The sequence below is a fragment of the Streptomyces sp. LaBMicrA B280 genome (genome assembly GCF_049222185.1).
GTDB classification, from domain to species: Bacteria; Actinomycetota; Actinomycetes; order Streptomycetales; family Streptomycetaceae; genus Streptomyces; species Streptomyces murinus.
In genome coordinates, this window is record NZ_JBMJCT010000023.1 from 56,264 (window position 1) to 102,017 (window position 45,754).

The following is a 45,754-nucleotide window of genomic DNA, read 5'->3' on the forward strand; positions in this document are numbered from 1 at the left end:
GATCAGACCGAGGGGAGAGTTGTCACCGAGGGAGGGGTCGTTGGTGACCAGTGCGGCGATGTTGGTGATGACGGTGCTGCTGCTCATGGTGTCGTCCTCGTGGGGGGCGATGGGGGTCGGCGCGGGGACCGGCGCGGTCAGCGCAGGGCTTCGACGGCGGCGGCCAGCGCCCGCGGCACATCCGGTACGAGCGTGTGCGCGCCGTCGCGTACGACCTGCCGCCCGCCCACGACCGTATGCCGTACATCGGCCGCGCCCGCCGCGAATACGGCCGTCTCGGCGCCCAGCCGGGGCTCGGGGCCCGCGGTCCTGACCGAGTCCAGGGCGATCGTCGTCAGATCGGCGAGCGCGCCCGGCTCGATGCGGCCGGCCTCGTCCCAGCCGAGGGCGGCGTGCCCGTCGGCGGTGGCGGCCCGCAGCAGGGCGGCGGCCGTCCAGTGGCCCCGGGTGCGGGTACGCAGCCGCTCGTTCAGCTCCATGGCACGCGCCTCTTCGAGCAGGTCGATGACGGCGTGGCTGTCGGAGCCGAGGGAGAGCGGGGAGCCGGCCCGCTGGAGGGCGACGGCCGGTCCGATGCCGTCGGCGAGGTCTCGTTCGGTGGTCGGGCACATGCAGGTGCCGGTGGCCGAGCCGCCGAGCAGGGCGATGTCCTCGTCGGTGAGGTGGGTGTTGTGCACCCCGGTGGTGCGCGGCCCGAGGACACCGTGGTCGGCGAGCAGCCGGGTGGGGGTGCGGCCGTGCGCGGCGAGGCAGGCGTCGTTCTCGGCGGTCTGCTCCGAGAGGTGGACGTGCAGCGGGGCCCGCCGCTCCTCGGCGAAGCGGGCCACGGTCGCCAACTGGTCGGCGGGCACCGCTCGTACGGAGTGGATCGCCGCCCCGATCCGCGCGTGATCCCGTTCCTTGAGAACTGCACAGCGTTCGGCCCAGGCCTCCGCGCTGCCGTCGGAGAAGCGGAGCTGGTGGCTGTTGGGCGCCTGGTCGAAACCGGCCGCGAGATAGCAGGTGTCGAGGAGGGTGATCCGGATGCCGGCCTCCGCGGCGGCCGCGATCAGCGCCTCGCCCATGGCGTTGGGGTCGGCGTAGGGGGTGCCGCCGCGGGCGTGGTGCACATAGTGGAACTCCCCGACGCAGGTGATGCCGGCCAGCGCCATCTCGGCGTAAGTCGCACGAGCGAGCGAGAAATAGCTGTCGGGGGTGAGTTTGTCCGCGACGGAGTACATGACGTCGCGCCAAGCCCAGAATGATTCTGGCGCCCGCTCGCCGCCTCCACCGCTCTGTCCCCGCGCCTGCGGGGGTGATCCGGTCCCGGAGCCGACCTGGACGGAACCGCGAAGTGCGCGGTGGAAGGCGTGCGAGTGGGCGTTCGCCAGCCCCGGCAGGGTCAGGCCGCGCAGCGCCTCGGCGCCGGGCGGCGGGGCGGGCACCCCGGTGCGCACGGCACCGATCCGCCCGCCCTCGGTCTCCACCAGCACCCCCGGCTCGACACGGTCGCCGAGCCAGGCGTGCTCCAGCCAGTACGTCGCCCTGGTCAACAGGCCAGCCCTTCCAGTACGTCGGCGAGCGCGTCCACCCCGGCCACGCAGTCGTCCTCGGCCGCGAACTCGGCCGGGGAGTGCGAGACGCCGGTGGGGTTGCGCACGAACAGCATGGCGGTGGGGATGCTCCCCGAGAGGATCCCGGCGTCGTGTCCGGCGCCGGTGCCGAGGACGGGCACCGTGAGGCCGGTGTCCCGGCCCAGGATGCGGCCGAGTTCGTCGCGCAGCGCGTGGTCGAACTCCACGACGGGCGTGAAGGACTCCCGTACGACGTCCAGGTCCACGCCGTGCGCGTCCGCGTACTCCCGGGCCGCCTTCTCGATGCCGCCGACCACCGTGTCCAGGGTCTCCTGGTCGGCGGCGCGGGAGTCGAGCCAGCCGCGCACCCGCGAGGGGATCGCGTTGACGCCGTTGGGGTCCACCGCGATCTTCCCGAAGGTGGCGACGGCACCGGCGAGTTCGGCCTCGCGGCGGGCGGCGAGCACGGTCTCGGCGTAGGACAGCATCGGGTCGTGGCGGTCGGCCAGCCGGGTGGTGCCGGCGTGGTTGGCCTCGCCCCGGAAGTCGAACCGCCAGCGGCCGTGCGGCCAGATGGCGCTGGCGATGCCCACCCGGTCGCCGGACAGGTCCAGCGCGCGGCCCTGTTCGACGTGCAGCTCGACGAAGGCGCCGATCCTGGCCAGCCGTTCGGGGTCGGGCCCGATGGCCTCCGGGTCGTATCCGGCGGCCGCCATGGCGCGGGGCAGGCTGACGCCGTCCCCGTCGGTGAGCCGGTGCGCGTCCGCGACGGTCAGCGCGCCCGAGGTGAGCCGGGACCCGACACAGGCGAGGCCGAACCGGGCGCCCTCCTCGTCGCCGAAGTTGACGATGGCGAGGGGCTTGGTGAACCGCGCCCCCCTGCGCAGCAGTTCGTCGAGCGCGGCGAAGGAGGACACGACCCCGAGGGGCCCGTCGAAGGCCCCTCCGTCCGGCACGGAGTCCAGGTGCGACCCGGTGACCACGGCGTCCCCTGCGGCGGGGTCGCCGAGCCAGGCCCACTGGTTCCCGTTCCGGTCGACCTCGTGGACGAGCCCGCGGCCCTCGGCCTGCTCCTTGAACCAGGCCCGGCACTCGGCGTCGGGCCCGGTCCAGGCGTGGCGCCGGTATCCACCGGAGTCCGCGTCACGGCCGATGGGCAGCAGCTCGCGCCACATCTCCTGGAAGGAGGAGCCGCTCCGGGCCGTGTGGGCGGCCGGACCCGCAGTCGGCGACGAACCCTGCACCCCCGCCAAAGGGCTGCCGTCCTCGCCAAAACCCAGTGTCACGCCTCGTCACCCTCACGCATCGGCACCCGGACCCCTCGCTCCGCGGCGACGGACTCCGCGATGTCGTAGCCCGCGTCCACGTGCCGGATGACGCCCATGCCCGGGTCGTTGGTGAGCACCCGGCGGATCTTCTCGCCGCCGAGCTTGGTGCCGTCGGCGACGGTGACCTGTCCGGCGTGGATGGAGCGGCCCATGCCCACGCCGCCGCCGTGGTGGATGGAGACCCAGGACGCGCCCGAGGCCACGTTGACCATGGCGTTCAGCAGCGGCCAGTCGGCGATCGCGTCGGAGCCGTCGAGCATGGCCTCGGTCTCGCGGTAGGGCGAGGCGACGGAGCCGCAGTCGAGGTGGTCGCGGCCGATGGCGAGCGGCGCGGCCAGCTCACCGGAGGCCACCATGTCGTTGAAGCGCTCGCCCGCCTTGTCCCGCTCGCCGTAGCCGAGCCAGCAGATCCGCGCGGGCAGGCCCTGGAAGTGCACCCGCTCACCGGCCATCTTGATCCAGCGCGCCAGGGACTCGTTCTCCGGGAAGAGGTCGAGGAGCGCCCGGTCGGTCTTGGCGATGTCGGCCGGGTCGCCGGACAGCGCGGCCCAGCGGAAGGGGCCCTTGCCCTCGCAGAACAGGGGCCGGATGTAGGCGGGCACGAAGCCGGGGAAGGCGAACGCGCGGTCGTACCCGGCGAGCTGGGCCTCGCCGCGGATGGAGTTGCCGTAGTCGAAGACCTCGGCACCGGCGTCCATGAAGCCGACCATGGCCTCGACGTGCCTGGCCATCGACTCGCGCGCCCGCGTGGTGAACCCGGCCGGGTCCTTCGCGGCGGCGTCGGCCATGTCCTCGAAGGCGACGCCGACCGGCAGATAGGCCAGCGGGTCGTGGGCGGAGGTCTGGTCGGTGACGATGTCGATGGGGGCGTTCATCGCGAGCAGCTGCGGGAGCAGCTCGGCCGCGTTGCCGAGGACGCCGATGGACAGCGGGCGGCGGGCGTCGCGGGCCTCGGTCGCGAGCTGGAGGGCGTGGTCGAGGTTGTCGGCCCTGACGTCCAGGTAGCGGTGCTCGATGCGGCGGTCGATGGCGCGCGGGTCGCAGTCGATGCAGAGGGCGACGCCGTCGTTCATGGTGACGGCGAGCGGCTGGGCGCCGCCCATGCCGCCGAGGCCCGCGGTGAGGGTGATGGTCCCGGCGAGGGTGCCGTTGAACTTCTTCGCGGCGACGGCGGCGAAGGTCTCGTAGGTGCCCTGGAGGATGCCCTGGGTGCCGATGTAGATCCAGGACCCGGCGGTCATCTGGCCGTACATGGTCAGGCCGAGGGCCTCCAGGCGGCGGAACTCCTCCCAGTTGGCCCAGTCGCCGACCAGGTTGGAGTTGGCGATGAGGACACGCGGCGCCCACTCGTGGGTCTGCATGACGCCGACCGGGCGGCCGGACTGGACCAGCATGGTCTCGTCCTGCTTGAGGGTGCGCAGGGTGCGCACCATCGCGTCGAAGGAGCGCCAGTCACGGGCGGCCTTGCCGGTGCCGCCGTAGACGACGAGCTTGTCGGGGTGCTCGGCCACCTCGGGGTCGAGGTTGTTCTGGAGCATGCGCAGGGCGGCCTCCTGCTGCCAGCCCAGGGCGCTGAGTTCCGTGCCACGCGGTGCTCGTACGGGGCGGGGTCCCGACATCGTCTGCCTCCTGCTGTTGCTACGTCTATTCACATCCTGGCTGCATGAATAGAACTAGTCAATACATCGGGGCGGCCCCGTCCGCGCGTCCTGGGTGTTTGGCTGGAAGCAGCTGACGTCCGACAGGAGGGAATCACGGTGCACCACGAGGTCGAGGTCGAGGTCGGGGCCGAGGCGCGGGAGCGGTCCGGTCGCCGGGACGAGGCGGTGCGCGCGGCCGTGGAACAGGGCCTGCTGGGCCCGGACGCGGCGGTGGTGGGGCTGCTCGACGCGAGGGGCATCCGGGAGTCGGCGGCGGCGCTGCGGACGGCGTTCGAGGCGGTCCTCGCGCCCGGCACCCCGGTGCTGCACGCGTTCGCGGTGAAGGCGTGCCCGCTGGTGCCGGTGGTGCGGCTGCTGCACGAGGAGGGCATCGGCGCCGAGGTGGCGAGCCCGGGCGAGCTGGCGCTGGCGCGCGCGGCCGGCGTACCCGCGGCGCGCACCGTGCTGGACTCGCCCGCCAAGACCCCGGCGGAGCTGCGCGAGGCGCTGGCGCTGGGCATCGCCGTGAACGCGGACAACCCGCAGGAGCTGGACCGCCTGGACGCCCTGGTGCGGTCGGCACCGACCGGCTCCCCGCTCGGCATCCGGGTCAATCCGCAGATCGGCGGCGGCAGCATCGGGGCGACCTCGACGGCGACCGGGACCTCGAAGTTCGGGGTGGCGCTGCGCGACGAGGGGGCGCGCGAGTGGATCGTAGGGGCGTACGCGGAGCGGCCGTGGCTGACCCGGCTGCACGCGCACACCGGCTCGCAGGGCATTCCGCTGGAGCTGCTGGCGCGGGGCGTGGCGGAGACGTACGCGCTGGCGGAGGAGATCAACGCGCGGGTGGGGCGGCGGCAGATCGACACGCTCGACATCGGCGGCGGGCTGCCGGTGAACTTCGCGGGCGAGGCGACGGCGCCGACGTACGCGCGCTACGCGCGGCTGCTGGCCGAGCAGGTGCCGGGGCTGTGCGCGGGGCGGTACGGACTGGTGACCGAGTTCGGGCGGTCGCTGCTGGCCAAGCACGGCACGGTGGTGGCACGGGTGGAGTACGCCAAGCGCTCGGGCGGGCGGCGGATCGCGGTGACGCACGCGGGCGTGCAGGTGGCGACGCGGACGGTGTACGCGCCGGGGGCGTGGCCGCTGCGGATCGCCGCGTACGACGCGAAGGGGCGGCCTAAGCCGGGGCCCGAGGTGGTGCAGGACGTGGCGGGCCCGGCCTGCTTCTCGGGCGACCTGCTGGCCGAGGGGCGCGCGCTGCCCCCGCTGGAGCAGGGGGACTACGCGGCGGCGCTGGACACCGGCGCGTACTACTTCGCGCACCACTACGCCTACAACTCCCTGGCCCGGCCCGGGATCTACGGCTTCGGGCCGGACGGTGCGGGAGGCGTGGCCTTCGCCACCGTACGGGAGCCGCAGACGATCGCGGAGGTGGTGGCGGAGTCCGGGGGCGCGCACGCTTCGGCGCTCACCACCCTGCGTGCGCCCGGAAGCCGTTGACGCGCCCCCGCTTCACTCGAACAAATGGATCAACTCCGGTGACACACACGTCAGTTGCCCAACTCTAGTACGCCGGACGCATGTTCCACTGGAAAATGCCAAACGGCTCACCCCTCCCCCACACGTTGCGTAGTGTCAGGGTCACTCAGCCGGAGTCCCAGGCGGGAGGGGAGCCACGCGGTGCCCGGAATCGACGAGTGCCTGCTGGAAGCGATGCGATTGCCCGGTGCCCGGGGTGCCGCGCTGGTGGACTGGACGAGCGGCCTCGCGCTCGGCACGGTCGGGGAGGCGCCCGGCGGCGACCATGAGACGGCCGCCGCCGAGGCCGCCGAGCTGGCCCGACTGGCCGCGGAGCACGGCACGTTCACGGCCCAGAAGGCGGACCGGCCACCGGTGGAGGACGTGATCGTCAGCAACGCGGACAGCTACCACCTGCTGCGCTTCATCGACACCTCCTTCGACAGCAGCGTGTTCCTCCATCTGTGGCTGGGCCGCGAGGAGGGCAATCTCGCGCTCGCCCGGATCCGGCTCGGCGAGATGGCCGCCCGCCTGGTGCTGGGATGACCATGGTCCGTACGCCGCCGCCCCTGCCGGTGCGGGACCGGGCCGCCGCCCGCGCGCTGTCCCCGATGCTGAACCGGCTGGCCGAGGAACGGGCCACCGGTGTCCTGGTCCGCGAGCACGGCACCCTGCGCCTCGCCGAGGGCCGGGTGGTGCACGCCGAGAGCGCCCTCGCCCCGGGTCTCGACGTGCTCCTCACGGCCCACGGCACCCTGGCGACCGCCGCCTGGCAGCGGGCCGCCGCCGCGGCCGAGGGGCCGTTACGGGCGGCCGAACTCCTGCTGGAGTCCGGCCTGTTACCCGCCGGCGCGCTGGAGCTGTGCCATCTGGACGCGCTGTACGACGCCGGGTACTTCGCCCTGGCACCGAGCAGTACCCCGGGCCGCTTCCACTACGACGGCGCGCCCCGCACCGGCCCGCTGCCCTCGGTCCCGGTGGTCGCGCTGGAGCGCGAGACCCTGCGCCGCCGACTGCAACTGCACCGCCTGTGGCCCGACCCGGCCGCCGACACCGCGCCCCTGATCCGCGCGGACCCCCTCCCCCGCAAGGACACCGGGCCCAGGCCGTCCGCACCGGCGAGACCCGCCCGCCCCGCCCCCGTCACCCCCCGCCAACGCGCCGTCCTGGACCGCGTGGACGGCACCCGTACGGCCGCCGACATCGCCCGGGAGCTGGGCAGACAGGCGTTCCACACGCTGGTCGACGTGCGCAGGCTGGCGGCGGCCGGACACCTCAGACCCTTGGCGGCGGCCGGGCACCTCAGGCCCCCGGCACCCCTGGTGCCCCTGGTGCCCGCCCCCGCGGCGCCGCCCCCGACCGCACCGGAGCAGGCCCGGAACCTTCCCCCGCCGCTGCCCCCGGTCACCGACCCCGACATCGCGCTGCTGAAGAGGCTCAGGGATGCGCTGGAGGCCCTTTGAACGGCCACGCCCCGCCGAGAGGAGAGAGCTGATGGTGTCCGAGGACGACCTTCGCACCGTCCTGGAGGAGCTGCACCGGCTGCGCACCCGGGTGCCGCAGCTCACCGGCGCGCTCGCGGCCGGCGTCGACGGACTCGTCGTCGCCCATGACACGCCCGGCGTCGACCCCGACGGGCTCGCGGCGCTCACCGCGGCCGCGCTCGGCGTCTCCGTACGGGTCGCCGACGCCACCGGCAACGGCGGCCTGCGGGAACTGCTGGTGCGCGGCGAGCGCGGCTACGTCGCCACCTACGCCGCCGGACGCAGCGCCGTACTGACCCTGCTCGCGCAGGACCGGGTCAACGTCGGCCGACTGCATCTGGAGGGCCGTCGCTCCGGTGCCCGGATCGGCGAGGTCCTGGACGCCGCCGAGGCCGCGGCCGCCCGGAACCCGCCCGCACGCCAGACCACCGCGCCGCCGCGCGCCCGCGCCACGCGGACCCCGCGCACGACCACCGCACGTACCACAACCGACAGTTGAGAGGACCCGACATGGCCAACACCGAGACCGCCCTCAAAGAGGCGCTGACCTCGATCGAGGGCGCCACCGGCGTCGCGCTCGTCGACTACACCAGCGGGATGGCGCTGGGCACGATGGGCGGCGGCAAGACCTTCGACCTGAACGTGGCCGCCGCCGGCAACACCGATGTGATCCGCGCCAAGATGCGCACGATGGAGATGCTGGGCATCAAGAGCGAGATCGAGGACGTCCTCATCACGCTCACCGACCAGTACCACCTGATCCGCCTGCTCAAGGGGCGCGGCGGCAACGGCCTGTTCCTCTACCTGGTCCTGGACGCCGGCCGGGCCAACCTCGCCATGGCCCGCCACCAGCTCAAGCGGATCGAGGAGGACCTGGAGGTCTAGGTACTCCAGGCTCAGACCAGGGTCGCGGTACGGCGGCGGGTCCCGCCCGGGGCCGCGTCGCCGGCCGCGATGCCCGTACCGCGCAGTCCCCTGACCGCCTTGCCCGCGGGGCGCCCGCCGCGCGCGTCGAGCCAGTCGACCCGTACCCAGAGCAGGCTCTCCAGGGCCCGTTCGCGCCGCCCGAGCCAGCCGGCCTTCAGCCGCAGCCCGGTGCCGCACCCGGCCAGCAGCAGCCCGCCGGCCACCGGTACCGCGAAGGCGGACCCGAGCGCCAGCGCCCAGGCCCCCACCAGCCACCAGCGGTGTCCGCGGCGCCAGTTGCGCACGGTCACCGCGCGGTCCTGGAGCACGTCGTACTTGCCCGCGCGGCTCGCGCCCCGGGCGAGGGCGTCGTAACGGCGGCGCCGGGTCAGCGCCACCACCGCGGCGGCCACGACGAAGAGCGCGGCCCCGGCGAGCACCCCGATCCGGCGTCCCGTCCAGCCCTCGGGCACCGCGCCGACGCCCGCGGCGACCACCCCGAACCACCACAGCGGGGCGGCTCCCGCCCGTACGACGACGGCCACCCGGGCCAGTCCCCGGCCGCCGCGCTCCCTGCCTTCGCCACGCTCTCCGCGCGCCACGTCACCCTCCCGTGTCACGAGTCCCGCACTGCCTCTGTCTCTGCCTCTGTCCGGCGGGGACGTTAGCGGGCGAACGTGAGACAAACCTGAGAGGACCGGGACTCACTCCACGAAGAGCCCCCGGGCGGCGGCCTTCGCGTCGAACTCCTCCAGGCGGGCCTGCGCGTCCGGCAGATCGTCGCAGACCGCCTCCAGCAGCACCCGGCCCAGCAGCATCGGCGCGCACGCGGTGTCGAAGGCGAGGCCGGTGCCGACGGCGGCGGGCAGCAGCAGGTCGGAGTGTTTGGCGACGGGCGCGAACGCGGAGTCGGCGACGGTGACGACGGTCAGGCCGACGTCCTGGGCGTGGGCGAGGGTGTCGACCACCTCGCGCGGATGCCGGGGCAGCGCGAAGCAGAGCAGGGCGCTGGCGCCCGCGCGGACGGCCGCGTCGATGCGGTCCTGGATCATCGTGCCGCCCTCGTCGAGCAGCCGGACGTCCGGGTGGACCTTGGCGGCGAAGTACGCGAAGCCGTACGCCTGGGAGGCGGCGGCGCGCAGGCCGAGCACCGGCAGCGGGCGGGAGGCGGCGAGGATCCGCCCGGCCTGCTGCACCGGGCGCGGGTCGGCGAGCAGGTCCGCGAGGTGGCGCAGGTTCTCGATCTCGGCCTCGACGGCGAGCTGGTACTCGTTGTGCACGCCGTTCTCGGGGGCCGGTTCGGCGGGCACCACCTCGCGCAGGTGCCGGCGCAGCGCGGGGTAGCCGTCGAAGCCGAGGGCGACCGCGAACCGGGTCACCGACGGCTGGCTGACCCCGGCCAGTTCGGCCAGCTCCACGCTGGACAGGAAGGGCACGTCGGCGGCGCGCCGCACCATGCTGTGCGCGATACGGCGCTGGGTCGGCGTGAGCCGGTGACCCTCGAAGAGCGCCTGCAACCGGTTGGCCGGGCTGTCGGTCACGCTCATCACGTACTCCCCCTCGGTTGTCCTCGACGCCCCGGGAGAGTACAGCGCCGGGGCCGCGCCGAACACGGACCGATATTCAGACAAGGTTTCGCTGTATACCGTTATACAGCGCGGGGGCGGTCTGCCGCCTACCGCACCGCCGCACTCGCCGCCCGGCCCGTACGAGGTCTTCACACCCCTGCCGTCCCGCCGCACGTGCTGCCGACCGTGACCGAAGGTTCGTGCACATGGGGGCGCATCGCGGAGTCCGCATTGACACGTCTCTGTGGCGTGCGCCACAGGCAGAACGAGCCATGTTCACGGCCGTCACGCCGGCGCCGGACGGTCACGTGCTTCACACAGTTTTCACAGCAAACCCGCAGCCACGAGGCCTGAGCGGACCTGTGCGGAGTCTGAGACGGCAGCACCGTCCCCCAGGTCGCCTTCTCGCCACATGCCTCATAACGGCTTGGCTGGCATGTTCATTACTTGCCTAGGATGACCAAGCGCTCGGGGTCGAACGGATCACTTGCTCTCGGCGCGTGACGGGGGGGGGGAATTTCTGCGCGGCGGTCGCCGCGTTTCCCGAACCCCGTCTGCCCAAATCGGCATAAGGGGGAATCAATGCGTTTCAGGAAGGCCGGAACAGCCGCCGCTGCGCTGGCGGCCATCGGCTCGGCTGTTCTGTACGGGGCCGGGCCGGCCTCTGCGGATGTAGTCGGCACGAAGTACGTCAGCACCAACTGCATCGACAGCACATGCGATGGCGGCCTCTACGTCAATTACCACTCGGTCGCCACCAGCGGAAGCGGAAATCCGTCGGGCAGCTTTGCTGATTTCTACGGGAATCTGTACAGCCACGATTACATCGACTCGCCCACCACCGGCACGAACGCGTTCATCCGCTACTACTTCATCTTCGACAAGAGCATGGGTGACGGGGGCGGCCTGAGCGTGAAGAACAACGCCGCCTCAGCCGACAACTGCTCGACGGTCGACGGGTACCGCATCTACTACAACACCGGTTACGCGGGGCACTCGCAGTTCATCTCGCACGTCTACGGCTGCTCCGGCAGTTGGAACCTCGACAGCACCCTGAAGAACAACAATGCCTCTTCTCACTACGCGTAGCGCCAGCTGGGCGCATCGGCTCGCGGCTCTTGCCGCGGCCGGTGCGGCCGCCGCCCTCCTGTCGTCCTGCACGCCCTCGCCCGCCCCGTCAGGCCATTCCGGCACCTCGACGCCCGGCGGCGCCTCCATCGCAACTGGCGCCGACACATCAAAATGGCCCAAAGCGGTCGCGGATTCAGGCCTTGTCAAGGGCCTTACGCTTCCGTTGCAGCAATACATGCAGACCTATCAGGACTCGGTTGTGATCGAGCGGGCCGGCCGAAGCCTGGAGACGGAATGCATGACACGCTATGGCTTTACGGTCACTTTCCCGCCGGCGGGCGTCAATCCTCCACCGAATGCGGATGATTCGAACATGCCGCGCCGATACGGACTCAGCGACCCTGCGGCCGCGGCCAGGTACGGATACGAACTCCCGCCGGACACCACAAAGCACCCGCAGGCACCAAAACTCTCTGCCGCTGCGGTCGCCGTGCTGACCGGACGCAAGGGACTGACTCCGAGGGCCGCGAAGGCGCCGTCCTCCTACCGGGGCCAGAAAGTCCCCGAGGGGGGATGCCAGCAGGAGGCGTTCGACAAGATCGGTGCACGCATCGACTTCACCTTGGTCTCCCATCTCGATCACGACAGTCTGGTGAAGTCACAGGAAGAGCCACGCGTGCGGAAGGCCATAAAGACGTGGTCTACCTGTATGAAGACGGAAGGCTACGCGGTCGCCGATCCGTACACCGCGTTCGATCTCGTACCCAGGGACGACAGCGGCGCTGTGTCGCAAAGAGAGATCGCGATGGCCACAGCGGACGTCGAATGCAAGAAGAAGACGGACCTGATCGCCATCTGGTACGGCGTCGATGCCAGTATTCAGAAGCAGCAGGTGGAACAGAATCAGCTCGCCCTGCAGCAGCTGAAGGAGAAGAACACCAGAGCGGTCAAGGCTGCTGAGGCGGCACTCCGTGGCTGATGTCCTGCACACCACACAGGAGACAGAGGACAAGGCATCCGGCGGTGCCACAGGAGCGACCAGGCACCGCCGTGTCCTCGGCGCAGCGGTGGTCACAGCGGTCGCCGTGTCGGGGTTGGGTCTTGGAGCGTCCCAAGTCATCAAGTCACCGGCCCAAGCCGCGGCGGACACGGCGCCGCCGCCACCCAGTGTGATGACCACTGGTGTGGAGCAGCGAGTGTTGCGGGATTCGGTGATCGTCCGCGGAACGGTGAACGCCTCGCAGAGTGTGGCGGTCGCCCCTTCCGGGTCCGGCAGCGCGGGGACCGGGTCTCCGGTGGTCACCAAGGTGAACGTGAAACTAGGCGATACCTTCCGTTCAGGGCGTGTGCTGATGGAGGTATCCGGCCGCCCCGTGATCGTATTGAAGGGAGCGCTGCCCGTATACCGGGACCTGAAGCCGGGCGCGGACGGGGAGGACGTCGCGCAGCTTCAGCAGGCCCTGAATGGCATAGGCTGCTCCGTGGGCGGTGACCACAGGGGCTACTTCGGGGCCGGTACGAAGGCCGCTCTGGCGGACCTGTACCGAAGCGTCGGCTATGACCCGCTGCCTGCGGATCCGGGCAGCGGCGATTCGGTGGCGAGTGCTCAGGACGCCGTCACCGACGCCCGCAGGCACCTTCAGGATGTGTCCGCCCGTCAGGGTGCCGCTGCCACCAGCGAGAAAGGCAAGGCCGGCGACCGGCCTTTGGAAATCAGCCGCGCCCGTGAGGACTTGGCACGAGCCGACAAGAAACTCGCCCAGGCCAAGGCCGTGAGCGGCCCGATGCTACCGGCTTCCGAAGTCGTGTACCTGAAGAGCTTTCCGGCTCGTGTCGACGATGTCAGCTCCGCGGTCGGCAGCCAGGTCTCAGGAAGCGCGATGACCGTCTCGGCGGGCCAGCTCGTCGTGAAGGGGTTCCTCTCCCGCCAGCAGCACACTCTGGTCCGTCCCGGCCAGCGGGTACACATATTGTCCGAACTCGATGGCACGACGGCCGAGGCCACCGTACGGACCGTTGCGAACGCCGTTACGCGTGCCCAGACCGGCCAGGGCGGTCAAGGAGAGCCTCCTGGTGCCGACGGCAGTTCCTCCCCCGGCTACGCCGTGACCGTGGTACCGGACAGGGCGCTCCCCGCTTCGCTGGCCGGTCAGGATGTTCGACTGACCATCGAGGCGGCCTCCACCGAGAACAAGGTCCTGGTAGTGCCCGTGACCGCGATATCCGCGGGCGTCGACGGCAACACGGCGGTGACGGTCGTCGGTCATGGCGGTGTGCAGCGGCGAGTCCCGGTGACCACCGGGGCGTCCGGTGACGGATATGTGGAGATCCGTCCCGTGACAGGAATGCGTGTGGCCGCAGGCGACCGGGTGGTCACCGGCACGAGCACGCAGGAGACCCCATGACGCCACCAGTGATCGAACTGCGTCAGACCGCGCTCACCTACCCGGGACCGCCTCCGGTGATCGCGCTCCGCCCGTGTGATCTGGAAGTCCGGCAGGGAGAGTTCGTCACGGTCGTGGGGCCGTCCGGCTCCGGAAAGTCGACGTTCTTGAACATCGTCGGCCTGCTGGACTTTCCCACCGAGGGCCGCTACCTGCTCGACGGGTTCGACACCGGACGGCTGAAGGACGGTGCTCGCTCGGCGCTGCGGGGCCGACGCATCGGCTTCGTCTTCCAGGCCTTCCACCTCTTGCCTCACCGCACCGCTTTGGAAAACGTCCAGCTCGCACTCGTCTACCAGCGCATCCCTCGGAAGGAGCGCGCTGCCCGGGCGCGCGAGGCACTGGCAGCTGTCGGCCTCGGACACCGCGTCAATGCCCTGCCGACCACACTGTCAGGCGGCGAGCGGCAGCGCGTGGCCATCGCCCGCGCCCTGGCTGGGAAGCCTTCGCTCCTGCTGTGCGACGAGCCCACCGGTAACCTCGACACCGCCACCGCCGATCAAGTTCTTGATCTCCTTGAGGAGTTGAACGCGCGCGGGGTGACTCTCGTCGTCATCACCCATGATCTCGCCGTGGCTGCCCGAGGTACGAGAACCCTGCGTATACGGGACGGCGTGCTGACCGAGTCCGCCGACCAGGCGGTGCTGTCGTGATACGCATCGCCTCCTGGGGCCTGTGGTCCCGCTTCGGTCGCGGCAAGGACGAACGGTCACAGGACCGGTCGCGCTTCCACTGGCGTGATGTGCTGTCCGAGTCGACTGCGGGAGTTGTCCAGCGTCCCGCGCGCGCCACGTTGACCGCCCTGGGCACGGTGCTCGGTGTCGGATCCTTCGTTGCCGTACTCGGCCTGACCGCCACAGCGGCGTCACAGATCGACAGCCGGTTCAGCAGGCTCACCGCGACCGAGGTCACCGTGCACGATGTCGCCCGCGAGCACACTGACTTCGTACCGCTCGCGTTCCCCGATGACGCCGACCAGAAGGTCGAGCACCTCAACGGGGTCCAGCATGCCGGCGTGCTGTGGCCGGTGCAGCTGGACAAGGGGCAGCAGGTTGCCTCAGCGCCCGTGGTGAGCACCGGTGCGGGCAGCCAGATCCAGGTGATGGCCGCGTCCTCCGGGGCGGTGCGGGCAGCCGATCCCGTGCTGCAACAGGGGCGGTTGTTCAACCGCTGGCATGACCGCACCCGGCAAAAGGTCGCCTTGCTCGGTGTCGGCATGGCCAAACAGCTGGGGATCAGCACGCTGGAGACCCAGCCCGCGATCTTCATCGGCGACGAGACATTCACCGTGATCGGCATCGTCAGCGATGTCCGCCGCAGAGCGGACCTGCTGCTGGCCGTCATCGTTCCCCGCAGTACGGCACAGGTCTTGTGGGGACCGCCCAAGGACGGGGCGGACATGCTTATCTCCACCCGAATCGGCGCCGCCCAGCAGGTCGCCCGTGAGGCCCCTGTGGCCCTGCGCCCTGATCACCCCGAATACTTGCAGGCCGTGCCGCCCCCTGACCCAAGGAGCCTGCGCAGCGGAGTGAACCAGGACCTCAGCCAACTGTTCCTGCTGCTCGCTGCCGTCTGCCTGTTCATCGGCGCGGTCGGTATCGCCAACACCACTCTGGTGGCCGTCATGGAACGCACCGGTGAGATCGGTCTGAGGCGTGCCCTCGGCGCACAAGGCCGGCACATCCTCGGCCAGTTCCTCATGGAGTCGGGAATGCTCGGCGCGCTCGGCGGCCTGATCGGAACCTCACTCGGGGTTCTCGCGGTCGTTGCCGTCTCGACCGCCCGCGACTGGACCCCGGTCATCCAACCGGTCACGGTCTTCGCCGCCCCAGTGATCGGCCTGGCCACCGGACTGCTGGCTGGGCTTTATCCGGCCTGGCGCGCCGCACGGGTCCAGCCGGTCGCCGCCCTCCGCCGTTAACGCCTGCCGCCCTGACTCTAGGAATGTGGATGCACTTCAACCGCAAAGCGACCGCCCTGGCCATCACGGTCGTACTCCTGGCCGGCGGCGCTGCGTACTATGCCGTCCACGCGTCCCACAGGGCCGACGCCACACCCGCCGACGGAGACGTCGCAGAAACAGCACACGCGTTCCTGGCCGACTGGCAAGCAGGAGACCTGGACAAGGCCGCCAGGCTGACCACTCGCCCTACTCAGGCCCGAAAGGAACTGAGCGACTTCCGGGACCAGACCGGGGTCACATCCGTGAAGCTGTCCGCCGCCCACGTGGACAGTGCCAGCGTCGCCTTCCGCACCACGGCCCATATCGACTACCTCGGTACCAAGGCGACGTGGTCGTACACCTCCCACCTCACAGTCGTCAACGATCCGGCCGAGCACGAGCCACGCGTCTCCTGGCACAGCAACGTGATCCATCCTGATCTCCCGGACGGCGGCGGCTACACCCTCCAGCCATTCGCGGCACAGAGCACGCCCACAGTCACCGACCAGCACGGCGTGCCGCTCACCAGCCGTGAGCACCCAGGACTCGAACAGATTCTCAACCAACTCCGCGACCGCTATTCCGCGTCAACCGGAGAAGAGATGAAGATCCGCCTGTCATCCGCGGGTGACAGCGGCGGCGGACGCGTCATCGCGACCGTGCGCCAGGGAAAGACCGGCCGGCTTCGCACCGAACTGGACGCAGGCGTACAGAAGGCCGTCGACAGGGCGGCCACCAAGCGACCCGGTGTCTCCGTGGTCGTCATCCGTCCCAGCACAGGCGATGTGCTGGCTGCTTACACCACCGGAACGGACTTCGACCCCGCTCTGGAAGGAGTACAGGCACCCGGCCAAGCGTTCGAACTCGTCACCGCAGCGGCCTTGTTGGAACACCATAAAGTCACGACTCGTTCCGCGGTCGGCTGTCCCGCAAGCTCGACCGTCGACGGCACCGCCTTCACCAACCCCGATGGCCGGCAAGCCACTGACGCGTCGTTCGCCGAGGTGTTCGCACATACCTGCGACACCGGTTTCGCCCGTCTCGCCGACAGGCTCTCCGGGCAGGACCTCTCCTCCGAAGCCCGAGAGGTGTTCGGTCTTGGCCAGGACTGGCAGACCGGTGTCACCACCGCCGACGGAGCCGTACCCGTTCTGGACGGCGCGGACAAGGCTGCCGCCGCCATCGGCCGTGGTGAAATCCGCCTCAACACACTGAACCTCGCCTCCCTCACCGCCACCGTCCAGAGCGGATCCTTCCGGCAGCCCTTGTTCGTCGATCCGAAGATCAGCGGCAAGGCACCGGCGCTGGCCCACCGCACTCTGCCCGACGGTGTCGCCGGCGACATGCGTGCGCTGATGCGTGCATACGCCACTGCCACCGGGGCGAAAGGCGCTGCGTTCGGCGGAGTCGCCGACCAGTTCGCCGACAGCGACCAGCCCATCATCGGCTGGTTCACCGCCTTCCAGGGCGATTTGGCTGTCGCCGCCACCGTTCCGGAGCAGGCACACCAGCCGGAGACCGCCGAATCCGTCGTCCGCGCGATCCTCGACGCCACTGGCTGAGTCTCCCCGAAGAACGCCCCGCCCGGACTTGCGGATCCGCCTCAGGGCCGTAGGCGGGCCGATTCGTGCCCACATGGGCACGGGAACCTCAACGAGAAGCGGGAAGAACCCCTCTTGAGACCCAGAAACCGAATACGCGCACGCTGGGCCGCTCTGGTGACCTGTACTGCGCTGACCGGCACCCTCATACAAACCACGACCGCCTTAGCGGCGCCGCCCTCCAAGAGCGAGCAGAGCCACGGCAGTCCGGGACCGACCGGGCGGATCGCGGACCCCGACAAGAAACTCGGCACGGGCTGGAAAACCAGCAAGGACCGCGCCGTGACCGCGGCCGCGGACAGCACCGGGCTGAGGATCCTCGTGGCCGACAGCGGCAGGGCGTACGCCTGGAAAACGGTTGCGAGCCTGAGCGAGCCGGGCATGCCGGCGGACTCCTGGATCGGCAACCAGTGCGTCATCGACCACGACCACGCCGCAGTCGTCTACGCACCGCGCACCTTCACCAACAAGCCGGACCTCATGCAGGGCGGGGCGTTCACGGCGATCGTGAACCTTGGCACCGGTCAGGTGACCAAGCTGCCGTTCACCGCATCGCTGGCATACTTCGACCCCTCCTGCAACCCGCGAACACACACTGCCGCGTTCACCGCGTTTCGTGACATGAACGACCCGGCTGCGACCCGGACCCGCGTCGTGACCGTGAACACCGCCGGCAAAACGCTGAGCGAGCCGACATCCAAGGGCGAGATCACCAGCGCTGTACCGGTCGACGACGGTGCTGTCGGTGCCCTCGGGCCCCACCTGATCCATCTCGACCGCAAGGGCCATGTCAAGGACCTGCTCACGGCCGGTGGCGTGCCCTTCGACATCCACCCGGTCGATGACGGGAAGGTCGCCTTCGTCGAACGCGACGGCAGCAAGCGCGCCCGTGCCCGCGTATGGAGCAAGAAGGGCGAGGCCACTGTCGTCGCCAGCGGCAGACTCGGCGATCTCGACCTGGCACGGGGCGGCTCCTCTCAGGTGTTCCTCGCCGGTCATCCCTCCGGCGCCGTGCACACCTCAGGCAGCGGCATCACCCGGATCGACGCTCCGGTGGACACGGACATCTCCAGCCTCGGCCGGCTCGCCGTCAACCCCGTCCTCAGCCAAGGGCTGCGCGCGGGCGTCGACCGCATCAAGAACGCCGGAAAGGGCTTCACAAAAACCGAGCCCGAGGCGCGAGGGACAGAGCAGGCACCGGGCATGCTGAACGCCGCCCCGGCCCTGACAGTGACCTCCACCGCCACGAGCACCGGCACGAAGCTCGACCAGACAGTGCCGTCCACTCTGCCCACGGCAGGCAACCAGCTGTCTCCCGCCCTCGCTTCGGTCCCCAAGGCGCGGGCGGCAGCGGGCACCGTCGCGGGCACGCACAGCCCGTTGACACGGGCCACGGCGGCCAACGTGTCGCACGACCCGACCGATCCCGACCGCTGGTGCTCCGTCTCCCGCAATGACGTCAATGCGCAGGCATTGCAGCCGACGCCGAACCAGGTCGAGTGGGCCGTCGACATGGCCATTCGCGGTGACCTGCACGCCAGCTACCTCAACCAGGGCGGCTACCGGAACCAGACCGGGATGGGCACGATCGACCCGCAGGGCCTGTTCAAGGCACCCACGCTGACCGGACCGGCAAATGCGCGTATCCCGGCCAATGTAATGCTCGGCATCATGGCTCAGGAGTCCAACCTGTGGCAGGCCGAATCCGGTTCCATTCCGGGCCAGATGGGCAGTCCCTTGGCCGCGGTCGACGGCTACTACGGGCATCAGATCGACCCTGGTAGCCCGGACTCGTACTGGAACATCAACTGGGACAAGTCCGACTGCGGGTACGGCGTCGGACAGGTCACCGACGGCATGCGCCTGGCCGGGCACGAGAAGCCCGGAGAGACGGGCCTTTCGCCCACTCTGCAGAAGGCCGTCGCCATCGACTACGCGACCAACATCGCCGCCTCGTTGAAGATCCTGGCCGACAAGTGGAACGAAGTGCACACGGCTGGCCAGAAAATCACCGTAAACAACGACGACCCCGCCTACGTGGAGAACTGGTTCACCGCGGTCTGGAACTACAACCTCGGCTTCAACCCGCCCTCCGATTCCTCGCAGCACGGCGGGCACTGGGGGCTTGGCTGGTACAACAACCCGGCTAACCCCATCTACAAGAACAGCTGGGGCCACCCCTTCATGGACACCGATGTGGACGGCACCGATGCCAACCATGACGCCGCCCACCCCCAGGACTGGCCGTATGAAGAGAAGGTGATGGGCTGGGCTGCCTGGTCCATCGACACGGGCTATTCCTACGCCACGTCCGGCCGCCAGGACTGGCCCAACGAGTCCGGCTTCTCTTCGGCCGGCTTCCGGCCGGCCTGGTGGAACACCACGGCCGTGCGCAGCCAGGTCTCACCGCCGCTGACCGCTTTCTGCAACAGCGACAACAACTGTGACCCCGCCACTCCGCCCAACTGCGGCACCGAGGAGTGCTATACGCAGTTCTGGTTCAACAAACCCAACACCGCGTGGAAGACGAACTGTGCCACCGAGTGCGGTCACGAGCTGATCAAGTACCAGACGCTGATCCCGGAGCCAGGGCGTGGATACCGCCTCAAGAACGGTACGCCCCTGTGTTCCGGTGAGCCGACGGGTGCACATGTGGTCGCCTCGGTTCCCAATGGAACCGAGACATGGAGCGATTGCGGACAGGCAATTTCCTCCGGCAGTTTCCAGTTCACTTTCTATCCGAGTACCACGGGCCTCCACTATGAGGCGAAAGCCGATCTGCACCAGGTCGGCGGCGGCTTCGGCGGTCACTTCTGGTACACCCACACTCGTAACGAGAGTCATCTCGGCGGCCCGGGCGGGCTGATGGACATCGACGGCACCTGGACGCTCGGCGAGCAAATGGACCTGGCCCAGGTGTGGGTGCACGTGCCGGACACCGGGGCACAGACCACACGGGCGCATTACGTCGTCAACGGCGCTTCCGGCGGCCCCTACAGCCGGTACGTCAATCAGAACGCCAACAGCGGCAAGTGGGTGTCGTTGGGCGCCTACAAGTTCACCGGCACCCCCAGTGTCAGTCTGTCGAACTACACGCCCGACGGAAGTGCCGACAAGGACATCGCCTTCGGCGCCGTCGCCTTTCAGCCTGTCACCGGCACGTTCGTCCGTCGTACCCTGACCGCAGCTGCGATCTTCGACCCGAACCAGGAGCTCAACCAGAATTTCCCGGTGTCCACCGAGTTCGACACCCCCCTGCGATCGATGAAGTCGCTGTACGAGTGGGCCCTGGGGCTCGCCGCGGGAGGCCATCTGTGGGACAACGACGACCCGTCAGTACGCACAGAAGGGCTCACCTCCTGGAATCCCTGCACGGATCGGGTGGACGAGAACTGCACCGGCCGGCAGACCTACGACGCGGCCAATCAGTGGGCTGAGGACATCAAGGCCGGCGGCTATACGCCGAACGCCGACGGCTCGGCACCTTCCATGTCGATTCCGGTATGGATGGGCATGTCAAACCTGCGGCCCGACCCGTCGCTTCCCGCGAGCGAAGCGTACAAGAGCGACAACAGCTATAAGATCAAGAGCGACATCGTCGTCACGTTCGTCACCGACGGCAGCGGAAAGATCATCCCGGGCAGTGAAGGTGCGAACTACACGGCTCGTGTGGGCAACGCCCATCTCCCCTACTTCGTGACCAGCATCATGAAGGGAATCGAAGCCGACTACGGCATCCCGAAGCCGTACATCGACTACACCACCCAGGACGCCCTTGAGTACGGCAACGTCCTCACCTCTCACCCGTATACGGACGGAGACACGCCCGGACAGGCATTTTTCCCGCACTTCCGAGACGCACACCTGAACACAGATCACACGTGCGTGGATGTCCGGGCTGTCGGCGGCGGTGTACACGGCTACCGGGCCATGGTCGGCAACAACTACATCAACGACAATGTCAAGGCCTGGGTCGACAAGATCAACTCCAGTCCTGACACCAACTACGCCGTGCGTAAGTTCGCAGGAGACATCTACTCGATGTTCTTCAAGAATTCCGGCGACTGGAACAACAACATGTGGGGCACCATGATCGGCAACGCCCCGCCGATCTGGCAGGACATCGCAGCCGCGTTCTGCGCTGACGGCACCGTCAAGCCGAACCACCTTCAGGACGACCGGGACGCCACTCCCACCAACGGCATCGTCTATCAGAGCTACATGCCGGACCTCTATCTGTACGTTGACGATAGAATGACCGATAACCTCGGTCATCCCTCGAACGCCAGAATCAGGGGCGGAGACTGGAGAGACTTCTCGAACCTTCCCATACCTGGCGAATCAGGCAACGCCTACGGCTCCTGCGACGCTTCAGGGCGAGGAAGCGGAGGGAACCCCTGGGGTGTGCAACCGCCGGTTCCCCTCTATGGTGACGGCCCCGGCAACCGCCCCACAAGCGTCATTCACTGCGACGACTCGGGCACGAAGTTCACTGATAACCTGACGCCCTGACGTCGGATCATTCAATACCCGAGGGTCGTTTCCAACAGGATTCGGCCCTCGGGTCACAGCATGGAGAGACTGAATGGGATCAGGGTTCACATTCATATTCATCCCGCTCTTCTTCTACATAACACTAGCCGTGCTGCTGTGCGTAAAAATAGCGAACAACAACTCCTGGAAGATGGGATTACTGTTCGCCACATGCCTCATCTTCCTGCCCGCCGGCGTCCTCACTCTCGCCGGCATGTACGAAGCCGGCGCTCTATAGCGGGGGATCGAGTCGATGAAGTTCGTCATCATCACCCTGACCGTCGCGTTCCTGTGCACGGCATATTTATGGCCGATCGTCCCACTGATCATCTATCCGCTGAACCGGCGACGCGGATTTCTGGCAGCCCTCTACTGTTGCGCCGTGGGTGTCTTTTTTGGGATCGGTCCGCACTACTCGCATTTCAACATCGGGGCGTTCTACGAAGCGGCCGTATTCACTTCGGCCGCCCGATTGATCGCCGAATCCGCGGGATTGCTGGAGAAGCCTCGCCGAGCGTGGCTGAAGAGGCACCCGAGATCGGCGGAGTCGTAGGGCGAACGCGGACGCACCGGGAAGACCCCGGTGCGCGGCGCGTTCTCGGAGGGCCCGACCGTCCCGGGGTGCCTCACCGGGCTCCGGGGCGGGACGAGGGGAAGGCGTGCTTGCGGGCGGCGATGACGACGACCAGCACCGGGGCCATGAGTGCGAGGACGCTCCAGGGGAAGGACTCGGGGCCCAGCGCGTCCAGCAGGATGCCGCCCGCCGCGCCGCCGCCGGCCATGGACGAGTTCCAGGTGGTGACCAGCAGGGCCTGCCCCCGGTCGCCGCCCGCGTCGGTGACCGCGGTCTGCAGCAGGGTGGTGACGCCTCCCCAGCCCAGGCCCCACAGCACCATGGCCGCGTAGACCACGACCACATGGTCGGCCAGCACACCCAGCAGGACGGCGGCGACCAGGAAGAGCGCGCTGCTGACGACGGTCAGCCCGCGCAGTCGGCGGTCGACCAGGGCGCCGGTGATCCAGATGCTCACCACGGACGCGATGCCGAAGACGAGCAGCACGTTGTCGCGGGAGCCGCCCATGTGGTGCGCGTCGAGGAAGGCGGCGATGTAGGTGTAGAGGATGTTGTGGGCCAGTACGTAGGCCGCGACCACGAACAGGACGGCCACCACGCCCGGGAGGGACAGCGCCTTCAGGACGGGCTCGCGGACTCCGGGCCGCCGCCCCGGGGCGTCCGGGACCGACACCGCGATCCAGCCCAGCAGCGCCGCGGAGACCACCGCCACGAGGCCGAAGGCCAGGCGCCAGCCGAAGAGCCCGCCGATGAAGGTGCCGAGCGGGATGCCCAGCGACAGGGCGAGCGGGACGCCCGCCATGGTGATGGCGATGGCCCTGCCCCGCAGGTGCGGGGGCGCCAGGCGCCGCGCGTAGCCGACGAGTTCGGCCCAGACCGCGGCCGCGGCGACACCGGCGAGGAGCCGGAACGCCATCGTCAGCGGGTAGTCGGAGGAGAGGGCGGTGACCAGGTTGGCGGTCGCGATCGTCGCCACGGCGAGCAGCAGCAGCCTCTTGCGCCGCCAGGCCGCCGTGGCGAGGGACAGGGGGATGGCCGCGACGCCGGTGGCGATGGCGTAGACCGTCAGCGCCTGACCCGTCGCGGACTCGCTCACCGACAGGCCACGGGCCATCTCGGGGAGCACGCCCGCCGGGAGCGCCTCGGTCAGGATGGCCACGAAGGCCGCCGTGGCCAGAGCCAGCAGGGGGGAAAGGGGAAGCTTCCGATCGTCTGCCGCGGGAGCGGAAGCGCTCGGCAGCTCTGTCTGTGAGGTCGACATGGCGGTATCCTCAAACCCTCACATTGATGTGAATGTCAAGCTCCCGCGAACCGAGGTGCGTCAACATGCGGATCGGTGAACTGTCCGAGCGGACCGGAACCCCTCGTCGGCTGCTGCGCTACTACGAGGAGCAGGGCCTGCTCGCCGCCGACCGCGCGCCGAACGGCTACCGGGACTATCCCGAAGGCTGTGTGAACCGGGTACTTCAGATCAGGGGGCTTCTCGACTCCGGCCTGCCGACGCGGATCATCAAGCAGATCCTGCCGTGCATCAACGACCCCCGGGCCATCCATGTCTCGGACGCGACACCGGAGACGATCGCCACCCTGGAGACCGAGCGGCAGCGCATGACCGACCGGATCGAGTGCCTGCTGCGCAGCCGGGAGGCGATCTCCCACTACGTCGAGGCCGTGCGGGCGAACCAGACGCGGGACGCGGCAGCGGTTTGCCACGGCGACGCCCGTCAAGAGGCGGTATCCGGGCGGCGATGATCCGGCGCGTAAACGACCAAGTGTCGTTAAATCGCCACCCTGAGTGATGGTTCGCGTGCCTACGGTGAACACTACTGGCACGAACACCGAGGAAGCGTCATGGCCACCCCCCACCGGGCCTTACGGACGCCGACCGCGCCCGCTCCCCGTCCGCCCTGTCCTCCCTTCCCCTCGCTCGTCCCCCCACCCGGCGCGGACGAGCCACGGCCCACCGCGGCCGCCGTCCTGGACGAACTCCTCGCCGGCAACGCCCGCTGCACCGGTGGCCTCCCCCGGCAGCCGTACGTCCGTCCCACCGGGCGGCGGCCGTGCGCGGTGGTCATCGGCTGTGTGGACGCGCCCGTACCGCCGGAGCTGGTCCTGGACCAGCCGCTCGGGGAGCTGCTGTGCATCCGTACCGCCGGGCTGGTCCTGGACGAGGCCGTGCTCGGGTCGGTGCAGTACGGCGTGCAGGAACTCGGCGCGCCGCTCGTGCTGGTCCTCGGACACGAGCGGTGCGCCGCGGTGGCCGCCACGCTGGAGCGGCTGCGCACCGGGGCACCGGTGCCGGGCCATCTGGAGCTGCTGGTGGAGGAGATCGCCCCCGCCGCCCGCCGCACCCGGAACCGGCCCGGCGACTGGGCGGAGCACACTCTGCGGGCCCAGACCACCTGGGTACGGGACGCGATCCGGGCCGACCCCGCGTTCGGGGCGGCCCGGGTGGTGGCCGCACGGGTGGGCGCGGGCTCGGGGCTGGTGTCGCTGCTGCCCTGAGGCCACTCCGAGCCCTCCCTGAGTCCGCCCTGAGGGGTTCGCACCACCTCAAGAGGGGGGCTTTCCCCAGTGCGGTGGGGGCCCGGCGTTTTCTAGGGTGAGGGCATGAGCGCACGTGACCCGCAGGACGTCGGACTCAAGGGCGACGCCGAGCTGCGGAAGGACCTCGACGCGACCGTCCGGGCCCGCCGGGACCTGGGGGACGACTATGACTCCGCCCTGATCGAATCCTTCCTGGAGAAGGTCGAGCAGCGGCTCGACGGCGCGGTGGACCGGCGAGTGCGGCGGCAGGTGGCCGAGCAGCAGATGGCCGCTGCGCGCGGCACCGCCGGGCGCCGGAACCCGGTGGACTCCTGGGGCGAGCGGTACGGCTTCGCCCTGCTCACCCTGGTCCTCGCCGTCCCGCTGTCCGCGATCGCCGGTGCCCTCGCCGGACTCGCCGGAATGGTGGCCACCTGGATCGGGATCGTCGGGGTCAACGCGACCCAGGCGATACGCCAGCACCCCGAACTGCTGTCGGGGCGGCGCCGCTCCGGCGGTGACGACTGAGGTCCCGGGCCGCGGGAGAGATTCGCGCGGGGACCGCCGCACCCCCGTTGCCGGGGGGCGGGACGACGGCGGTCCCCGCGGGGGATGCGGGCCGGGTCAGGGCCGGGCCGCGCATCCTTGGCGTCCATGGAGGTCCGGGAGCCGCTCCGGAAGTCCGTGACGCCGACACCCCCTAATCTGCCGGACGCGTGTTAAGAGGGTGCTGCGTGCACGTGACACCCTCGTACCACTTGCGCGGCGATTCGAACGGCCCCGGTCACCACGAGTTCGCCGAGGTCAGGGGCGCGCGGGCGAGTCGGCCGAGGCTGCCGCCCCTCAGATCGGCAGGTCCCAGCCGGGGCCGTCCTCGGTGGCGAGCCAGACCCGCTGACCGGCAGCCGAGACGGTGATTCCGAATCCCTCCTGACGAGGTTCACCGGCGGCCTGCCAGAGCCGTATGGCCTGCTCGACCCGGTCCCACAGCCGGACGGGCCCGCGCTGTACGACGGTCCACCCGCCGTCGGGACCAGGGGCCGTCCGGGCCTGTGAACCGGTGGACACGTCCCAGAGGATCTGCTCCGGTCCCGCTCCCATGCGTTCGGCCGAGGGCGCCGCGAGCTGTGCGACCCAGCCGCCGGTCCAGTCGTCGCGCTTCGTGGGGTCGATCCGGCTCGGGCGCTCGTCCCCCGGCGACAGGACCAGCGTCGGACGGGGCGGCCGGTCGTGCGGCCGGGCGATCATGAAGCTGGTGCAGCCGGGCAGGAACCGGCCCGTGGCCTCCCCGGGGCCGGTCACGTCCAGCAGTGCGAGGGCGTTGGCGTAACTCCATCCGGACAACGTGACCAGGATCTTTCCACCGGGCTTCACCTGGTGCAGCCACGACAGCGGGATGTACCGGACCGCACACGTGGCGATCAGCCGGTCGTACCGGCCCCCGTTCGGATCGCCGCGCAGCCCGTCACCGATGATCAGCCGGGGCGCGAAGCCGGCCGCCTTGAGAGCGGCGGCAGCGGCCCCGCCGACCACCGGGTCGTACTCGACGCTGGTGAGGTCGGCGTCCCCGAGCCGGTGTGCTCCGAGGGCGGTCGAGTAACCGGTTCCAGTGCCGATCTCCAGCACCCGGTGACCGGTCTCGGCGCCGAGTCGCCGCCACATGCGCAACACCAGCGAAGGCAAGGTGGACGACGATGACGGGGAACCTGTCACGGCTCCCTCGGTCATGTCGTCGGGCCTGATGCGACCGTCCAGCTGGGTGATCAGCGTCTCGTCGGAGTAGACCCCCTCCAGCCATCCGGGCTCGCCCTCTCGCACGGGGCGGTAGCCGGTGGGGACGGTGCCCGCGACCGGCCTGAAGTAGGACCTCGTGAACAGCTCGCGGGGAACCGTTTGTACGGCGCTTCGCCACTCGGGTTCCACGGACGGAGCGTCCTCGATGAGCCTGGCCGCCAGGGCGGCGCGGAGCTGACTCGCTGTGCTCATGTGTCGGGACCTTTCTCCAGCTGGTCGGCGAGGGCATGGGCGATCGCCGTGGTGGTCTCCGCGGGCTGCCACGCCCACTGGCCGTTCGGTCGGAGTTCGGTGAAGTAGGCGGCGACCGGTGTCCACGTCATCAGATCCTGCCGGTGACGCCGGTCGAGGTCGGGGCTGTCGGTCCGGACGCCGAGCAGTCGGCCGCCCACGACGGTCACCCGCGCATCTCGGCTTCGTGCACCTTCCGGACCCACACGCCGTGTGGCTGGCCGTCCACGCGGTAGGGCGTGTTTCACACCGGCTTGTAGACCACGCCGCCGGGTTGGCGGGTGGCGAACATCCTGGCCTCGTCAGGGTCGTTGGTGTTCACCGCGGTGGGCACCAGGAACCCACAGCGCCTGTTGAGCCGCGAACCGGCGGTCCTGGTCGCCCAATCCCTGCGGTCCCTCGTAAGGCGAGGGCCCCCGCACCCATACGGACCGGACCTGGCAGGTGTCGAGTTCCCTGCTTGCCGTGCACAGGGTGCCCCGCTGACCGCTCGTACGGTACGTCAGCAAGGGGTCGGTCAGCACCGGTACCGGCCTGTTGTCACCCGTCAGTCGGAACTCTCGTCCTGGTCGTACGACTCGGTGCTGTCCACGTCAGTCGCACCGCCCGGTCCGGAGCCGTCACCGGGGGTGGTCGTGGTGGGCGGTGTCTGTGTCATCGGTGCTGCGTCTCCGTTTCCTGGCTCACAGGGTGAGTCGGTCGGCGGCTTCCTGGATGGCCGGGTCCTCGGGGTCGGCGTACTGCCAGTCGCACCGGCCGGGGTGTCCCGTGAAGAGGGTGCAGCCCGGGGCCAGCGGGTTCGGCCTGTTCATGCAGCACGCGATGTCCTCGAACCACTGCTCGGCCGCCCCGTCGCGCCAGCACACGAAGACATCGGAGTCCGGGGCTGCGCTCGCGCCGGTGCGGAGGAATGCCGCGTGATGGTCGTGCGGAACGTCTTCGAGCAGGCACCGCAGCGAGCGGGACGCCGCCCAGTCGATGTCCGCTCGCGGGGACGGGATCTGCGTCGCGAGAGCGAGGACGGCGTCGTCCAGGGCGGTCGTGGCCTTGCATCGGAACATCGTGGGCTCCCGGGCGCGGTTGCGGTGAAGGTCGGTCAGGTGGCGGGACGCCGGTCCCACCGCTGGTTGCACTGGTGGATGTAGGTCCGTACGAACGCGCAGCAGTCCTCGCAGGCGTAGGCCGGCGCGCGCTGTCCGTCGTGCTCGACCGGACCGATCCAGAGGACGTACTTGGTGTGGCGGCACAGGAGGCAGAAGCCTCGTGTCAAAGGCCGGGCCCTCATGGGCGGTTGCTGTTGCGGTGCCTCGGGCATCGGCACGGCGGCCAAGCGCTGGAGAACTCGGGCCGCTTGAGGGGGGTCACCTCGTGCTCCTTCCGCACCACGTGCCGGTTCCCCTGGCGGTCCAGCCGGTACACCGCGAGGGTCATCGTCAAACCTTGATCACCCTGGCCCTGACGCCGGCCTCGACCGTCAGAATCAGCTCCTCCACGTGGTCCAGCCCCAGGCCGTTGCGGAAGGCCAGGCGCGGTCCCCACGCCGTCTGGATGACGTCCACGTCGACCAGCCAACCGGCCTCGCTGAAGGCGCATTTCAGCCTCGCCAGCACGTCCTCCGGGCTCAGCCCGCACTCCCCGGATCTCACCGGAGCGCCCATCGGCAACTCGGAGGGGTACCGCTGCCGCAGCACCAGTCCGTCGAGCAGCAGGCAGAGCAGGGCACGTCCCTGCCGTACGTTGCAGTCACCCAGTCGGATGACGAAATCCCGGCCATCGTTCGGGGCCAACCTTGCGTGGAACTGGGGGAGTTTGATGGCCGCGTCGTTCAAAACCGCAGCCAGAGAGTTGGTGATCTCCGCGACCTCGATGGCCATGCTGGTGTGGGGGTGCATCGCCCAGCCTTTCTCAACCACTCCTCTGTGTAGCGGAGTCGCTACCGAGCGCCTTCAGCGTGACCTAGAGTCAGAAACCCTTCAATGGGCCAGATCGGAAGGAGGGGTTGCGACGACATGGTCAATCGCAGGGAGTTGGACCCGGAGGCCAGCCCCGCAGCAGCGTTCGGCGCGCGTATGCGCAGGCTGCGCGAGGAGCAAAGGTGGACTCAGGAGGAGCTGGCCGAGAAGCTGGGGTATTCCAGCCAGCACGTATCGGCTGTTGAAACTGCACGCAAGCCGCCAACTCTGCGGTTTTCGAGGAAGCTTGACCAGGTGTTCGGCCTCGCCAGCTCAACCGACACGTTGGAGCGGGACTGGCGCCAGTTACGGCACAGTGCGCTGCTGGAGGGGTTCCCCGAGTACGTCAAGTACGAGGGCCAGGCAGCAGAGATCCGGCTGTTTCAGATCGGGCTGATCCCCGGACTGCTACAGACACCGGAGTACGCCCGGGCGGTTGCTGAGGGCGATGTGCGGCGTGGGGCCATCACGCCGGAACAAGCCGATGAACGCGTCGCGTTCTTGGCGACTCGGCAAGCAGCGCTGGTGCGCACCCGGTCGCCCATGGTGATGGTGGTGATGGACGAGAGCTGCCTTCGTCACACAGTCGGCGGCACGGAGGTCATGGATCGGCAGCTCCAGCGGCTTGCCGAAGCCTCCTCTCTCCCGAACTGGGTCATCCATGTGTCACCTTTCGGGATAGGAGCACGGCGATCGTTCGACCTGCCGATGTACCTGCTGACGATGCCGAACATGTCCGTGGTCGCGTACGCGGAATCCCAGCTGCGAGGGCACGTGGAGCGCGAAACGGCAGCCGTATTGCCGCTGTTGACGGCCTACCATCAGTTGCAGGCCGAAGCTTTGCCCCAGGCGGCATCGGTGGCCATGATCCATGAGGTACGAAAGGGCACCCCGTGACGACCGACTCCCCCCGCTGGTTCACCTCCTCCTACAGCAGCAACGGCGGCGCCTGCGTCGAGGTCGCCACCAACGTCCACGGCACCATCCCCGTCCGCGACACCAAGGACCGCGACGCCGGAACCCTCACCTTCCGCACCGACTCCTGGTCCGCGTTCGTCCAGTTCGCCTCCCAGAAGGACACCCCGTGACGGACTCCCCTCGCTGGTTCACGTCCTCCTACAGCGACAACGGCGGCAACTGCGTGGAAGTCGCCACCAACGTCCACGGCATGGTGCCCGTCCGTGACACCAAGGACCGCAACGCCGGTACTCTCACTTTTGGCACCAGTTCTTGGTCTGCGTTCGTCCAGTTCGCCTCTCGAAAGGCATCCTCGTGACGACCAACTCCCCCTGCTGGTTCACCTCCTCGCACAGCAGCAACGGCGGCGACTGCGTCGAGGTCGCCACCAACGTCCACGGCACCGTCCCCGTACGCGACACCAAGGACCACGACGCCGGCACCCTCACCTTCAGCCCCAACTCCTGGTCCGCGTTCGTCCAGTTCGCCTCCCAGAAGGACACCCCGTGACGGACTCCCCCCGCTGGTTCACGTCCTCCCACAGCGACAACGGCGGCGCCTGCATCGAGGTCGCCACCAACATCCCCGGCACCGTCCCCGTACGCGACACCAAGGACCACGACGCCGGAACCCTCACCTTCGGCACGGCCCCCTGGTCCGCGTTCGTCCGGTTCGCCTCCCAGAAGGACACCCCGTGACGGACTCCCCGCACTGGTGCACGTCCTCGCACAGCAACAACGGCGGCGACTGCGTCGAGATCGCCACCAACGTCCACGGCACCGTCCCTGTCCGCGACACCAAGGACCGCGACGCCGGAACCCTCACCTTCCGTACCGACTCCTGGTCCGCGTTCGTCCAGTTCGCCTCCCAGAAGGACACCCCGTGACGGACTCCCCCCGCTGGTTCACGTCCTCCTACAGCAGCAACGGCGGCAACTGCGTGGAAGTCGCCACCAACGTCCACGGCATGGTGCCCGTCCGTGACACCAAGGACCGCAACGCCGGTACTCTCACTTTTGGCACCAGTTCTTGGTCCGCATTCGTCCAGTTCGCCTCTCGAAAGGCATCCTCGTGACGACCAACTCCCCCCACTGGTTCACCTCCTCGCACAGCAACAACGGCGGCGCCTGCGTCGAGGTCGCCACCAACGTCCACGGCACCGTCCCTGTCCGCGACACCAAGGACCGCGACGCCGGAACCCTCACCTTCAGCACCAACTCCTGGTCCGCCTTCGTCCAGTTCGCCTCGGACCAGCGCGCCTGACACGCCGCACGCAGGAACGGGCCCCTCCGAACGAGTTGGAGGGGCCCGTTCCCGTACGTGGCCGGGCGGCGGCGTGCTGTCCCTGCGAGACGGCGTATCCGAAGGGGCTCCCGCCCGTTAGAGGAGCGCAGGTATGGAGGCGAGGCGCATTGACGAGTTCACACGTAAGCACAGCGGCTGTGCGTGAGTGGTGGTTCACCCTGTACCCCGAGGTGCGGCCCACTGCCGAGCAGTCCGACCGGTTCTGCAACTCTGACGTGCTCGCCAGCGGCGAGATCGGATGGGAGCAGGACCCGAACGGCGTGTCCTTCCCCTGCACGGTGGCAGCGCCATGCCTGGAGGACGCCGTGACGTGGGCCGCGCGGCGGCTCCGTCAGGAGACCGGGGTGCAGATCGCGCGCGTCGAGATCGAGATGAAGATGTTCGGCTGACACCCCGCGCGCGGACACGGGCCCCCTCCCACCCGGGAGGGGGCCCGTGTCGTCGGGACTACTTGCCGCCGCCCTTGGCCAGGAAGGACAGCAGGTCCTGGCGGCTGATGACACCCGTGGGCTTGCCCTCGACGAGGACGATCGCCGCGTCCGCCGTACCGAGCACCTGCATCAGGTCGCCGACCGGCTCGCCGGAGCCGACCTGCGGCAGTGGAGCGGACATGTGCTTCTCCAGCGGGTCCGACAGGGACGCGCGCTGGGAGAACAGCGCGTCGAGCAGCTCGCGCTCCACCACCGAGCCGACGACCTCCGCGGCCATCACGTCGGGGTGGCCCGCGCCCGGCTTGACCACGGGCATCTGCGAGACGCCGTACTCGCGCAGCACCTCGATGGCCTCTCCGACGGTCTCCTCCGGGTGCATGTGCACCAGGGAGGGGATGGTCGCGCCGGCCTTGTCCTTCAGGACGGCGGCGACGCGGGCGCTCGGGCCCTCGTCCTCCAGGAAGCCGTAGTCGGCCATCCACTCGTCGTTGAAGATCTTCGAGAGGTAGCCGCGGCCGCTGTCCGGGAGCAGGACCACGACGACGTCGTCCGGGCCGAGCCGCTCGGCGACGCGCAGCGCGGCGACCACGGCCATGCCGCAGGAGCCGCCCACCAGCAGGCCCTCCTCCTTGGCGAGGCGGCGGGTCATCTGGAAGGCGTCCTTGTCGGACACGGCCACGATCTCGTCGGCGACGGTGCGGTCGTAGGCGGTCGGCCAGAAGTCCTCACCGACGCCCTCGATCAGGTACGGGCGCCCGGAGCCGCCCGAGTAGACGGAACCCTCCGGGTCGGCGCCGATGACCTGGACCTTGCCGTCGCTGGCGTCCTTCAGATAGCGGCCGGTGCCGGAGATGGTGCCGCCGGTGCCGACGCCCGCCACGAAGTGGGTGATCCTGCCCTCGGTCTGGTCCCACAGCTCCGGGCCGGTGGAGTGGTAGTGCGAGAGCGGGTTGTTCGGGTTGGAGTACTGGTCGGGCTTCCAGGCGCCGGGGGTCTCGCGCACCAGGCGGTCGGAGACGTTGTAGTACGAGTCCGGGTGCTCGGGGTCCACGGCGGTCGGGCAGACCACGACCTCGGCGCCGTAGGCACGCAGCACGTTGATCTTGTCCGTGCTCACCTTGTCAGGGCAGACGAAAATGCACTTGTAGCCCTTCTGCTGGGCCACGATCGCCAGACCCACGCCGGTGTTGCCGCTGGTGGGCTCCACGATGGTGCCGCCGGGCTTCAGCTCCCCGCTCTCCTCGGCGGCCTCGATCATGCGCAGGGCGATGCGGTCCTTCACGGAACCGCCCGGGTTGAAGTACTCCACCTTGGCCAGGACGGTCGCCTGGATGCCCTTGGTCACGTTGTTGAGCTTCACCAGCGGGGTGTCGCCGACGAGGCTGATCATCGAGTCGTGGAATCGCACCGTTGTCTCCGGTCGCTGCAAAAAAAGTGGTCGTAGTGGTGCCGTCAGCCTACGGCCCCCGGCCCGGCTCGGGCGGTCGTTCACTCCCCGTGGAGATTGACGCACGCCCTGTACGGGGCAAGGAGTGGGTGTACGGCTACGGAGGAGGTGGCGGCGACGCATGACGAACATGTCGAGGGCGCGGGTGGCCCGGCGGATCGCGGCCGGGGCGGCGTACGGCGGGGGCGGGGCCGGGCTGGTCGGAGCGGCCGCGGTCGGACTGCTGCTCGCGGAGGTGCGGCTGGCCCGGCGCCATGTGGGCAACGGCACCGGCGAGCGGGTACCGGGCGCGGAGGGGACGTACGGCCGGGTGTACGACGTGCCCGGTGAGCCGCCCCTGCGCCTGGTGATGCTCGGCGACTCCACAGCCGCGGGGCAGGGCGTGCACCGGTCGGGGCAGACCCCCGGCGCCCTGCTGGCCTCCGGGCTCGCGGCGGTCGCGGAACGCCCGGTCCAGCTGCGGAACGTGGCGCTGACCGGGGCGCAGTCCGACGATCTGGACCGCCAGGTGGCGCTGGTGCTGTCGGCCGGGCCGCCCGCGCCGGACGTCTGCGTGATCATGATCGGCGCGAACGATGTGACGCACCGGATGCCGCCGACGCGTTCGGTGCGGCATCTGTCGGCGGCGGTACGGCGGCTGCGCACGGCCGGCGCGGAGGTGGTGGTCGGCACCTGCCCCGACCTCGGCACCATCGAGCCGGTGCAGCAGCCGCTGCGCTGGCTGGCGCGGCGGGCCTCGCGGCAGCTGGCGGCGGCGCAGACGATCGGGGTGGTGGAGCAGGGCGGGCGCACGGTCTCGCTGGGCGATCTGCTGGGCCCGGAGTTCGCGGCCAATCCCCGGGAGCTGTTCGGCCCCGACAACTACCACCCGTCGGCCGAGGGCTACGCCACGGCGGCGATGGCCGTGCTGCCCACGGTGTGCGCGGCGCTGGGGCTGTGGCCGGCGGAGGAGGACCGGCCGGACCTGACTCGGCGCGAGGGGTTCCTGCCGGTGGCCCGGGCGGCGGCCGAGGCGGCGGCGGAGGCCGGTACGGAGGTCACGGCCGCGATGCCGACGGGGCCGCGCGGCCCCTGGGCGCTGCTCAAGCGGCGCCATCGCCGCCGTGTCCCCGAGCCCGAGACGACGGCGCCGTCCCCCTGACGGCAGCGGCCGGGACCGCCGATGACCCCGCCGACCAAGCAAGCGCTTAGAAACTGCGGTCAGAGTCACACTCCGACACCGATGACCTGTCAACTACGGGCGGGTAACTTCCAGACCGGCCCTGCACAACACCCCGTTCATCTGGAGCCCCGATGCCCGAAGCCGTGATCGTCTCGACCGCCCGCTCCCCCATCGGCCGCGCCGGCAAGGGGTCGCTCAAGGATCTGCGCGCCGACGACCTCGCCGCCACGATCATCCAGGCCGCGCTCGCCAAGGTGCCCGAGCTGGACCCGAGGGACATCGACGACCTGATGCTCGGCTGCGGTCTGCCCGGCGGCGAGCAGGGCAACAACCTCGGCCGGATCATCGCCGTACAGATGGGCATGGACCACCTGCCCGGCTGCACCATCACCCGCTACTGCTCCTCCTCGCTCCAGACCTCCCGGATGGCCCTGCACGCCATCAAGGCGGGCGAGGGCGACGTCTTCATCTCCGCCGGTGTCGAGACCGTCTCGCGCTTCGCCAAGGGCAGCTCCGACAGCTACCCGGACACCCGCAACCCGCTGTTCGCCGAGGCCGAGGCCCGTACCGCGGCCGTCGCGCAGCAGGAGGGCACCACCTGGCACGACCCGCGCGAGGACGGGCTGATCCCGGACGCGTACATCGCGATGGGCCAGACCGCCGAGAACCTGGCCCGCTGGAAGGGCATCACCCGCCAGGACATGGACGAGTTCGGCGTGCGCTCGCAGAACCTCGCCGAGCAGGCCATCGCGGCGGGCTTCTGGGAGCGCGAGATCACCCCGGTCACGCTGCCCGACGGCACCGTGGTCACCAAGGACGACGGCCCGCGCGCCGGTGTCACCCTGGAGGGCGTCTCCGGCCTGAAGCCGGTCTTCCGCCCCGACGGCCTGGTCACCGCCGGAAACTGCTGCCCGCTCAACGACGGCGCCGCCGCCCTCGTGATCATGAGCGACAGCAAGGCCCGCGAGCTGGGCCTGACCCCGCTCGCCCGCATCGTGTCCACCGGCGTCTCCGCCCTCTCCCCCGAGATCATGGGCCTCGGCCCGGTCGAGGCCAGCAAGCAGGCGCTGCGCCGGGCCGGTCTGAGCACGAACGACATCGACCTGGTCGAGATCAACGAGGCGTTCGCCGCCCAGGTGATCCCCTCCTACCGCGAGCTGGGCTTCGACCTCGACAAGGTGAACGTCAACGGCGGCGCGATCGCCGTCGGCCACCCCTTCGGGATGACCGGCGCCCGGATCACCGGCACGCTGATCAACTCCCTCCAGTGGCACGACAAGCAGTTCGGCCTGGAGACGATGTGCGTCGGCGGCGGCCAGGGCATGGCGATGGTCATCGAGCGCCTCAGCTGACCCGGCCCGCCCGCAGCGGCTGACCAACCGTCCGTAGCGAATCGGGCACCTTACGTCAGGGATCGGCCCAGAACCCGCGAAACCACCGGGTTCTGGGCCTTTCTGTGATCCAATCTCCCCCAGGATGTGACCTATCTCCCCCGACCCGGGCATCGGCGCAGGTCAGCACCGGACGGCACACCACCAGAGGTGACCGCGAGGCCAAAGAACTGTCCGTTTCGTGACGTTACGCACTGACAGCTGGGTAGTCCGCCCTTCAAGCTGATGTAGGAAGTCGGGGGTCGACTTTTGAACCTGGGAGTACGTCAGTGAGCGCCATGCCGATCGCCCTGCTGCTCACCACGGCCGCCACGGGCGCCGTGGGCGTCGCCGTCCTGCGCACCGTGCTGAAGCTGCGCCGTCAGCTCACGGAGCTTCAGGCACAGCTCGCGGAGAACCAGTCCGCGACGACGCACGCGCTGCTGCCGCACGCCCGCACGCACGCCGACACCGAGCGGATACGCGCGGCCGTGGCCGAGGCGCTCGCCGAGGAGCGGGAGCGGGAACTCGCCGAGGCGCGTGCCTTCTGGGCCGCGCAGGAGGCCCGGGACGCCTCCGACGCGCCCTCCGTGCTCGGCCTGCCCGACCATGACCCCTTCCTGCCGCGGCAGTCCGACTTCGCGGGCCTGGAGCCGGTGGCGGAGTCCGCCGCCGACGCCGACGAGTTCGCCGGGGAGTCCCCGGAGCTGGCCGCGGCCCGCCGACGGCACCCCTCCCACCCGGACTTCGTCCCGGCCCAGTCGGCCGCGGGCGACCACGAGCGCACGGCCACCACGCTGGAGCACCTCGCCGACGAGCGGGTGGAGCTGTCCGATGTGCGCCCCGGTCCGCTGGGCACCCTCGACGTCTATGTCTTCGCCGACGGCACCACGCTGTGCATGACGCCGGGTCACCGGGAGACGGCCGAGCGCCTCGCGCGGGCCGTGGAGGCGGGCGACGCCCCCTATCTGCTGGGCGGTTCGGGCGTCTCCGGGGCCTACACGCTCACCTTCGCCTGCGGCGAGGACATGATCTACATTCTCGCGGACCGCGTCATCGCGTCCCTGTAGCGGGACGACGGCGCCGGTGCACGGCACCGGCTCAGGGCGCCTCGGCCCCCGACCCCGTTCAGAGAACTTGTTCCGGACCCGGGCGGCGCGCTCAGACCCCCGCCCGCTCCCGCGCCTCCTCGACCAGCCGCACCGCTTCGCCGACCTCGTCGTCGCTCCTCAGCACCAGCGCCAAGTCGTGCGCGGCCACCAGGATCTGGTCCGCCACCGCGAACATCCCCGCGTCCGGCATCTCCCGCGGCTCGGTGCCCGGTTCCTCCACCGCCTGTGCCCGGCGGGCCAGCTCCCGGGCCAGTTCCAGCGCGGCCCCGGCGGCGCTGCGCTGGAGCCTGCTCTGCGGCGCGGCACGCAGCCGGTCGGCGAAGTGATCCACTGCTTGGGTCAGGGGTGTCGTATCAACCACGCGCCGAGCGTAACGCGCCGCACTGTTGCCAAGAGGCGAACCCTCGGGCACGGTGACGTGAAGGACCGGCCCACATCCCCTTTGCGCCCGGAGGTGCCGATGTCCCAAGTCTTCTCCGAGGAGACCCATCGCAACATGCTCGCCCGCATCCCGCACTGCACCGGTCGTGAGGTCTCCGACTGGCTGCGCACCGTCGAAGAAGGCCCCGCCCTGTTCCGCTTCGAGGAGAAGGTCACCTGGCTGAGGCACGAGTACGACCTCGCGTACGGCCACGCGAAGGCCATCGTGCACGAGTACGACCTGCGCAGGGCGGCCCGCAAGCTGCTCTGAGGCACCCGCCCCCGGACGGCGAAGGGCCCCGGACGGGAAGCCCGGGGCCCTTGGCCGAACTGCGCGCCGTACGCGCGCTAGTCGTTGTTGGTGAAGATCGCCACCAGGCGCAGCATCTCCAGGTAGATCCACACCAGGGTGACGGTGAGACCGAACGCGGCGAGCCAGGACTCGTTGCGCGGCGCGCCGTAGGCGATGCCGTCCTGGATCTGCTTGAAGTCGAGCGTCAGGAAGAACGCGCCGAGCAGGATCGCGATGATGCCGACGACCGCGCCGAGCGGGCCGAAGCTGCGCAGCCCGCCGTCCTCGGCGACGCCGAACACGACCAGCAGCAGATTGACCACCATGACGGCCATGAAGGCCATCGCGATGGCGAGACCGATACGGGCGTAGCGCGCGGTCACGCGGATCCAGCCGGCCTTGTAGACAAGGAGGGTGGCGCCGGTGACGGCCATGGTGCCGAGCACCGCCTGGAAGGGGGCGCCCTGCCAGCGGCTGTTGTACATCTCGCTGATGACGCCGAGGAAGACGCCCTCGAAGGCCGCGTATCCGAGGATCAGCGCGGGCACCGGGGTGCGCTTGAAGTTCTGGACCATCGCCAGGACGAACGCGATCAGCGCGGAGCCGACGGCCAGGCCGTAGCTCGTGGGCGAGACCGGCAGCAGGGCCCAGGCCAGGACGGCGCCCAGGGCGACCGTACCGAGCGTCAGGGCCGAGCGGACGACGACGTCGTCCATCGTCATCCGGCCGGTGGTGGCCGGGGCCTGCGGCGGGGTGCCGTACTGGACGCCGGGCTGTCCGTAACCGCCCTGCTGTGCGTACGGGTTCTGGCCAGCTTGCGCGTAGGGGTTCTGCGCGTACGGGTTGCCGCCTGCGTACCCGGCCTGCGGTGCGGCGTTGAAGCCGGCGTAGCCGTTGTCGCGGCTGAAGCCCCGTCGCGAGAAGACCGGGTTGCTGCTCCTCATCTCACTCCTCCATGGCTGCCTCGCGCAGCCTTGGCTCAAGCGTAATGGATTGGCAAAGGATCGATCGTGGTACTTGAGGAGGATCTTTCCCCTGCCGTGTCGACCCACACGCTAGCCGCAGGACCCGCTCACGGCCACGCCGGGCGGCACTCCGTGACAAACCCGAGAAGCACCCGCCGGATTCGCGCCTCCTCACGTACGGACACGGGCCGCCCGCCGGGCCGTGTCAAGGACGCCGGACACCTCCGCGAGGGTGGCGCCCGCGGCCAGGGCGTCGCCCAGCGCGGCCCGGAACCATGGGTCCGCGGGGCGCCCCGCCGAGTCGCGCAGCGCGGCGAGAGCCGCGTCGAGCCGGTCCTCGCAGCGCCAGGCCCGCAGCTTGGCCAGGCGCTCGGCCTGGGCGGCCTCGATCACCCCCGAGGGGGACAGGGCCGGCCCGTACGACTCCATGTCCCACCCCGTTCGAGGGAATTGCCCCCCTTGCTGGAGTTCGCCGGGTGATGCCGCGCGCACCGGAATGCGGGACGGGGCGCAGACCGCGGTCAGCAGCGACATCGACGGGGCGTCGTACCCGTCCGCCGCCGGGCCCGGTGACGGACGGAGCAGGACCTTGACGCGGCACCGCCCGCCGCCGCCCCGCTCCTGCGCCACCAGGGCCCACAGGACCACCAGCAGCGCCGCGCCGGGCGGTTCGGCGAGGAGCGTCGCGGTGATCTCGTCCAGCGGCAGGCCGCGCAGCAGGACGCGCATGTCGTCGATCGAGTCGACCGCCCCACCGCAGCGGCCCACGGAACCGCGCACGGCCGGGTCGTCGCTGTCCATGCCCAGGCCCGTGGGCCGGTCGGCGCAGATCAGCAGGTGCCGTGCGCCGCGCTCCACCTGTCGGCGGAGGTGCGCATTGCAGTCACCGGCGGAACCCCGCGCGGGATGCGCGAGGGGGCCCGCGGTCGCTGTCGTCCGGGTCGCGAGGCGCATGGATCAGTAGCGGTAGTGGTCCGGCTTGTACGGACCCTCGACCTCGACACCGATGTACGCCGCCTGCTCCGGGCGCAGCGTCGTCAGCCTGACGCCGAGGGAGTCCAGGTGGAGACGGGCGACCTTCTCGTCCAGGTGCTTGGGCAGCACATACACACCGGTCGGGTACTCGTCGGGCTTGGTGAACAACTCGATCTGGGCCAGCGTCTGGTCCGCGAACGAGTTCGACATCACGAACGACGGATGACCCGTCGCATTGCCCAGGTTCAGCAGACGGCCCTCGGACAGCACGATGATCACCTTGCCGTCCGGGAACGTCCACGTGTGGACCTGCGGCTTGACCTCGTCCTTGACGATCCCCGGGATCCCCGCCAGACCGGCCATGTCGATCTCGTTGTCGAAGTGACCGATGTTCCCCACGATCGCCTGGTGCTTCATCCGGGCCATGTCCGAGGCCATGATGATGTCCTTGTTACCCGTCGTGGTGACGAAGATGTCGGCCTTGTCCACGACCTCGTCCAGCGTCGTGACCTGATAGCCGTCCATCGCCGCCTGCAGCGCGCAGATCGGGTCGATCTCCGTGACGATCACCCGGGCACCCTGACCCCGCAGGGACTCCGCGCAGCCCTTGCCCACGTCGCCGTAACCACACACGACGGCGGTCTTGCCGCCGATGAGGACGTCGGTGGCGCGGTTGATGCCGTCCACCAGGGAGTGCCGGCAGCCGTACTTGTTGTCGAACTTCGACTTCGTCACCGCGTCATTGACGTTGATGGCCGGGAAGAGGAGTTCACCGTCGCGCTGCATCTCGTACAGACGGTGCACGCCCGTCGTGGTCTCCTCGGTCACGCCCCTGATGTCGGCGGCCAGGGCGGTCCAGTCGAGGGTGCTGCGTTCGAGCAGGGCGCGGACGACGGCGAGTTCGTCGTTGTCGGCGGGCGGGAGCTGGCCGGTCTTCTGGCGGGCGACGCCCTGGTGGACGAGGAGGGTGGCGTCGCCGCCGTCGTCCAGGATCATGTTCGGACCGCCGGTGGGGCCCTCCGGCCAGGTCAGCGCCTGCTCGGTGCACCACCAGTACTCCTCCAGGGTCTCGCCCTTCCAGGCGAAGACCGGGATGCCCGCGGCGGCGATGGCGGCGGCGGCGTGGTCCTGGGTGGAGAAGATGTTGCAGGAGGCCCAGCGGACCCGGGCGCCGAGGGCGACCAGGGTCTCGATCAGCACCGCGGTCTGCACCGTCATGTGCAGGGAACCGGTCACACGGGCGCCGGCCAGCGGCTGCGCCTCGGCGTACTCCTTGCGGATCGCCATCAGGCCCGGCATCTCGTGCTCGGCGAGAGTGATCTCCTTGCGGCCGAACTCGGCCAGCGAGAGATCGGCGACCTTGAAGTCGGTGGGTTCAGCGGACACTTGCGCTCCTTGAAGTGTGGAGGGCCCGGTGGATGTCCAGGGCCGCCGTCGAGCGGTTGAGGGTGATGTAGTGCAGACCGGGCGCTCCTTCGGTGAGGAGCCGGTCGGCCATGGCGGTGGCGTGGTCGACGCCGATGCGGTGGGCGGCGGCGGGGTCGTCGCGGGCCGCTTCCAGGCGGTGGGCGAGGTCCTCGGGGAAGGCGGCCCCGCTCAGTTCGGCGAACCGCCGGATCTGGCGTACGTCGGTGGCGGGCATGATCTCCGGGATGATCGGTATGTCGCAGCCGGCCGCCGCCGCTCGGTCGCGCAGCCGCAGATAGTCGTCCGCGTGGAAGAACATCTGCGTGATGGCGTAGTCCGCGCCCGCCTTGCACTTGGCCACGAAGTGCCGGATCTCGCTGTCCCAGTCGGGCGAGCGCGGGTGCCGTTCCGGGAAGGCCGCGACACCGATGCGGAAGTCACCCAGTGAGCGGACCAGTTCGACCAGTTGGACGGCGTGGGTGAAGCCGTCCGGGTGCGGCACCCAGGGGCCCCTGGGGTCGCCCGGGGGATCTCCGCGCAGCGCGAGGACGTCGCGGATGCCGGCGGCCGCGTAACTGCCGATGATGTGCCGCAGCTCGGCCACCGAGTGGCCCACGGCGGTGAGATGGGCGACCGAGCGCAATGTCGTCTCGGCCGCGATGCGCCGGGTGACCTCGATCGTACGGTCCCGGGACGAGCCGCCCGCGCCATAGGTGACGGAGACGAAGTCCGGGCGCAGGGACTCGACCCGGCGGATCGTCTGCCACAGGGTGCGCTCACCGGCGGGATTCCTGGGCGGGAAGAACTCGAAGGAGAAGGTGGTCATGAGCGCCGCCCCGCGTTGAAATAGCCCGCCTCGGGGTGGTGGACGACGAGGGCGTCCGTGGACTGCTCGGGGTGGAGCTGGAACTCCTCGGAGAGATGGACGCCGATCCGCTCCGGCTCCAGCAGGGCGGCGATCTTGGCGCGGTCCTCCAGGTCGGGGCAGGCCGGATAGCCGAACGAATAGCGGCAACCCTGGTACTCGGTACGGAACATGCCGGCCATGGACGCCGGGTCGGCAGCGGAGATGCCGAGTTCGGTGCGCACGCGCGCGTGCCAGTACTCGGCGAGGGCTTCGGCCAACTGGACGGACAGGCCGTGCAGTTCGAGGTAGTCGCGGTAGGCGTCGGCCTCGAACAGCTTGGCCGTCTCCTCGCCGACGCGGGAGCCGACGGTGACGACCTGGAAGCCGACGACATCCCGCTCGCCGGACTCCTCCGGGCGGAAGAAGTCGGCCAGGCACAGGCGGCGGCCGCGGCGCTGGCGCGGGAAGGTGAACCGGGTGCGCTCCGCGCCGTGCTCGTCCAGGACGATCAGATCGTCCCCCTTGGAGACGCAGGGGAAGTAGCCGTGGACCACGGCCGCTTCGAGCAGGTTCTCGGTCTGGAGCCGGTCCAGCAGACCACGCAGCCTGGGCCGGCCCTCGGTCTCGATCAGGTCGTTCGTCAGTCCCCACTGCCCCTTGAAGAGGGCGGTCTCGTCCAGCCAGGAGGCGTATTCCTTGAGCTGGATGCCCTTGATGACACGGGTGCCCCAGAACGGCGGGGCCGGTACCGGGTTGTCCGAGGCGACGTCCGAGCGTCCTTCGCCTTCCGGTTCCATGAGGACCGGCTCCCTCCTGGGGACCCGGCGTTGCTTGAGTTCGGGGAGTTTGGCGCCGGGGACGCCGCGTTTGACGCCGATGAGGGCGTCCATGAGGCGCAGGCCCTCGAAGGCGTCGCGGGCGTAGCGGACCTCGCCCTGGTGGCGGCCTCCAGGATCGCGGAGACGGGCTGCTTGATGCCCAGGTTGACCACGTTGTAGCCGTTGTTCGACAGGATGATGTCGACCAGGTTCTTGCCGATGTCGTGGACGTCGCCGCGCACGGTGGCCAGCACGATGGTGCCCTTGCCGTCGGCGTCGGACTTCTCCATGTGGGGTTCGAGGTGGGCGACCGCGGCCTTCATCACCTCGGCGGACTGGAGGACGAACGGCAGCTGCATCTGGCCCGAGCCGAACAGCTCGCCGACGACCTTCATCCCCTCCAGCAGCGTCTCGTTGACGATGTCCAGGGCGGGGCGGTCCTGGAGCGCGGTGTCCAGGTCGGCCTCCAGGCCGTTGCGCTCGCCGTCGATGATCCGCCGCTTGAGCCGCTCCTCCAGCGGCAGCGCGGCCAGCTCCTCGGCCCTGCCCGCCTTCAGCGACTTCGCCGTCGCCCCCTCGAACAGCTGCATCAGCTTCTGGAGGGGGTCGTAGCCCTCGGCGCGCCGGTCGTGGATCAGGTCGAGCGCCGTTCGCACCTCTTCCTCGGTGAAACGCGCGATGGGGAGGATCTTGGAGGCGTGCACGATCGCCGAGTCGAGTCCGGCCTTGACGCACTCGTCCAGGAAGACGCTGTTGAGAAGGATGCGGGCGGCGGGGTTCAGGCCGAAGGAGATGTTCGACAGGCCCAGCGTGGTCTGCACGTCCGGGTGGCGCTTCTTCAGTTCGCGGATCGCCTCGATCGTGGCGATGCCGTCCTTGCGGGACTCCTCCTGACCGGTGCAGATCGTGAAGGTCAGGGTGTCGATCAGGATGTCCGACTCCAGGATCCCCCAGTTCCCCGTCAGGTCCTCGATCAGCCGCTCCGCGATCGCGACCTTGTTCTCGACCGTGCGGGCCTGGCCCTCCTCGTCGATCGTCAGCGCGATCAGCGCGGCACCGTGCTCCCGCGCCAGAGAAGTGACCCTCGCGAACCGCGACTCCGGGCCGTCCCCGTCCTCGTAGTTCACGGAATTGATGACCGCGCGCCCGCCGATCTTCTCCAGCCCCGCCCGGATCACCTCGATCTCGGTGGAGTCCAGCACGATCGGCAGCGTCGACGCCGTCGCGAGCCGCCCGGCCAGCTCCGCCATGTCGGCGACGCCGTCACGGCCGACATAGTCCACGCACAGGTCCAGCATGTGCGCGCCCTCACGGATCTGCTCCCGGGCCATCTCCACACAGTCGTCCCAGCGGGCCTCCAGCATGGCCTCGCGGAACTTCTTCGACCCGTTCGCGTTCGTCCGCTCACCGATCGCCAGATAGGAGGTGTCCTGCCGGAACGGCACCGACTGATACAGAGACGCGGCACCCGGCTCCGGGCGCGGGTCACGCGTCGGCGGGGTCAGACCCCGCACCCGCTCCACGACCTGGCGCAGGTGCTCGGGAGTCGTACCGCAGCAACCACCGACCAGCGAGAGGCCGTACTCACGGACGAACGTCTCCTGGGCATCGGCCAAGCCCTCGGAGTCGAGGGGGAAGCGGGCGCCGTCCTTGGTGAGGATCGGCAGGCCGGCGTTGGGCATGCACAGCAGCGGAACGCGGGAGTGCCGGGACAGATGACGCAGGTGTTCGGTCATCTCGGCGGGTCCGGTCGAGCAGTTGAGGCCGATCATGTCGATGCCGAGCGGCTCCAGCGCGGTCAGCGCGGCGCCGATCTCGGAGCCCAGCAGCATCGTGCCGGTCGTCTCGAAGGCCATCGACACCAGCACCGGCACGTCCGCACCGAGCTGTCGCATCGCGCGCCGGGCGCCGATGACCGACGCCTTGGTCTGGAGGAGGTCCTGGGTGGTCTCCACGAGCAGCGCGTCGGCGCCGCCCTCGATCAGCCCCTCCGCGTTCGCCTGGAAGCCGTCGCGGATCGTGGCGTAGCCGATGTGGCCGAGGGTGGGCAGCTTGGTGCCGGGGCCCATGGAGCCCAGGACCCAGCGGGGGCGGCCGTCGCGGGCGGTGAACGCGTCGGCGCTCTCCCGGGCGACCCGGGCGCCGGCCTCGGAGAGTTCATGGACCCGGCCGGAGATGTCGTACTCGCCGAGGGCGGAGTGGTTGGCGCCGAAGGTGTTGGTCTCGACGCAGTCGACGCCGACGGCGAAATACGCCTCGTGGACCGAGCGGACGATGTCGGGACGGGTGACATTGAGGATCTCGTTGCAGCCCTCGAGCTGCTGGAAGTCGTCCAGGGTCGGGTCCTGGGCCTGGAGCATCGTGCCCATCGCTCCGTCGGCGACCACGATCCGGGAGGCGAGGGCCTCGCGCAGAGCGGCGGTCCGCGGGCCGGTGGTCATGGGCGCACCTCCGCCCGGCCATCGAGGATCTCCGCGGCGGCGGGGCCGTACGCCTCGGTGAGGCGGGCCGCCAACTCCCCGGGAAGCAGCCGGTGTTCCTGGGTGCCGACCGACTCCAGGGCGAGGACGGCGGTCACGCTGCCGAGGCGGGCCGCGTCGCGCGGGCCCCGGCCCCGGGCGAGCGCGGCGAGGAAACCGGCGCGGTAGGCGTCCCCGACCCCGGTGGGATCCACGGCGGCACGGGCCCGCGCGGCCGGGACCTCGACGGGGGCGCGGCCCGCCTGCTGGACTCGGGAGCCGGCGGCGCCGAGCGTGGTGATCCACCGTCCGGTACGGCCGAGGATCTGTTCCCGCGTCCAGCCGCTGCGCTCCTGGAGGAGCGCCGACTCGTACTCGTTCGTGAACAGCATCCGTGAGCCGTCGACCAGGGCGCGGACCTGGTCGCGAGTGAGGCGGGCCAGCTGCTGGGAGGGGTCGGCGGCGAACGGGATGCCGAGCTCCTGGCACTCCCGGGTGTGGCGGAGCATCGCGTCGGGGTCGTTGGGCGAGACCAGGAGCAGATCGATCCCCCCGGTCCGGGCGAGCACGGGAGCCAGTCCGATGTGCCGGGCCTCGGCCATCGCGCCGGCGTAGAAGGTGGCGATCTGGTTCTGGTCGGCGTCCGTGGTGCACACGAAGCGGGCGGTGTGCAGATCGGGGCTGACCCGCACCGACTCGGTGTCCACGCCCTGTTCCTTCAGCAGCACCCGGTACGGCTCGAAGTCGGCGCCCACCGCGCCGATCAGCACGGGCGCCAGGCCCAACTGCCCGAGTCCGTGGGCGATGTTGGCGGCGACGCCGCCGTGCCGGACGTCCAGGGAGTCGACGAGGAAGGACAGCGAGACGTGATCGAGCCGACCGGCTATCAGCTGGTCGGCGAACCGGCCGGGGAAGACCATGAGGTGGTCCGTCGCGATGGACCCGGTGACCGCTATACGCACGTCAGGCTCCGGCGGCCTTGCGCAGGGCCTCGGCACGGTCGGTGCGCTCCCAGGTGAAGTCGGGGAGCTCGCGGCCGAAGTGGCCGTACGCCGCGGTCTGGGCGTAGATCGGGCGGAGCAGGTCGAGGTCGCGGATGATCGCGGCCGGACGCAGGTCG

General features: G+C 69.9%; 50 protein-coding genes and 1 pseudogene (1 of these 51 only partly in view). 30 read left to right on the forward strand and 21 right to left on the reverse strand.

The features are described from left to right. The 4 genes from hutI to hutU form a co-directional block, all read right to left on the reverse strand. A protein-coding gene (gene hutI / locus ACLF5H_RS21595; protein WP_421677656.1) for an imidazolonepropionase crosses the window boundary here: on the reverse strand, window positions 1–87 show its 5' portion. 1,089 nt of this gene lie to the left of the window's left edge; 87 of the gene's 1,176 nt are visible here — the first part of the coding sequence; it begins with the start codon at window positions 85–87; its stop codon lies beyond the left edge, outside the window. Window positions 88–137: 50 nt separating this feature from the next. Then, complete coding sequence (locus ACLF5H_RS21600) at window positions 138–1,532, reverse strand: formimidoylglutamate deiminase (RefSeq protein WP_421677657.1); 1,395 nt, start codon at window positions 1,530–1,532, stop codon at window positions 138–140. Further along, window positions 1,529–2,728, reverse strand: coding sequence for an allantoate amidohydrolase (locus tag ACLF5H_RS21605; RefSeq protein WP_421677702.1), 1,200 nt, complete (start codon window positions 2,726–2,728; stop codon window positions 1,529–1,531). The genes ACLF5H_RS21600 and ACLF5H_RS21605 overlap by 4 nt, the downstream gene beginning before the upstream one ends. Window positions 2,729–2,835: 107 nt before the next feature. Beyond that, window positions 2,836–4,500: a urocanate hydratase gene (hutU, locus tag ACLF5H_RS21610; protein WP_421677658.1), complete on the reverse strand. Its 1,665-nt coding sequence runs from the start codon at window positions 4,498–4,500 to the stop codon at window positions 2,836–2,838. Between the two features lie 138 nt (window positions 4,501–4,638). Here hutU and ACLF5H_RS21615 point away from each other — a divergent pair, with 138 nt between their 5' ends. The 5 genes from ACLF5H_RS21615 (at window position 4,639) to ACLF5H_RS21635 (ending at window position 8,411) form a co-directional block, all read left to right on the forward strand. Continuing rightward, the gene (locus tag ACLF5H_RS21615) at window positions 4,639–6,024 is read left to right on the forward strand and encodes a diaminopimelate decarboxylase (RefSeq protein WP_421677659.1); all 1,386 of its coding nucleotides are present in this window, start codon (window positions 4,639–4,641) and stop codon (window positions 6,022–6,024) included. A 180-nt stretch (window positions 6,025–6,204) separates the two neighbouring features. Beyond that, entirely contained in the window at window positions 6,205–6,588 is a 384-nt protein-coding gene (locus ACLF5H_RS21620) for a hypothetical protein (protein ID WP_421677660.1), read from the forward strand. Next, a complete protein-coding gene (locus tag ACLF5H_RS21625; RefSeq protein WP_421677661.1) occupies window positions 6,585–7,505 on the forward strand; it encodes a transcriptional regulator in 921 nt (306 codons plus the stop codon). Before ACLF5H_RS21620 ends, ACLF5H_RS21625 begins: the two co-directional genes overlap by 4 nt. A 31-nt stretch (window positions 7,506–7,536) precedes the next feature. After that, window positions 7,537–8,025: a roadblock/LC7 domain-containing protein gene (locus ACLF5H_RS21630; RefSeq protein WP_421677662.1), complete on the forward strand. Its 489-nt coding sequence runs from the start codon at window positions 7,537–7,539 to the stop codon at window positions 8,023–8,025. An 11-nt stretch (window positions 8,026–8,036) separates the two neighbouring features. Beyond that, on the forward strand, window positions 8,037–8,411 hold the full coding sequence (locus ACLF5H_RS21635) for a hypothetical protein (protein ID WP_421677663.1): 375 nt from the start codon (window positions 8,037–8,039) through the stop codon (window positions 8,409–8,411). Between the two features lie 11 nt (window positions 8,412–8,422). On the opposite strand, the gene ACLF5H_RS21640 is transcribed toward ACLF5H_RS21635, so the two are convergent. Together ACLF5H_RS21640 and ACLF5H_RS21645 are read right to left on the reverse strand one after the other, a co-directional pair. Then, entirely contained in the window at window positions 8,423–8,977 is a 555-nt protein-coding gene (locus ACLF5H_RS21640; protein WP_421677703.1) for a hypothetical protein, read from the reverse strand. A 159-nt stretch (window positions 8,978–9,136) separates the two neighbouring features. Continuing rightward, the gene (locus ACLF5H_RS21645) at window positions 9,137–9,979 is read right to left on the reverse strand and encodes a MurR/RpiR family transcriptional regulator (protein ID WP_172427541.1); all 843 of its coding nucleotides are present in this window, start codon (window positions 9,977–9,979) and stop codon (window positions 9,137–9,139) included. Window positions 9,980–10,582: 603 nt separating this feature from the next. Here ACLF5H_RS21645 and ACLF5H_RS21650 point away from each other — a divergent pair. From ACLF5H_RS21650 to ACLF5H_RS21690, 9 genes are all read left to right on the forward strand, one after another. After that, window positions 10,583–11,089 (forward strand): hypothetical protein, encoded by a 507-nt coding sequence (locus ACLF5H_RS21650; protein ID WP_421677664.1) that lies wholly within the window; start codon window positions 10,583–10,585, stop codon window positions 11,087–11,089. A 217-nt stretch (window positions 11,090–11,306) separates the two neighbouring features. Then, window positions 11,307–12,050 carry a hypothetical protein gene (locus ACLF5H_RS21655; RefSeq protein ID WP_421677665.1) on the forward strand — a complete coding sequence of 248 codons (744 nt, stop codon included), beginning with the start codon at window positions 11,307–11,309 and terminating at the stop codon, window positions 12,048–12,050. A 316-nt stretch (window positions 12,051–12,366) separates the two neighbouring features. Then, window positions 12,367–13,476 carry a peptidoglycan-binding protein gene (locus ACLF5H_RS21660; RefSeq protein ID WP_421677666.1) on the forward strand — a complete coding sequence of 370 codons (1,110 nt, stop codon included), beginning with the start codon at window positions 12,367–12,369 and terminating at the stop codon, window positions 13,474–13,476. Next, on the forward strand, window positions 13,473–14,168 hold the full coding sequence (locus ACLF5H_RS21665; protein WP_125211238.1) for an ABC transporter ATP-binding protein: 696 nt from the start codon (window positions 13,473–13,475) through the stop codon (window positions 14,166–14,168). Before ACLF5H_RS21660 ends, ACLF5H_RS21665 begins: the two co-directional genes overlap by 4 nt. A gap of 20 nt (window positions 14,169–14,188) precedes the next feature. Then, window positions 14,189–15,436, forward strand: coding sequence for an ABC transporter permease (locus ACLF5H_RS21670; RefSeq protein ID WP_421677704.1), 1,248 nt, complete (start codon window positions 14,189–14,191; stop codon window positions 15,434–15,436). Window positions 15,437–15,465: 29 nt separating this feature from the next. Beyond that, on the forward strand, window positions 15,466–17,019 hold the full coding sequence (locus ACLF5H_RS21675; RefSeq protein ID WP_421677667.1) for a penicillin-binding transpeptidase domain-containing protein: 1,554 nt from the start codon (window positions 15,466–15,468) through the stop codon (window positions 17,017–17,019). Between the two features lie 156 nt (window positions 17,020–17,175). Further along, complete coding sequence (locus tag ACLF5H_RS21680) at window positions 17,176–21,570, forward strand: hypothetical protein (protein ID WP_421677668.1); 4,395 nt, start codon at window positions 17,176–17,178, stop codon at window positions 21,568–21,570. Window positions 21,571–21,643: 73 nt separating this feature from the next. Then, window positions 21,644–21,829: a hypothetical protein gene (locus ACLF5H_RS21685; protein ID WP_125215031.1), complete on the forward strand. Its 186-nt coding sequence runs from the start codon at window positions 21,644–21,646 to the stop codon at window positions 21,827–21,829. 15 nt (window positions 21,830–21,844) lie between these two features. Next, complete coding sequence (locus ACLF5H_RS21690; RefSeq protein ID WP_125211235.1) at window positions 21,845–22,144, forward strand: hypothetical protein; 300 nt, start codon at window positions 21,845–21,847, stop codon at window positions 22,142–22,144. A 73-nt stretch (window positions 22,145–22,217) separates the two neighbouring features. On the opposite strand, the gene ACLF5H_RS21695 is transcribed toward ACLF5H_RS21690, so the two are convergent. Next, window positions 22,218–23,426: an MFS transporter gene (locus ACLF5H_RS21695; protein WP_421677669.1), complete on the reverse strand. Its 1,209-nt coding sequence runs from the start codon at window positions 23,424–23,426 to the stop codon at window positions 22,218–22,220. A 65-nt stretch (window positions 23,427–23,491) separates the two neighbouring features. Here ACLF5H_RS21695 and ACLF5H_RS21700 point away from each other — a divergent pair, with 65 nt between their 5' ends. From ACLF5H_RS21700 to ACLF5H_RS21710, 3 genes are all read left to right on the forward strand, one after another. Next, complete coding sequence (locus ACLF5H_RS21700) at window positions 23,492–23,917, forward strand: MerR family transcriptional regulator (protein ID WP_421677670.1); 426 nt, start codon at window positions 23,492–23,494, stop codon at window positions 23,915–23,917. 99 nt (window positions 23,918–24,016) lie between these two features. After that, window positions 24,017–24,670: a carbonic anhydrase gene (locus tag ACLF5H_RS21705; RefSeq protein WP_421677671.1), complete on the forward strand. Its 654-nt coding sequence runs from the start codon at window positions 24,017–24,019 to the stop codon at window positions 24,668–24,670. 105 nt (window positions 24,671–24,775) lie between these two features. Next, window positions 24,776–25,219 (forward strand): hypothetical protein, encoded by a 444-nt coding sequence (locus ACLF5H_RS21710; RefSeq protein ID WP_421677672.1) that lies wholly within the window; start codon window positions 24,776–24,778, stop codon window positions 25,217–25,219. 315 nt (window positions 25,220–25,534) lie between these two features. Here ACLF5H_RS21710 and tgmC read toward each other — a convergent pair whose 3' ends face one another. From tgmC to ACLF5H_RS21735, 5 genes are all read right to left on the reverse strand, one after another. Next, complete coding sequence (gene tgmC, locus ACLF5H_RS21715; protein ID WP_421677673.1) at window positions 25,535–26,677, reverse strand: ATP-grasp peptide maturase system methyltransferase; 1,143 nt, start codon at window positions 26,675–26,677, stop codon at window positions 25,535–25,537. Further along, window positions 26,674–26,886, reverse strand: a complete 213-nt coding sequence (locus ACLF5H_RS21720; protein ID WP_421677674.1) for a hypothetical protein — start codon at window positions 26,884–26,886, stop codon at window positions 26,674–26,676. Before ACLF5H_RS21720 ends, tgmC begins: the two co-directional genes overlap by 4 nt. A 513-nt stretch (window positions 26,887–27,399) precedes the next feature. Beyond that, window positions 27,400–27,777, reverse strand: coding sequence for a hypothetical protein (locus ACLF5H_RS21725; RefSeq protein ID WP_421677675.1), 378 nt, complete (start codon window positions 27,775–27,777; stop codon window positions 27,400–27,402). Window positions 27,778–27,812: 35 nt separating this feature from the next. Then, window positions 27,813–27,986 (reverse strand): hypothetical protein, encoded by a 174-nt coding sequence (locus tag ACLF5H_RS21730; protein ID WP_421677676.1) that lies wholly within the window; start codon window positions 27,984–27,986, stop codon window positions 27,813–27,815. A 163-nt stretch (window positions 27,987–28,149) separates the two neighbouring features. Next, window positions 28,150–28,590, reverse strand: a complete 441-nt coding sequence (locus ACLF5H_RS21735; protein WP_421677677.1) for a hypothetical protein — start codon at window positions 28,588–28,590, stop codon at window positions 28,150–28,152. Window positions 28,591–28,725: 135 nt separating this feature from the next. On the opposite strand from ACLF5H_RS21735, the gene ACLF5H_RS21740 reads away from it, so the two are divergent. The 9 genes from ACLF5H_RS21740 to ACLF5H_RS21780 all read left to right on the forward strand — a co-directional run bounded on the left by ACLF5H_RS21740 (window position 28,726) and on the right by ACLF5H_RS21780 (window position 31,318). Continuing rightward, window positions 28,726–29,565 carry a helix-turn-helix domain-containing protein gene (locus tag ACLF5H_RS21740; protein ID WP_421677678.1) on the forward strand — a complete coding sequence of 280 codons (840 nt, stop codon included), beginning with the start codon at window positions 28,726–28,728 and terminating at the stop codon, window positions 29,563–29,565. Then, window positions 29,562–29,756, forward strand: a complete 195-nt coding sequence (locus tag ACLF5H_RS21745) for a DUF397 domain-containing protein (RefSeq protein ID WP_421677679.1) — start codon at window positions 29,562–29,564, stop codon at window positions 29,754–29,756. The genes ACLF5H_RS21740 and ACLF5H_RS21745 overlap by 4 nt, the downstream gene beginning before the upstream one ends. Further along, a complete protein-coding gene (locus tag ACLF5H_RS21750) occupies window positions 29,753–29,944 on the forward strand; it encodes a DUF397 domain-containing protein (protein WP_421677680.1) in 192 nt (63 codons plus the stop codon). The genes ACLF5H_RS21745 and ACLF5H_RS21750 overlap by 4 nt, the downstream gene beginning before the upstream one ends. Next, on the forward strand, window positions 29,941–30,135 hold the full coding sequence (locus ACLF5H_RS21755) for a DUF397 domain-containing protein (RefSeq protein WP_421677681.1): 195 nt from the start codon (window positions 29,941–29,943) through the stop codon (window positions 30,133–30,135). Before ACLF5H_RS21750 ends, ACLF5H_RS21755 begins: the two co-directional genes overlap by 4 nt. Then, on the forward strand, window positions 30,132–30,323 hold the full coding sequence (locus ACLF5H_RS21760) for a DUF397 domain-containing protein (protein WP_421677682.1): 192 nt from the start codon (window positions 30,132–30,134) through the stop codon (window positions 30,321–30,323). Before ACLF5H_RS21755 ends, ACLF5H_RS21760 begins: the two co-directional genes overlap by 4 nt. Beyond that, the gene (locus tag ACLF5H_RS21765) at window positions 30,320–30,511 is read left to right on the forward strand and encodes a DUF397 domain-containing protein (RefSeq protein ID WP_421677683.1); all 192 of its coding nucleotides are present in this window, start codon (window positions 30,320–30,322) and stop codon (window positions 30,509–30,511) included. The genes ACLF5H_RS21760 and ACLF5H_RS21765 overlap by 4 nt, the downstream gene beginning before the upstream one ends. Next, window positions 30,508–30,699, forward strand: coding sequence for a DUF397 domain-containing protein (locus ACLF5H_RS21770; protein WP_421677684.1), 192 nt, complete (start codon window positions 30,508–30,510; stop codon window positions 30,697–30,699). Before ACLF5H_RS21765 ends, ACLF5H_RS21770 begins: the two co-directional genes overlap by 4 nt. Then, window positions 30,696–30,887 (forward strand): DUF397 domain-containing protein, encoded by a 192-nt coding sequence (locus ACLF5H_RS21775; protein ID WP_421677685.1) that lies wholly within the window; start codon window positions 30,696–30,698, stop codon window positions 30,885–30,887. The genes ACLF5H_RS21770 and ACLF5H_RS21775 overlap by 4 nt, the downstream gene beginning before the upstream one ends. A gap of 179 nt (window positions 30,888–31,066) precedes the next feature. After that, window positions 31,067–31,318, forward strand: a complete 252-nt coding sequence (locus tag ACLF5H_RS21780; protein ID WP_421677686.1) for a hypothetical protein — start codon at window positions 31,067–31,069, stop codon at window positions 31,316–31,318. A 58-nt stretch (window positions 31,319–31,376) separates the two neighbouring features. On the opposite strand, the gene ACLF5H_RS21785 is transcribed toward ACLF5H_RS21780, so the two are convergent. Next, window positions 31,377–32,768, reverse strand: coding sequence for a cystathionine beta-synthase (locus ACLF5H_RS21785; RefSeq protein ID WP_421677687.1), 1,392 nt, complete (start codon window positions 32,766–32,768; stop codon window positions 31,377–31,379). Between the two features lie 160 nt (window positions 32,769–32,928). Between ACLF5H_RS21785 and ACLF5H_RS21790 the strand changes: the two genes are divergently transcribed. From ACLF5H_RS21790 to ACLF5H_RS21800, 3 genes are all read left to right on the forward strand, one after another. Then, window positions 32,929–33,948: an SGNH/GDSL hydrolase family protein gene (locus ACLF5H_RS21790; RefSeq protein ID WP_421677688.1), complete on the forward strand. Its 1,020-nt coding sequence runs from the start codon at window positions 32,929–32,931 to the stop codon at window positions 33,946–33,948. A gap of 152 nt (window positions 33,949–34,100) precedes the next feature. Then, window positions 34,101–35,321: an acetyl-CoA C-acetyltransferase gene (locus ACLF5H_RS21795; RefSeq protein ID WP_421677689.1), complete on the forward strand. Its 1,221-nt coding sequence runs from the start codon at window positions 34,101–34,103 to the stop codon at window positions 35,319–35,321. A 308-nt stretch (window positions 35,322–35,629) separates the two neighbouring features. Further along, a complete protein-coding gene (locus tag ACLF5H_RS21800) occupies window positions 35,630–36,409 on the forward strand; it encodes a hypothetical protein (protein ID WP_421677690.1) in 780 nt (259 codons plus the stop codon). A gap of 91 nt (window positions 36,410–36,500) precedes the next feature. On the opposite strand, the gene ACLF5H_RS21805 is transcribed toward ACLF5H_RS21800, so the two are convergent. After that, entirely contained in the window at window positions 36,501–36,812 is a 312-nt protein-coding gene (locus tag ACLF5H_RS21805) for a hypothetical protein (RefSeq protein ID WP_421677691.1), read from the reverse strand. Between the two features lie 99 nt (window positions 36,813–36,911). Between ACLF5H_RS21805 and ACLF5H_RS21810 the strand changes: the two genes are divergently transcribed. Then, window positions 36,912–37,142 (forward strand): DUF4287 domain-containing protein, encoded by a 231-nt coding sequence (locus ACLF5H_RS21810; protein WP_037653570.1) that lies wholly within the window; start codon window positions 36,912–36,914, stop codon window positions 37,140–37,142. Window positions 37,143–37,219: 77 nt separating this feature from the next. Here ACLF5H_RS21810 and ACLF5H_RS21815 read toward each other — a convergent pair whose 3' ends face one another. The 7 genes and pseudogenes from ACLF5H_RS21815 to ACLF5H_RS21845 form a co-directional block, all read right to left on the reverse strand. Further along, window positions 37,220–38,107, reverse strand: a complete 888-nt coding sequence (locus ACLF5H_RS21815) for a Bax inhibitor-1/YccA family protein (RefSeq protein WP_421677692.1) — start codon at window positions 38,105–38,107, stop codon at window positions 37,220–37,222. A 192-nt stretch (window positions 38,108–38,299) separates the two neighbouring features. After that, the gene (locus tag ACLF5H_RS21820) at window positions 38,300–39,082 is read right to left on the reverse strand and encodes a methylmalonyl-CoA mutase family protein (protein ID WP_421677693.1); all 783 of its coding nucleotides are present in this window, start codon (window positions 39,080–39,082) and stop codon (window positions 38,300–38,302) included. Window positions 39,083–39,085: 3 nt separating this feature from the next. Continuing rightward, window positions 39,086–40,489 (reverse strand): adenosylhomocysteinase, encoded by a 1,404-nt coding sequence (ahcY, locus tag ACLF5H_RS21825; RefSeq protein ID WP_421677694.1) that lies wholly within the window; start codon window positions 40,487–40,489, stop codon window positions 39,086–39,088. Continuing rightward, complete coding sequence (gene metF / locus ACLF5H_RS21830) at window positions 40,479–41,336, reverse strand: methylenetetrahydrofolate reductase [NAD(P)H] (protein ID WP_421677695.1); 858 nt, start codon at window positions 41,334–41,336, stop codon at window positions 40,479–40,481. The genes ahcY and metF overlap by 11 nt, the downstream gene beginning before the upstream one ends. After that, window positions 41,333–44,616, reverse strand: a pseudogene (gene metH / locus ACLF5H_RS21835) (methionine synthase). Before metH ends, metF begins: the two are co-directional and overlap by 4 nt. Then, window positions 44,613–45,596: a carbohydrate kinase family protein gene (locus tag ACLF5H_RS21840; RefSeq protein WP_421677696.1), complete on the reverse strand. Its 984-nt coding sequence runs from the start codon at window positions 45,594–45,596 to the stop codon at window positions 44,613–44,615. The pseudogene metH and the gene ACLF5H_RS21840 overlap by 4 nt, the downstream one beginning before the upstream one ends. A gap of 1 nt (window position 45,597) precedes the next feature. Continuing rightward, window positions 45,598–45,754 (reverse strand): methionine adenosyltransferase domain-containing protein (locus ACLF5H_RS21845; protein WP_421677705.1); only part of this gene is annotated, 157 nt, incomplete at its 5' end.

What these genes read in the sequence shown, in the direction of transcription:
- ACLF5H_RS21605 (WP_421677702.1), bottom strand. Translation starts at nt 2,728, where the DNA reads ATGTGGCGCGAGCTGCTGCCCATCGGCCGTGACGCGGACTCCGGTGGA.
- hutU (WP_421677658.1), bottom strand. Translation starts at nt 4,500, where the DNA reads ATGTCGGGACCCCGCCCCGTACGAGCACCGCGTGGCACGGAACTCAGC.
- ACLF5H_RS21625 (WP_421677661.1), top strand. Translation starts at nt 6,585, where the DNA reads ATGACCATGGTCCGTACGCCGCCGCCCCTGCCGGTGCGGGACCGGGCC.
- ACLF5H_RS21630 (WP_421677662.1), top strand. Translation starts at nt 7,537, where the DNA reads ATGGTGTCCGAGGACGACCTTCGCACCGTCCTGGAGGAGCTGCACCGG.
- ACLF5H_RS21635 (WP_421677663.1), top strand. Translation starts at nt 8,037, where the DNA reads ATGGCCAACACCGAGACCGCCCTCAAAGAGGCGCTGACCTCGATCGAG.
- ACLF5H_RS21645 (WP_172427541.1), bottom strand. Translation starts at nt 9,979, where the DNA reads ATGAGCGTGACCGACAGCCCGGCCAACCGGTTGCAGGCGCTCTTCGAG.
- ACLF5H_RS21650 (WP_421677664.1), top strand. Translation starts at nt 10,583, where the DNA reads ATGCGTTTCAGGAAGGCCGGAACAGCCGCCGCTGCGCTGGCGGCCATC.
- ACLF5H_RS21655 (WP_421677665.1), top strand. Translation starts at nt 11,307, where the DNA reads ATGCAGACCTATCAGGACTCGGTTGTGATCGAGCGGGCCGGCCGAAGC.
- ACLF5H_RS21665 (WP_125211238.1), top strand. Translation starts at nt 13,473, where the DNA reads ATGACGCCACCAGTGATCGAACTGCGTCAGACCGCGCTCACCTACCCG.
- ACLF5H_RS21675 (WP_421677667.1), top strand. Translation starts at nt 15,466, where the DNA reads ATGCACTTCAACCGCAAAGCGACCGCCCTGGCCATCACGGTCGTACTC.
- ACLF5H_RS21685 (WP_125215031.1), top strand. Translation starts at nt 21,644, where the DNA reads ATGGGATCAGGGTTCACATTCATATTCATCCCGCTCTTCTTCTACATA.
- ACLF5H_RS21690 (WP_125211235.1), top strand. Translation starts at nt 21,845, where the DNA reads ATGAAGTTCGTCATCATCACCCTGACCGTCGCGTTCCTGTGCACGGCA.
- ACLF5H_RS21695 (WP_421677669.1), bottom strand. Translation starts at nt 23,426, where the DNA reads ATGTCGACCTCACAGACAGAGCTGCCGAGCGCTTCCGCTCCCGCGGCA.
- ACLF5H_RS21700 (WP_421677670.1), top strand. Translation starts at nt 23,492, where the DNA reads ATGCGGATCGGTGAACTGTCCGAGCGGACCGGAACCCCTCGTCGGCTG.
- ACLF5H_RS21705 (WP_421677671.1), top strand. Translation starts at nt 24,017, where the DNA reads ATGGCCACCCCCCACCGGGCCTTACGGACGCCGACCGCGCCCGCTCCC.
- ACLF5H_RS21710 (WP_421677672.1), top strand. Translation starts at nt 24,776, where the DNA reads ATGAGCGCACGTGACCCGCAGGACGTCGGACTCAAGGGCGACGCCGAG.
- tgmC (WP_421677673.1), bottom strand. Translation starts at nt 26,677, where the DNA reads ATGAGCACAGCGAGTCAGCTCCGCGCCGCCCTGGCGGCCAGGCTCATC.
- ACLF5H_RS21725 (WP_421677675.1), bottom strand. Translation starts at nt 27,777, where the DNA reads ATGTTCCGATGCAAGGCCACGACCGCCCTGGACGACGCCGTCCTCGCT.
- ACLF5H_RS21735 (WP_421677677.1), bottom strand. Translation starts at nt 28,590, where the DNA reads ATGGCCATCGAGGTCGCGGAGATCACCAACTCTCTGGCTGCGGTTTTG.
- ACLF5H_RS21740 (WP_421677678.1), top strand. Translation starts at nt 28,726, where the DNA reads ATGGTCAATCGCAGGGAGTTGGACCCGGAGGCCAGCCCCGCAGCAGCG.
- ACLF5H_RS21790 (WP_421677688.1), top strand. Translation starts at nt 32,929, where the DNA reads ATGACGAACATGTCGAGGGCGCGGGTGGCCCGGCGGATCGCGGCCGGG.
- ACLF5H_RS21795 (WP_421677689.1), top strand. Translation starts at nt 34,101, where the DNA reads ATGCCCGAAGCCGTGATCGTCTCGACCGCCCGCTCCCCCATCGGCCGC.
- ACLF5H_RS21810 (WP_037653570.1), top strand. Translation starts at nt 36,912, where the DNA reads ATGTCCCAAGTCTTCTCCGAGGAGACCCATCGCAACATGCTCGCCCGC.
- ACLF5H_RS21815 (WP_421677692.1), bottom strand. Translation starts at nt 38,107, where the DNA reads ATGAGGAGCAGCAACCCGGTCTTCTCGCGACGGGGCTTCAGCCGCGAC.
- ACLF5H_RS21820 (WP_421677693.1), bottom strand. Translation starts at nt 39,082, where the DNA reads ATGCGCCTCGCGACCCGGACGACAGCGACCGCGGGCCCCCTCGCGCAT.
- metF (WP_421677695.1), bottom strand. Translation starts at nt 41,336, where the DNA reads ATGACCACCTTCTCCTTCGAGTTCTTCCCGCCCAGGAATCCCGCCGGT.